At 35.1% G+C, this 41,650-nt stretch carries 29 protein-coding genes and 1 pseudogene; 9 read left to right on the top strand and 21 right to left on the bottom strand.

The genetic code is table 11. The annotated features are described in order from the left end of the window. The coding region (locus CXF59_RS06380; RefSeq protein ID WP_157824484.1) for an OmpA family protein at window positions 1–190 on the top strand (190 nt) is incomplete at its 5' end. 56 nt (window positions 191–246) lie between these two features. On the opposite strand, the gene CXF59_RS06375 is transcribed toward CXF59_RS06380, so the two are convergent. Next, window positions 247–750 carry a CAP domain-containing protein gene (locus CXF59_RS06375; protein WP_101137015.1) on the bottom strand — a complete coding sequence of 168 codons (504 nt, stop codon included), beginning with the start codon at window positions 748–750 and terminating at the stop codon, window positions 247–249. 436 nt (window positions 751–1,186) lie between these two features. On the opposite strand from CXF59_RS06375, the gene recG reads away from it, so the two are divergent. From recG to CXF59_RS06350, 5 genes are all read left to right on the top strand, one after another. Continuing rightward, window positions 1,187–3,292: an ATP-dependent DNA helicase RecG gene (recG, locus tag CXF59_RS06370; protein WP_101137013.1), complete on the top strand. Its 2,106-nt coding sequence runs from the start codon at window positions 1,187–1,189 to the stop codon at window positions 3,290–3,292. Between the two features lie 236 nt (window positions 3,293–3,528). Further along, entirely contained in the window at window positions 3,529–4,587 is a 1,059-nt protein-coding gene (locus tag CXF59_RS06365) for an efflux RND transporter periplasmic adaptor subunit (RefSeq protein WP_101137012.1), read from the top strand. 76 nt (window positions 4,588–4,663) lie between these two features. Continuing rightward, the gene (locus CXF59_RS06360; protein ID WP_101137010.1) at window positions 4,664–7,759 is read left to right on the top strand and encodes an efflux RND transporter permease subunit; all 3,096 of its coding nucleotides are present in this window, start codon (window positions 4,664–4,666) and stop codon (window positions 7,757–7,759) included. Next, window positions 7,740–9,074, top strand: a complete 1,335-nt coding sequence (locus CXF59_RS06355; protein ID WP_101137009.1) for a TolC family protein — start codon at window positions 7,740–7,742, stop codon at window positions 9,072–9,074. The genes CXF59_RS06360 and CXF59_RS06355 overlap by 20 nt, the downstream gene beginning before the upstream one ends. A 254-nt stretch (window positions 9,075–9,328) precedes the next feature. Beyond that, entirely contained in the window at window positions 9,329–10,252 is a 924-nt protein-coding gene (locus CXF59_RS06350; RefSeq protein ID WP_101137008.1) for an AraC family transcriptional regulator, read from the top strand. Between the two features lies 1 nt (window position 10,253). Here the strand turns inward: CXF59_RS06350 and CXF59_RS06345 are convergent, their stop codons facing one another. Then, the gene (locus CXF59_RS06345; RefSeq protein ID WP_101137007.1) at window positions 10,254–10,628 is read right to left on the bottom strand and encodes a DUF779 domain-containing protein; all 375 of its coding nucleotides are present in this window, start codon (window positions 10,626–10,628) and stop codon (window positions 10,254–10,256) included. 104 nt (window positions 10,629–10,732) lie between these two features. Beyond that, a complete protein-coding gene (locus CXF59_RS06340; protein ID WP_101137006.1) occupies window positions 10,733–12,238 on the bottom strand; it encodes an aldehyde dehydrogenase family protein in 1,506 nt (501 codons plus the stop codon). A 264-nt stretch (window positions 12,239–12,502) separates the two neighbouring features. Between CXF59_RS06340 and pheT the strand changes: the two genes are divergently transcribed. Further along, entirely contained in the window at window positions 12,503–14,923 is a 2,421-nt protein-coding gene (gene pheT / locus CXF59_RS06335) for a phenylalanine--tRNA ligase subunit beta (protein ID WP_101137004.1), read from the top strand. Window positions 14,924–15,045: 122 nt separating this feature from the next. On the opposite strand, the gene CXF59_RS06330 is transcribed toward pheT, so the two are convergent. The 13 genes and pseudogenes from CXF59_RS06330 to CXF59_RS06270 all read right to left on the bottom strand — a co-directional run bounded on the left by CXF59_RS06330 (window position 15,046) and on the right by CXF59_RS06270 (window position 33,251). After that, window positions 15,046–15,600 (bottom strand): fasciclin domain-containing protein, encoded by a 555-nt coding sequence (locus CXF59_RS06330; protein ID WP_101137003.1) that lies wholly within the window; start codon window positions 15,598–15,600, stop codon window positions 15,046–15,048. Between the two features lie 192 nt (window positions 15,601–15,792). Next, window positions 15,793–16,260 carry a hypothetical protein gene (locus CXF59_RS06325; RefSeq protein ID WP_101137002.1) on the bottom strand — a complete coding sequence of 156 codons (468 nt, stop codon included), beginning with the start codon at window positions 16,258–16,260 and terminating at the stop codon, window positions 15,793–15,795. Window positions 16,261–16,375: 115 nt separating this feature from the next. Further along, complete coding sequence (gene rpsA / locus CXF59_RS06320) at window positions 16,376–18,154, bottom strand: 30S ribosomal protein S1 (protein WP_101137001.1); 1,779 nt, start codon at window positions 18,152–18,154, stop codon at window positions 16,376–16,378. A 429-nt stretch (window positions 18,155–18,583) separates the two neighbouring features. Beyond that, window positions 18,584–19,840 (bottom strand): nucleoside permease, encoded by a 1,257-nt coding sequence (locus tag CXF59_RS06315; protein WP_101137000.1) that lies wholly within the window; start codon window positions 19,838–19,840, stop codon window positions 18,584–18,586. Window positions 19,841–19,910: 70 nt separating this feature from the next. Next, window positions 19,911–20,606, bottom strand: coding sequence for a (d)CMP kinase (cmk, locus tag CXF59_RS06310; RefSeq protein WP_101136998.1), 696 nt, complete (start codon window positions 20,604–20,606; stop codon window positions 19,911–19,913). Between the two features lie 7 nt (window positions 20,607–20,613). Then, window positions 20,614–21,633: a type IX secretion system protein PorQ gene (gene porQ, locus CXF59_RS06305; protein WP_101137018.1), complete on the bottom strand. Its 1,020-nt coding sequence runs from the start codon at window positions 21,631–21,633 to the stop codon at window positions 20,614–20,616. A gap of 171 nt (window positions 21,634–21,804) precedes the next feature. After that, entirely contained in the window at window positions 21,805–24,255 is a 2,451-nt protein-coding gene (gene lon, locus CXF59_RS06300) for an endopeptidase La (protein ID WP_101137017.1), read from the bottom strand. Between the two features lie 253 nt (window positions 24,256–24,508). After that, window positions 24,509–24,922: pseudogene (locus tag CXF59_RS06295) on the bottom strand (MFS transporter); the annotation flags it as partial. A 141-nt stretch (window positions 24,923–25,063) separates the two neighbouring features. After that, window positions 25,064–25,882, bottom strand: coding sequence for a M48 family metallopeptidase (locus tag CXF59_RS06290; protein ID WP_101136997.1), 819 nt, complete (start codon window positions 25,880–25,882; stop codon window positions 25,064–25,066). An 89-nt stretch (window positions 25,883–25,971) separates the two neighbouring features. Next, a complete protein-coding gene (locus tag CXF59_RS06285) occupies window positions 25,972–28,371 on the bottom strand; it encodes a glycoside hydrolase family 31 protein (protein ID WP_101136995.1) in 2,400 nt (799 codons plus the stop codon). A gap of 203 nt (window positions 28,372–28,574) precedes the next feature. After that, entirely contained in the window at window positions 28,575–30,482 is a 1,908-nt protein-coding gene (gene glgB, locus CXF59_RS06280) for a 1,4-alpha-glucan branching protein GlgB (protein ID WP_101136994.1), read from the bottom strand. A 70-nt stretch (window positions 30,483–30,552) separates the two neighbouring features. Continuing rightward, a complete protein-coding gene (locus tag CXF59_RS06275; protein WP_101136992.1) occupies window positions 30,553–31,833 on the bottom strand; it encodes a glucose-1-phosphate adenylyltransferase in 1,281 nt (426 codons plus the stop codon). After that, window positions 31,830–33,251 (bottom strand): glycogen synthase, encoded by a 1,422-nt coding sequence (locus CXF59_RS06270; RefSeq protein WP_101136991.1) that lies wholly within the window; start codon window positions 33,249–33,251, stop codon window positions 31,830–31,832. Before CXF59_RS06270 ends, CXF59_RS06275 begins: the two co-directional genes overlap by 4 nt. A 187-nt stretch (window positions 33,252–33,438) precedes the next feature. Here CXF59_RS06270 and CXF59_RS06265 point away from each other — a divergent pair, with 187 nt between their 5' ends. Together CXF59_RS06265 and msrB are read left to right on the top strand one after the other, a co-directional pair. Continuing rightward, window positions 33,439–34,224, top strand: coding sequence for an alpha/beta hydrolase (locus CXF59_RS06265; RefSeq protein WP_369828535.1), 786 nt, complete (start codon window positions 33,439–33,441; stop codon window positions 34,222–34,224). Window positions 34,225–34,330: 106 nt separating this feature from the next. Beyond that, window positions 34,331–34,717 carry a peptide-methionine (R)-S-oxide reductase MsrB gene (msrB, locus tag CXF59_RS06260; protein WP_101136990.1) on the top strand — a complete coding sequence of 129 codons (387 nt, stop codon included), beginning with the start codon at window positions 34,331–34,333 and terminating at the stop codon, window positions 34,715–34,717. Window positions 34,718–35,022: 305 nt separating this feature from the next. Here the strand turns inward: msrB and CXF59_RS06255 are convergent, their stop codons facing one another. The 5 genes from CXF59_RS06255 to CXF59_RS06240 all read right to left on the bottom strand — a co-directional run bounded on the left by CXF59_RS06255 (window position 35,023) and on the right by CXF59_RS06240 (window position 41,494). Continuing rightward, window positions 35,023–36,642, bottom strand: a complete 1,620-nt coding sequence (locus CXF59_RS06255; RefSeq protein ID WP_101136989.1) for an amidase — start codon at window positions 36,640–36,642, stop codon at window positions 35,023–35,025. Between the two features lie 173 nt (window positions 36,643–36,815). Continuing rightward, window positions 36,816–37,076, bottom strand: a complete 261-nt coding sequence (locus tag CXF59_RS06250; protein WP_101136987.1) for a hypothetical protein — start codon at window positions 37,074–37,076, stop codon at window positions 36,816–36,818. Window positions 37,077–37,166: 90 nt separating this feature from the next. After that, on the bottom strand, window positions 37,167–37,337 hold the full coding sequence (locus CXF59_RS14920; RefSeq protein ID WP_157824540.1) for a hypothetical protein: 171 nt from the start codon (window positions 37,335–37,337) through the stop codon (window positions 37,167–37,169). Window positions 37,338–37,476: 139 nt separating this feature from the next. After that, window positions 37,477–37,776 (bottom strand): FISUMP domain-containing protein, encoded by a 300-nt coding sequence (locus tag CXF59_RS06245; RefSeq protein WP_101136986.1) that lies wholly within the window; start codon window positions 37,774–37,776, stop codon window positions 37,477–37,479. 712 nt (window positions 37,777–38,488) lie between these two features. Then, on the bottom strand, window positions 38,489–41,494 hold the full coding sequence (locus CXF59_RS06240) for a histidine kinase (protein ID WP_101136985.1): 3,006 nt from the start codon (window positions 41,492–41,494) through the stop codon (window positions 38,489–38,491). Between the last annotated feature and the right edge of the window lie 156 nt (window positions 41,495–41,650).

Here is a 41,650-nt window from a genome sequence, read left to right as displayed (position 1 = left end):
GTCTTTATCAGACAGAAGAGCACAATCAACTATCGCTTGGTTAATAGAAAACGGAGTGGATAAAGGTCGTTTAACCGCTAAAGGATATGGGGAAAACCAACTCATAAATAAATGTGCTGACAACGTTGACTGTACCGAAGAAGAGCATCAACTAAACAGACGAAGCGAATTTATTATCATGGAGTTATAAAAAAATAACCAGAATATCAGCTGATATCCTGGTTATTTCAAACTAAACAAATTTAATTATATTTTTGCAAAAATATTAGTGTAATATTTTTTATTAGTTACTGGATTTTCTCTTATTGAAATTCCAAAATGAGTATAATTACCAACTATATTTTCTTTATGACTTGGACTATTTAGCCAAGCATTAACCGCTGCTTCAGGTGTACTATAATTATAAGCTATGTTCTCGCCAACTGTTTTTGCTCCCTGCGTTTTTATAATATTTTCAGAGCGATCTACAAAACCATCATGGTTAACTACATTATTAGTGATCATGTACTCATCATGATCTTCTGATTGAACTGAAATATAATTAATTTTCTCTAAAGCACTTAGGCCAACACTTACTCGATAGTCGTTTATTAGTTTCATTGTCTGCAATTCACTAGGGCTATAAGTATAATTTACAACAACTTGTGATTTTGCTTCTACCGTCGACACTTCAGAGGCATCAGAAGAACAGGAATTTAAAGTGAATATAACTGCTGCTAGCAGTACCGAGCGAAGTAAATTTGTTTTCATAATTTGGTAGTTTAAGTTTAAGGTAGATTGTGGGGCAAACTTCTTTAAAATTATATTTGTCTTCGTTCTAATTCTTTTCAAAGGTATGTACAATTCCGTTAAAACAACAAAAAAAATCGATGAAATACATCATTTTATTTAAAAAGTAATATTTTATTTACTTTTTTAACTAGATTGAAATAATCAATATAACTTTCAAGAAAAGAGATTAGATGATTTCTCCCAAATGCGCTTGTCTTAAAAAAAAGTGAACGAAACCTTATCTTACCTGTTTAATGTAGCTACTATCTTTTTTCATATTAAATTATTTCATAAGCACATTCCCTTCTTTCTTCATTTCCTAAATTCCCAATTTAAAACTATCTTCGCTTCCATAAGAAAAACAAGTTTGAATATTGAATCGTCAACTTGGAATTTTGAACTTGGAAAACCCGACATGAGCAACCTCTTAATTACCCCAATCGAATACCTAAAAGGCGTTGGTCCCAATCGTGGGGAGTTGCTGCGTAAGGAATTAGGAATTCACAAGTATCGGGATTTGATTAATTTATATCCAAACCGGTACATTGACCGAACACGTTATTACAAAATTAACGAGTTGCAAAATAATGCGGCCGAAGTGCAAATCATCGGTAAAATCATCAATATCAAAACGGTCGAATTTGCAAAAGGCAGGAAACGCCTCGTCGCCACTTTTGTAGATGATACGGGTCAGATGGAGTTGGTATGGTTTCAAGGACAAAAATGGATTCGCGAATCGTTGAAACTAAATGAAATTTCTGTTGTTTTCGGGAAATGTACTTCGTTTAACGGCGCTTATAATATGGCGCATCCTGAAATTGAAGCCCTGAGCGATCATGAGCAAAGTTTGCGTTCTGCCATGCAACCTGTATATCCTTCGACAGAAACCTTGACCAATCGTGGGATTTCAAACCGGGTGATCAATAAGTTAATGCAACAGCTGTTCTTAGAGACCCAAGAGTTATTTACAGAAACCCTACCCGATTATCTAATGCAGGAATTACAGTTGATTCCCAAAAAAGCTGCTTTATTCAACATTCATTTTCCTAAAAGCGCAGAAGCTTTGGCGAAAGCCCAATTCCGATTAAAATTTGAAGAATTGTTCTTTATCCAGTTGCAATTAATTACCAAAAATCTGGTTCAAAAACACAAAATAAAGGGACATCCCTTTACCAAAGTGGGTGATAATTTCAATGAATTTTATCAAAACCACCTGCCTTTTGAACTCACAGGAGCACAAAAAAGGGTAATCAAAGAAATCAGAACGGACATGGGAAGCAATGCCCAAATGAACCGTTTATTACAGGGGGATGTAGGTTCAGGAAAAACGATTGTAGCTTTTATGAGTATGCTTCTGGCTCTCGATAATGGATTCCAGGCCTGTTTGATGGCTCCGACAGAAATCTTGGCAAACCAGCATTTTATCGGGCTTTCAGAATTATCTAGTAATCTTAATATCAATATAAAAATACTTACTGGTTCAACTAAAACTTCAGCTAGAAAAATAATCCATGAAGAATTAGAAAACGGTAGTTTACACCTTTTGATTGGGACACATGCTTTACTAGAAGATAAAGTAAAATTCCAAAATTTAGGGTTGGCTGTCATTGATGAGCAGCATCGTTTTGGAGTAGAGCAGCGTTCTAAATTGTGGAAGAAAAATACGATTCCGCCACACGTTTTGGTAATGACCGCCACCCCTATTCCGCGAACACTCGCGATGAGTTTATACGGTGATTTGGACATCTCCGTTATTGACGAATTACCTCCTGGACGAAAACCAATTCAAACGGTGCATCGTTTTGACAGCAACCGCTTGAAAGTATGGAAATTTATACGGGATGAAATCGCTTTAGGCCGACAAATATATATTGTCTATCCGCTGATACAAGAATCTGCAAAAATGGATTTTAAAGATTTGATGGATGGTTATGAAAGTGTTTCGCGCGACTTTCCGTTGCCAGATTATGCCATTTCTATTTTGCACGGAAAAATGAAACCGGCCGATAAAGATGCCGAAATGAAACGTTTTTCAGATGGAAAAACCAACATTATGGTCGCCACAACAGTTATTGAAGTTGGAGTAAATGTTCCTAATGCTTCGGTAATGATTATTGAAAGTGCCGAGCGCTTCGGTCTGTCGCAACTGCATCAATTGCGCGGTCGTGTAGGTCGTGGTGCCGACCAAAGTTATTGCATCCTGATGACGAGCCATAAATTAAGCTCTGATAGCAAAACCCGCATGGAAACAATGGTAAGCACTAATGATGGCTTTGAAATTGCCGAAGTCGATTTGAAGCTCCGCGGTCCGGGAAACTTGATGGGTACTCAACAAAGTGGTGTCCTTAACCTTCAAATTGCTGACCTTGTACGTGATAGAGACATTTTAGCTTTAGCCAGAGAAAAAGCAATCAAAATTCTTACCGCTGATGCACCCTTGCAAAAACCGGAACACGCCACTTTGAGAGCGGTCTACATTGAGCTGACCAAAAAGAAAAATATCTGGAATTATATCAGTTAAAAGGTCTGTCTACTTTCTTAACTACCCTATTTTTCAGTTCCTAAACTTTAACATTTACATTACATACCGATGTATATATTACTTTATAAGTAAATACTGGAGAATAGATAGTATTTAATTAGTTCTATATTATATATTTGTATGTACAAATGTATAACGCCATTTAAACCTTTATTCAATTGGGGATAGTGCCCCTTTAGTTCAATCAAAAATAATACTTCTTTACGCAATATGTTATGAAATTAAAATACTTCTTTTACACCTTATTAATTGTCGGTTTTGGTGCTTTTATTACTTACAGAATACTTGAAAACAAAAGTAATTCAAACGACTCTGCAGGAACATCTGGTTCGACCGCTGCGATGAAAGTAAGCGGAATCATTGCCCATCCACAGACATTTGATAATAAACTTTCCCTTTCTGGTTCTGTTGAAGCAAATGAACAAGTGGAGATTCGCTCAGAAGTTTCTGGAATTGTGGAAAGCATCAATTTTCAGGAAGGAACTAATGTCAGTAAAGGACAATTGCTTTTTAAAGTAAATGACATAGAGTTAAGGGCCCAACTCAGTCAAGCGAACACCAAACAAAGCCTGGCTTCAGAAAACGAAAGAAGAGCCAAACTTCTATTACAAAAAGAAGCGATAAGTCAAGAAGAGTATGATGTAGCAAGAGCCGAATATGCTTCTACAAAAGCACAAGGCCAATTAATAAAAGCCCAAATTGCTAAAACCGCAGTAAGAGCACCCTTTTCAGGAAAAATAGGGTTGCGTTCTATTTCTGTTGGAACCTATATAACGCCAGCTATTTTAGTGGCAAAACTAGTTAATGTTGGTAAACTAAAAATCACTTTTTCTATCCCTGAAAAATATGCTTTGGATGTCAAAATGAATACGATCATCAGTTTTACAGTTACTGGATCTACTGAAGAGTACAGTGCTAAAATATATGCCATAGAGCCCACTGTTGAAATTGCAACAAGAACGCTGCAGGTAAGAGCTATAGCAGAGAACAAAGAAGGAAAATTGTTACCGGGTACTTTCGCCAATGTCGAATTGCCTTTAGACATTATTAAAGATGCCATTTTAGTCCCAACAGAAGCGGTTATTCCTGTACAAAACGGGAAGAAGATTTTTATTTCTGAGTTTGGAAAGGCCAAAGAAGTAATGATAGAAACAGCTACCAGAACAGATGCTTCTCTTATTGTATTATCGGGTCTAAAAGCGGGTGATACCGTTATTACCAGCGGTATCATGTCTTTGAAGAATGATGCCCCGGTAAAAGTGATAATTAAGTAAATTTCGGTCCAAACAGCAATCGAAATCCGTTCGTAGCATATCTGGATTAAACAAAAAATCACAAATTTAAATCTAAATGAGTTTATCTACATTCAGCATTAAAAGACCCGTATTTACTATTGTAATAAACTTGTCAATAGTACTATTCGGGATTATAGGTTACACTTTCCTCGGTGTTCGAGAATTTCCTTCGATTGATCCTGCGCAAATTTCGATTCGCACCAATTATACTGGAGCCAATTCAGATATCATTGAATCACAAATTACAGAACCATTGGAGAAAGCGATTAACTCCATCGATGGAATCCGAAACATTACCTCCTCGAGCTCGCAGGGAAGCAGCAGTATTACGGTAGAGTTTAATTTAACAAAAGATCTTGAAGAAGCGGCTAACGATGTTCGTGATAAAGTATCACAAGCTACAAGGAGATTACCACAAGATATTGACGCCCCTCCAGTCGTTTCAAAAGCAGATGCTAATAGTGACGCTATTATTTCAATGACGGTGCAAAGTGATACCCGAAGCCAGCTTGAGCTAAGTGACTATGCGGAGAATGTCATCTCACAACGATTAGAAACGATTCCCGGAGTCAGCGGCGTCCAAATTTGGGGGCAAAAAAGATATGCGATGCGTTTGTGGATAGATCCGATAAAATTAGCTTCTTACGGTTGTACCGTTTCAGAAGTGAGAGCCGCGCTAAACCAACAAAATGTAGAATTACCATCTGGAAAATTGACGGGCGACAATACTGAATTAACAGTCAAAACAGTTGGAAACCTTGCTACAGCAGAAGAGTTCAACAGTATCATTATTCGTTCAGATGGAGACAAAACAGTTCGCTTTAGCGATATCGGTTCCGCTGTTTTAGGTCCAGAAAATATTGAAACTAAATTAAGTCAATCTGGCTTGCCATTAATTGGATTAGCGATCGTGCCGCAGCCCGGAGCTAACTATTTAGATATTTCTACCGCATTCTATGAGCAATATGAAGCTTTAAAGAAAGATTTGCCAAAAGACATCCATTTAAACATTGCCCTTGACAACACTATTTTTGTAAAAAAATCAGTTCTCGAAGTTGCAGAAACCTTAGGGATTTCTATATTTCTTGTAATCTTAATTATCTATTTATTTTTTAGGGATTGGGCGATTGCCTTCAGGCCTTTAATTGACATACCAGTTTCGCTGATTGCGACGTTCTTTATCATGTGGCTGTTTGGGTTTTCCATTAATGTATTGACTTTGTTAGCCATTGTATTAGCAACGGGGCTCGTAGTAGATGATGGAATTGTCGTCACAGAGAACATTTATAAAAAAGTGGAAGAAGGCATGTCCCCTATTAAGGCGGCGATCAAAGGATCTAATGAAATATTTTTTGCGGTTCTATCCATTTCCATCACCCTTGCGGCAGTATTTCTTCCCGTTATTTTTCTGGAAGGATTTGTCGGGCGATTATTCCGGGAATTTGGAGTCGTCATCAGTGCGGCTGTATTGATTTCCGCTTTTGTATCGCTTACATTAACCCCTATGTTGAATGCCTATCTGATGAAAGGAGGCGAGCAGAAAAAATCAAAATTTTACATTCTGACCGAACCCTATTTTAAAAAGCTAAACCTTAATTATGCAGATGCTTTAAGCCGTTTCATGAAGAAAAAATGGTTGAGTTTCCCTATATTAATAGCTTGTTTCGGCCTGATTTATGTCTTTTTTAATTTAATCCAAAAAGAGACTGCTCCCTATGATGATCGTAGTTCCTTGATTTTAAGGATGACAGCACCCGAAGGGTCAAGTTATGAATATACGGATCGATTCATGCAGGAAATTTCACAATTAGTGGATGATTCCATTCCGGAAAAAAAAGTAAGCTTAGTGGTTACTTCTCCAGGTTTTGGCTCTTCTTCCGTAAACAGTGGGTTTATGAGACTCTCCCTTAAGGAACCTGATGAAAGAGAACTGTCCCAAGATGAAATTGCAGAAAAGTTAACCAAGTGGACCAAACTATATCCAGAGGCTAAAACCTCCGTAACACAACAGCCAACAATCGCCGTAAACAGACGTGGTGGTTTACCTGTACAATACATTATTCAGGCACCTAATTTTGCCAAGTTGGAGGAAAAAATTCCATTATTTATGGAAGAAGTTGAAAATAACGCCACCTTTTCCAACTCTGATGTGAATTTAAAATTCAACAAACCAGAGATCAATGTCACCATTAATCGTGAAAAAGCAGAAAGTTTAGGGATTTCCGTCATTGATATTGCTCAAACCTTGCAACTGTCCCTAAGCGGGCAACGTTTTGGGTATTTTATGAAAAACGGAAAACAATACGAGGTCATTGGACAATTTGAACAAAAAGACAGAGCAAAACCATTAGACTTGACCTCTATGTATGTCAAAAACAACAAAGGGCAATTGATCCAAATGGATAATATTATTAGTATTGAAGAACAAAGCAAGCCGCCTCAGTTGTATCACAACAACCGCTATCTGTCAGCGACTGTTTCTGCTGGTCTCGCTCCTGGCAAAAGTATAAATGATGGTATTGAAGCCATGAATGAAATTAAGGCAAAAGTGCTTGACGATACGTTCACAACAGATTTAGGTGGAGAATCTAGAGACTTTGTGGAAAGCAGCTCGAATACCTCTTTTGCTTTTGGACTTGCACTATTACTAATATTTTTGATACTTGCAGCGCAATTTGAGAGCTTTATCGACCCATTTATCATCATATTAACTGTCCCAATGGCTGTTGCTGGAGCTTTATTCTCTTTGTGGTTATTCGACCAAACTTGGAATATTTTCAGCCAGATTGGAACTGTGATGCTTATTGGATTAGTAACTAAGAACGGTATTTTAATCGTCGAGTTTGCCAATCAACTACGCGAACAGGGAAAACCTAAACTGGAAGCTATTTTAGAAGCTTCAGAAGCGCGCCTTCGTCCTATTTTAATGACGAGTCTAGCTATTTCATTAGGTGCGCTACCTATCGCTATGTCGCTTGGGGCGGCTTCCACTAGTAGAATAGGAATGGGAGTGGTAATCGTGGGGGGAACTATTTTCTCTTTGGTATTAACCTTATTTATAATTCCGGCCTTATATTTTATGTGGTCTAAAGCCAAAAAGCATTATCCAGAATTTGAACACATTGAAGAATATGAAAATGAAAGCAAATAAAATGAAATATTATAAAGTACTGATAAAAAGTCTGATTTTATTTTTCTTTTGTGTTTTGAAAATGAATGCACAGGAAATCTTAACCATTGAAGATGCCGTTAAGATAGCGTTGGAAAATAATTATGAAATAAAGATTGCAACAAATGAGTTAACAATTGACAAAACGAATGTATCTGCAGGAAACGCAGGTATGTTACCTAAAGCGACAGCATCAATAATTGATAATAATAGCATTATAAACCTTTCACAAACCCGTACAGACGGAACCGTTAATAGCCTCGACAATGCTAAAAACAATAGTTTGAGTTATGGCGTGAATTTAGATTGGACTGTTTTTGATGGCTTTAAAATGTTCGCAAAATTAGAGCAGTTAAAGGAATTACAAAAACAGGGTGAATCCCAGTTAAAACTGACTTTAATTACAAAAATTAGCGATGTTAATGCTGTTTATTTCGACTTGGTTCAGCAACAACAGCAATTGAACGCCTTAGACTCTACAATTGTCATTTCGAACCAACGCTTAACTTTGGCTCAAAATCGTTTTACAATAGGAAAAGCCTCAAAACTGGCCGTTTTAAATGCACATGTGGACTTAAATACTGATAAAGTAACAATATTGAGACAAAAGGAATTGTATGCAAATACAAAGACTTTACTAAATCAAATTCTTGCCCGAGATACAAAAACTGATTTCAAAGTAGTTGATTCCATTATTGTGGACCCCACTTTATCACTGCCTGAATTAACGTTATTAGCAGAAAAACAAAATCCACAACTGGAGTCATTGATAATAAACACAAGAGTTGCTGAATTACAGTTAAAACAAATAAAAGCCGTCCGATATCCGACGGTAAAAGTAAATACGGGCTACACTTTTTCTGATAGTCAATCCAGCCTCGGCTTTACAACACAATCCTCCGCCAAAGGATTAAATTACGGTTTTAGTGCTTTCTTGAATTTATTTGATGGCCTTGCCCAAAACCGAAATGAGAAAATTGCTAGCATCCAAATCGAAAATTCAAAAATGCAAATTGAACAGCAACGCTTAGCTCTAAATTCTCAATTAACCAACTTCTATCAAACTTATTTAACCAATCTGGAATTGATTGATCTAGAAGAAAATAACGAAGTGATTGCCAAACAAAACTTGGATATTACCCTGGATAAATTTCATATTGGAACAATAACCACATTGGAGTTTAGGACCGCTCAGTTGAATCATGTCAATGCTAAAGTACGTTACAGTAATGCTCAATTTCAGGCAAAACTATCTGAAATTGCGTTACGAGAATTAGCCGGTAACCTTAGTTTCTAATCAATGTGTATCATTGTACAATGAGATAGAATAACTACTCTCCTAACCCACTTTCAACGAATTTCGTAGTAGTGATATGTTTTTTTTTATACAAAAAATGAAATCGAACTATGTTGTAATTGTCTGCTAATAGACAAGGCTGCTCCATCTTAAAAAACTGGATAAAGAATTAGTCTGGTATTTTATAAAAATAGCGTTATAGCTACACTAATTTTCATTAATTTTAAGACATTCCTTTTTTAAAGTTTAAATCTATGAATAACAATCGCGCTTTTATAAATCCACCGCATTTATCAAACGAAAAATCATTAAAAACTTTAGTGGAAAACAGAACTGTTTATAATTTAAATCATTGTGAATTAAATCTTTTCGAAACTTACAAATCTTCAACATTGGTTCCCTTGAAGTTTAATGACCTAGTTGTTACCAGTATGCTGAGAGGAAAAAAAGTAATGCATCTTTTTGACGACCCGGGTTTTGAATACTTGCCTGGAGAAACCGTTGTTATTCCTTCTAACGTAGAAATGAAAATTGATTTCCCGGAAGCCACTAAAAATAATCCAACCCAATGTTTAGCTTTGGCGATAGACCAAACCAAAATAAACGATACTTTACAATTTTTAAATGAACGTTATCCCAAAGAAGGCAACGACCAATTCTGGCATTTAAATTATCAAAATTATTATTTTTATAACAATATTGAATTGGCAACGACTATCAATAAATTGATAAAAGAATGCATGAGTACTTCAATTACCAAAGATGCTTTAGCCGATTTAACTTTACAGGAACTATTGGTACGGATCATACAGACGCAAACGGCAAAATCTATAGAAGATGGTTTGTTTTCCGATCCTAATACCCCAATAACTCAAGTATTAGATTACATCCGATTAAATTTAAGAGAAAACATCACACTTAAAAATCTAAGTGAGAAAGCCTGCATGAGTACCACTTCTTTTTATCGATTTTTTAAGAGGGAATTGGGTATAAGTCCTATAGAGTTTGTGATACGCGAAAAATTAAGATGTGCTAAACAATTGCTTAAAAACCCTACAATACAAGTAAACGAAGTCTGTTATTTATCCGGTTTTGAAGACAGTAATTACTTCATCCGTTTGTTTAAAAAGCACGAAGGAATTACGCCGAAACAATACCAGTTGTTGTACGTAAATTAGATTATTCAATATATTTTAGCGGCTCAAGTGATTTTTCTTCCTCTGGTGTAAAAATCCTGTATTCAATTCGGAATGTCTTTTTTAATGGCGTTTCCAAAGAAAATCCTCCTACTCCAAAAGCATCAATTACATCCAAGGTAAAATGCGCATGTTTCCAATATTCGAATAAGTCCTTGTCTACCCAAAATTCAGTATTTTCTATGGAGCCAATGCAAATATCCCCTAATCTTTGATAGAACCCTCCCTTTTCAAAGCATTGCGGCTGCGTTCCTTCACAACAACCCCCAGCCTGATAAAACATCAGGTCACCGTGTTTTTCCTGCAAGATTTTTATTAATTCGATTGCTTTTTCGGTTGCGTCAATTCTTCTTGTCATCTTTTCTACTATAAATCGTGAATTTTAATCTGGTTTATTTGTTGCCTCTTAAATTAAAAAAGGCAAGTCTTTCAACTTACCTTTTCTATATTTAGTATCGTATTCTAAAAGAAACCTAATTTCTTTTTATCATATGAAATCAACATGTTTTTCGTCTGACGATAATGTCCAAGCATCATTTTATGATTTTCACGTCCAATTCCTGATTGTTTATACCCTCCAAAAGGAGCGCCTGCAGGATAAGAATGATATTGGTTTATCCAAACACGACCAGATTGAATCGCTCTCGGAACCTGATAAATTTCATGTGCATCGCGTGTCCATACTCCAGCACCTAAACCATACATGGTATCATTTGCGATTTCGATGGCTTCTTCAGTTGTTTTGAAAGTGGTAACCGCCAAAACTGGTCCGAAGATCTCCTCTTGAAATATACGCATCTTATTGTTCCCTTTAAAAAGAGTTGGCTTGATATAATAACCTCCAGCAAGATCTCCTTCTAAGTGGTTTTGTTCACCACCGGTTAATAATTCAGCTCCTTCTTCTTTTCCTAACTTAATATAACTAAGAATTTTTTCTTGTTGAACCAATGAAGTCTGTGCTCCCATCATCGTTGTTGTATCCAATGGATTACCCATTTTTATCGCCTCGGTTCTTTCAATTACTCTAGCTATAAACTTGTCATAAATATCTTCATGAACTAATAGCCTAGATGGACAAGTACATATTTCTCCTTGATTCAACGCAAACATTACCGCTCCCTCAATGGCTTTATCAAAAAAGTCATCGTCAGCATCACCAACAGATTTCATAAAGATATTAGGTGATTTACCACCCAATTCTAATGTTACGGGGATAATATTTTCAGTGGCATATTGCATCACTAAACGTCCTGTAGGTGTAGAACCTGTAAATGCGGCTTTTGATACTTTTTTGTTCGTTACCAAAGCTCTTCCAAGCTCCGCACCAAAACCATTAACGATATTTACAACTCCTGGAGGAAGGATGTCCCCTATAAGCTCCATCAATACTAAAATGGAAATTGGAGTACTTTCTGCCGGTTTTAATACTACTGTGTTTCCTGCAGCTAATGCTGGAGCCAATTTCCAAATAGCCATTAAAATCGGGAAATTCCAAGGTATGATTTGCGCAATCACTCCCAAGGGCTCGCTTAAAGCAATAGTAACAGTTTGAGAGTCTAATTCTGCAATGGAACTTTCTTCTGCACGAATCACACTAGCAAAATACCTAAAATGGTCTATTGCCAAAGGAATATCAGCGGCTATTGTTTCACGTATCGCTTTCCCGTTGTCAATTGTTTCAACAGTGGCAATATACTCCAGGTTATCTTCCATAACCTGAGCAATTTTATTGAGCAACAGGCTGCGCTCAGTAGCTGAAGTTTTTCCCCAAGTTTGAAATGCTTCATGGGCTTTATCGACAGCAAATGCTACGTCCTCTTTGCTGGAATGAGCCGCCTGGGTAAATACTTTTCCATCAATCGGACAAATTACATCAAAATATTCCCCATTTATCGGAGCTACAAATTTCCCTCCTATATAATTATCGTATTTTGCCTTAAACTCAGGTCTTGAAACTATATTACTCATATCTTACAAATTTAAATTTTACCAAATATACTTTGATAAAATCCATTACTATAGCACTATTTATCCAATTAATAGCATTAAATTTTCATATGTGTTTTTTTATAGTTATTATTTTATTTTATTCATATATATTAACGACTTAGGTTGTTAATATAATATTTATAATACTTTTAAAATATGTCCGTTCTGAGCTAAAAAACAAAAAAAATAGTTTCTTACTACAAACTGCAATCCTTATATTTGCAATCTTATTAAAATTGACAGATGAAAATATCCTATAATTGGTTAAAACAATTTATAAAAATAGACTGGAACTCCGAAGAAACGGCAGCATTGCTAACAGATCTAGGTCTAGAAGTGGAAGTTGTTGAGAAATACCAGTCCATAAAAGGCGGCTTAGAGGGGATAGTGGTAGGACATATCCTTACATGTATTCCTCATCCTGATGCCGACAGACTAAAAATAACAACTGTGGATTTAGGCAATGGGGTACCTGTACAAATAGTATGCGGCGCCAATAATGTAGATGCAGGACAAAAAGTTCCTGTAGCAACAATAGGCACCGTATTATATGACGCAACAGGCGTTGGTTTTACCATAAAAAAAGGAAAAATTCGTGGACAGGAAAGTCACGGAATGATTTGTGCCGAAGATGAGTTAGGTCTTGGAGCCAGCCATGACGGTATCATGATATTAGACAATTCAATTGCCGCAGGTACAAAAGCGGCAGATGTGTTTAAAATAGAAAATGACGAAGTATTCGAAATCGGACTTACACCTAATCGTGCCGATGCGATGAGCCATTTAGGGACGGCACGTGATTTAAGAGCCGGTTTACTGCAAAGCGGAGTAAATGTTGAACTAATTACTCCTTCCGTCAGCAATTTTAGAGTGGATATGAGAACCCTTAAAATTGATGTAAATGTAGAAGAAACGCTACTAGCCCCGCGCTATTGCGGTGTTACCATTTCAGGAGTTACTGTAAAACCATCTCCTAATTGGTTGCAGGACCGATTGAAAGCAATAGGAATTACGCCTAAAAATAATGTGGTAGATGTAACTAATTACGTCTTACATGAATTGGGACAGCCCCTACATGCCTTTGATGCTACAAAAATAAATGGAAAAATTATTGTAAAAACCTTGCCTTCAGGAACTAAGTTCACAACATTGGACGATGTTGAAAGAACTCTTCATGAAGAAGACCTAATGATTTGTGATGAAAAAGGACCTTTGTGTATTGCCGGAGTTTTTGGCGGTAAAAATTCTGGGGTTTCAGAGCATACTACTACTATCTTTTTAGAAAGTGCTTATTTTAATCCGGTAAGCATCCGTAAAACGGCCAAAAGACACCAATTAAATACTGATGCCTCTTTCCGTTTTGAAAGAGGAATTGACCCTACAATTACAGCATATGCACTAAAACGTGCCGCGCTGTTAATTCAAGAAGTAGCAGGTGGCGATATTACATCCGACCTGATTGATGTCTATCAAAAGAAAATAGAAGATTTCTCCGTATTCTTAAACTTTGGTAATGTTGCCAAAATCATCGGGCAAGAAATACCAAAAGACACTATTAAACAAATTTTAGTTTCATTGGAAATTAAAGTAAATAGCTTCTCAGAGACAGGACTGGGATTAACAATCCCAGCTTATCGTGTTGATGTGCAAAGAGAAATTGACGTAATAGAAGAAATATTAAGAGTTTACGGATACAACAACATCAGTTTTTCTAAAAAACTGAATGCGACGGTATCAAACTCTCCTCGAAATGAAGATTATAAATTACAAAATATAGTTGCTACACAATTGAATTCACAAGGATTTAATGAAATGATGGCCAACTCATTAACAACAGCTTCTTATATTGAGCTTTCAGAAATGTTGAAGGAAGAACACAATGTAACGATGTTGAACCCTTTGAGCAACGATTTAGCGACATTGCGACAATCATTATTGTTTTCTGGATTGGAGGCTATATCCTACAATATCAATCGCAAAAACAGTAGTTTCAAGTTATTTGAATTTGGAAAAAGCTATCATAAATTCTTATCCGGTTTTGAAGAACACAAACACCTGACATTATTTCTTACAGGAAACAGAGCTAAAGAAAGTTGGACTACAGCGCAAAAGCCTTCCGATTTCTTTTTATTTAAAGGGTATGTAGATGCTGTACTCGCTAGATTCGGAATTCAAAAAACACAAAATAGCCCTGTAATATCTGATGTTTTTTCAGAAGGTATTGCGATAGGCGCAGGTCATAATGCATTAGTTGAATTTGGAGTTGTTAAAAAATCAATCCTAAAACATTTTGGAATAAAACAAGAAGTGTTTTATGCTGACTTTAATTGGGCTGTGATTATTAAAATGATATCGAATAAAATTAAATTTACTGAAATACCGAAATATCCTGAAGTAAGACGCGATTTAGCCTTGCTAATCGATCAAAACGTAACATATGACAGTATTTATACAATCGCAAAACAGACCGAAAAAAGCCTGTTAAAAGAAGTCAATTTATTTGATGTATATGAAGGAAGTAATCTGCCTGAAGGAAAAAAATCATATGCATTAAGTTTTACCATACAGGATAGTTCAAAAACGTTAACCGATGCTCAAATTGATAAAATCATGGGGAAATTGCAAAAGAATTTTGAAACAGAGCTTGGAGCCACTCTAAGATAAACTGTGCTAATCACCATAATAAAAAGCCCAATTCTAAACTTAGAATTGGGCTTTTTTACACAAAAAAAGTCCTGTAAAACACAGGACCTTTCAACCAACAAAAACCAACCTCTTAATTGAAATTATTGTTTTGGTAACACAACGGTATCAACAACATGAATCACCCCATTTGATTGATTCACATCGGAAATTGTGATTTGTGACATCGTACCATTTTCATCTGTGATGTATAATTTTTTCCCTTTCATCCAGGCAGTTAAAGTTCCACCACTAACTGTTTTCAATGTCGCTTTTCCGTTTCCTGCTTTAATTGCTTTAGCGATATCAGCAGCATTCATTTTTCCTGCTACAACATGATAGGTAAGAATTGTTTGCAACATTTTTATATTTTCTGATTTCAGTAATGATTCAACTGTTCCCATTGGCAATTTAGCAAAAGCTGCATTGGTAGGTGCAAAAACTGTAAAAGGTCCTTTTCCTTCCAGTGTTTCCACTAAACCGGCTGCTTTTACTGCTGCTACTAGTGTCGTATGATCTTTTGAATTAACTGCATTTTCAATAATGTTTTTTGAAGGGTACATAGCTGCTCCACCAACCATTACTGTCTTTTGAGCGAATGATGTTGCTCCAAATACTAATGCCATAACGGCTACTGATAAAAATTTTCTAGTTTTCATAAATATATTTATTAAGTTATATAAAGGCATTTACGTCACAATAGAAGTTATGGTTTTAAAATAGAGAAATAAAATTAAAAATTATTTCATCACATCTAAAGATCAACAAGTTGCATATTGCTTCTTTATATAAAAAAACCTCCGCTTCTTTAAAAAAGAGACGGAGGCTACAGAAATTTTCTAACATTATCTTCAGAAAACAGAAAAAATACCCGCAATTAAACCCATAAGAATAATAAAACCATAAAAACAAGCAAAAATCAACGCCATTATTCCAATGAATTTATAACGCGACTTCAAGTATTCGAACGAAGCATTTAATTGATCACTGTCATTGTCCCTAAAAGCAATCTTTATTTTAGACGAAAATTGAAACAAATAATAGATTGGAGAAAAATATAATAACGCAATAAGTAGATATATCAATGAAAAAAATCCTGTACCTATTCCCATCACCGGTTTCATAGCATCACTTATACTAGTCAGCTTTGAAAAAATTGTACCAATAAAGAACGCTAATAACACCATCAAGCCTATAAATACAAATCCTAAAATAAACAAAAAACAGCTCCATTTAGCTATTTCTTTCAAGAATCCTTGTGCTTTTTCTGATAATTCAAAAGATCTATTTGATACCAGTTCGGTAAAATTCTCTTCCATATTACATTTTTAATAATTAGGAATTAAATATAATATTTTTTGTTAAAAAATACTTATCAACAAAAAAAAGCCCCGCATTCCTGCGGGGCTTTACTATTTAAGAAAGATCAAGAAATTATTTTTTCTCTGTCTTTTCCATTTTAGCTTTCAATGCTGCAAGAACATCAGTGCTATCTCCTAAAGTGGAAGCAGAAGCATTTGTTGTAGATGCAGATGAAGTTTTCTCAGTAGCAGTTTTCACATTTTTCTCTTCTTCTTCACGGAAGATAGCAGTGTGAGATGCAACTACTCTTTTGAATTCTTTGTTAAATTCAATTACTTTGAAATCAGCAGATTCACCTTTTTTCAATTTCTTACCGTCTTCTTTTTCAAGGTGACGAGTAGGAATGAAAGCAACGATATCATCTCCAAATTCTACAGTAGCTCCTTTGTCAACAATCTCAGCGATTTCACCTGTGTGGACAGTTCCAACAGCAAATGAACCTTCGTATTGATCCCAAGGGTTAGGAGTAGTTTGTTTGTGACCTAAAGATAATTTACGTCCGTCAACATCTAGCTCTAATACTACTACATCAAGTTTTTCTCCAACATTCACAAATTCTGATGGGTGTTTGATTTTCTTAGTCCAAGATAGGTCAGAGATATAAATCAATCCGTCAATTCCTTCTTCTAATTCTACGAAAATTCCGAAGTTTGTAAAGTTTCTAACGATACCAGAATGCTTAGAACCTACTGGGTATTTAGAAGTTATGTCAGTCCAAGGATCTTGAGACAATTGTTTGATACCTAATGACATTTTACGGTCATCTCTATCTAACGTTAAGATAACAGCTTCAACAACATCACCTACTTTTACGAAATCTTGAGCAGAACGTAAATGAGTAGACCATGACATTTCAGAAACGTGGATCAAACCTTCAACACCTTCAGCAACTTCGATAAATGCACCGTAATCAGCGATTACAACTACTTTACCTTTTACTTTGTCTCCAATTGCTAATTTAGCATCTAGAGCATCCCAAGGGTGAGCGTTTAATTGTTTCAATCCTAATTGAATTCTTGTTTTCTCATCATCGAAATCAAGGTTTACAACATTTAATTTTTGGTCTAATTCAAGAACTTCACTTGGGTGGTTAATACGACTCCAAGAAAGGTCAGTAATGTGAATTAATCCATCAACTCCACCTAAATCAATAAAGACACCATAAGAAGTAATGTTTTTAACAACACCTTCTAATACTTGTCCTTTTTGTAATTGACCGATGATCTCTTTTTTCTGTACTTCAATATCCGCTTCAATAAGCGCTTTGTGAGATACAACAACGTTTTTAAATTCGTGATTGATTTTCACAACTTTGAATTCCATTGTTTTGTTTACATATACATCATAATCTCTAATTGGTTTAACATCAATTTGAGATCCTGGTAAGAAAGCTTCAATTCCGAAAACATCAACGATCATACCACCTTTAGTTCTGCATTTCACAAAACCATTAACGATTTCTCCTGTTTCGTTTGCAGAAATAACTCTATCCCATGATTTGATAGTACGTGCTTTTCTGTGAGATAACACTAATTGACCTGTTTTATCCTCACGGATGTCAATTAATACTTCTACAGTATCACCTACTTTTAATGCTGGGTTGTAACGGAATTCGTTTAATGAAATAACACCTTCCGATTTTGCGTTGATATCAACGATAACGTCTCTATCTGTAATTCTAACAACTGTTCCATCAACTACTTCTTCTTGATCAGTAGAAATAAATGTTTTTGTAACTAATTCTTCGAATTCTTTTAAGTTTTCTTGATTAACTGGGTCAATACCTTCTTCGAAGTTATGCCAGTTGAAATTTGCTAAAAACTCTTCTTGTGATTGTACTTGTTCAGACATGCTGATAAAAATTTGTATTCTGTATTTTCTCGAGTTTCTTAACAGTGATAGAAAACAGCAGAAGTTGTTTGTATAATTAATTGATACCCAAAGGAAACTCTTATCCACCAAAAGGTGCGCAAAATTAATACTTTTTTACTTAACTACAAAATAAATAACAAGCTGATGACCAATTAAAAGACAACAAACACTTTTTTAACATTAAATTAGCATAAACACTTGTTTATCAGAAGCATAAAGACCGTGCACTATCGCCATGTTCCTTCTGCTCCCCAAGCTTCGGGATGTCTCTATCCCTCGATTTCATTGTAAGGATACTCTCGACAATTGGAGACCATTAGAGCTAATTAACATGCATCATGATACCAATAAAAAACCCGATTGATTCAAGACTAATCGGGTTATATTTATTTTAAAACTAGTCTATTACTAGTGACTTACAGCAGCAGCAACATCCTCTGGGTAATGTTTATGCTTAAACAAAACAGCAAAAGCAATTGCTATGATTAATGCGTACGCTGCAAACGCAAGCCAAATGTTATGCCAGTCCCTAATACCGTTATGAGTGAAATAATTATCGATAACAATTCCGCTGAAAATCCCTCCAAAGAAGGCCCCAAAACCGTTAGACATCATCATAAATAACCCTTGTGCACTAGAACGTATTCTATAGTCAGTAGTAGTTTCTATAAATAACGAACCTGAAATATTAAAGAAATCAAATGCCATACCATAGACAACACAAGACATAATAATCATCCATAGTCCATCTCCAGGATTACCATAGGCAAACAATCCAAAACGCAATACCCAAGCAAACATTGAAAGTAGCATTACCTGTTTAATCCCAAATCTTTTTAGGAAAAATGGAATTGCCAAAATAAACAAGGTTTCCGAAACCTGTGAAATTGACATAATTATGGTGGAATATTTGGCCACAAAAGAGTCCGCATATTTTGGCGTGTTTGCAAATTCTGATAAGTACGTATCTCCATACATATTAGTAAGCTGCAATGCCCCTCCTAAAAACATGGAAAAAATAAAAAACAAAGCCATTTTATAAGTTCCAAACAACTTAAAGGCATCCAGTCCCAATTTTTCAATTAAAGTCGCATTTTTAACAACCGATTTTTGGGCAGGACATTTGGGCAATGTAAAAGAATAAATTCCCAAAACTAAAGAAGCAACCCCAGAAATATAAAACATATTAACTGACGCCTTGTTTCCTGATAAATTAGTCATCCACATAGCGGCAATAAAACCAATAGTTCCCCATACCCTAATAGGAGGAAAAACCTTTACCACATCAAAATTATTGTTTTTTAATATGTTATAAGCCACTGAATTAGACAGCGAAATTGTAGGCATATAAAACATCATAGCCAAAAATATTACCCAATAGAAAACAATAGGGTCATCAACTTGCGGTATATAAAAAATAGCAAATCCGCTTAAGATATGTAATATACCGTATAATTTTTCGGCATTAATCCATCTATCGGCAATAATCCCTGTTAGTGCAGGCATAATTATTGATGCAATTCCAAGAGTTGAAAACACTGCGCCAAATTCAGCACCACTCCACCCTTTTGTCCCAAACCAATAATTCCCAACAGTAATCAACCATGCCCCCCAAACAAAGAATTGAAGAAAACTCATTACCGTCAATCTATTTTTAATTCCCATAAAATGAATTCTTATATTTTAAATAACAAAAGCAGTAAATCTAATATTAAAAATGAGATATACAAAAAAATTAATCTGTTTTAATAACTTCATTAACCAACCCTAATACAATCTCAAATTGCTCTTCACGTGTAATATACGAATTGTCAATCTCGATGGCATCTTCTGCCAGTACCAATGGTGAGTTATCTCTATGAGTATCAATATAATCTCGTTCTTCTACGTTTTTAAGAACCTCTTCATAAGTAACTATATCGCCCTTTTGCAGCAATTCATCGTAACGTCTTTGTGCTCGGGTGGTTGAGCTAGCAGTCATGAATATTTTAAGTTCAGCCTCCGGGAAAACGACGGTTCCAATATCCCTGCCATCCATTACTATTCCTTTATCTTTCCCCATTTCTTTTTGTTGTTCCACTAATTTCGAACGTACTTCTGATATCTCCGCTACTTTACTGACAAAACTTGAAACTTCAATGGTTCTGATTTCTTTTTCAATATTGACATCATTCAAATACATTTCTGCAAAACCCAATTGTGGATTGTACTTAAATTGTAATCGAATGGCAGGCAAGCTAGTAATTAAGGATTCTTTGTCAAAATTTCCAGTTCCTATATATCCGTTTTGCATTGCAAATAATGCGATAGCGCGATACATAGCACCGGTATCAACGTAAACATATCCTAAATTATTGGCTAGTTGTTTAGCTAAAGTGCTTTTTCCTGTGGATGAAAATCCATCTATTGCAATTGTAATTTTTTTATTCAAAATAGTATTATTGAAAGTTAATTGTTAAACCAAAAAGACTTGTATTTCCTGCTAAAGTATATCTTGAGTAGGAGTAATTAAATTTTAATTTATTGAATTTTAATCCAAAGCCAAGTGAAACACCTGAGAAATTGCGCTGTTCCAGAATTCGTAATTCTTCTGCTCTTCTAAAATTATATCCCAATCTCAGATTAAAGGATTTCTGAGGAAAAAGTTCTACTCCGAAAATAACATGTCGCAAAGCATTATTCACAAATGATATTTTTTCCTCCATAGAAGTTCCATCAAGCGATGATTCGGCCCTAACGGGATTTGAAAAGGCAACATTCCATTGTTGCAAATTCTCTAATGTCAGATGCCATCGAAGAGGAACATGTTCTAATTCTTGAGAAACACCAACAATTACTTCAAGTGGCAATTTTTCTCGAACTTCAGAATAAGTTGTGAATTGGGTCCCTATATTCCGAATCACTAAACCCCAATTAACGTCATTTCTTTCGTCAATAAAAATCGCACCAATATCAATCGCTCCTCCTAATGAATTATAACTTTCGAGTGTTGAAGAGATTAATTTTGCGTTTGCTCCAATATGAATAGTCGTATTTGGAATGTTATAGGCATACCCTGCAGAAAGTGCAATTTCACTTCCCGTAAATGAAGTTGTAGATTGACCCGCTTCATCATACCCTTCAAAACTGCCGTAATTCACATAATTCACACCGGCCTGAAACGTTTGCAAATGACGGTCATAAGTGTACGCATAGGAAGCCGTACCGTAAGTAACTTCTCCATAATAACTACCGTAATTTAACGACAGATGATTATCCATTTCTACATTTATTGTTGCAGGATTAAAATTAACCTGATTCACGTCATCGTCATAAATCGTAATGGTTTTTCCGCCAAGCGCTGCTTGTCTTGGAGACGTTACTAAATTCAAAAACTGATAGGTATACTTACCTCCTATTTGACTGTAAGTTACAGTACAAACAAAAAACAACGAGTATAGTAAAAGTTTTTTGAACATGCTTAATAGCTGTATTTCTGTAAAATAAAACGCAATTGCGAAGATAAAATTATAATAGTAATAAACACCGCTTTTGTATATCCAAATTCCAAACAAATAAAATTCCAAAATCATCGCTTAATTACATTAGGCTTTGATTTTGGAACTAATCATTTTATGAAATTATTTTACTTATAAAATTTTAGCATTTTTAACCTTTTGATCCGTAATCGCTATTTTCAAAACCTCACTCATTTCTTTTACATAATGAAAAGTAAGTCCTTGAATATATTCTGGCTTTATTTCGTCAATATCACTTTTATTTTCGTGACATAAGATAATCTCTTTGATATTGGCCCTTTTTGCTGCTAAGATCTTTTCTTTTATTCCACCTACAGGCAATACTTTTCCTCTTAAGGTAATTTCCCCTGTCATCGCCATATTTTTCTTTACTCTTTTCTGCGTAAAAACAGAGACTAAAGAGGTCAACATGGCAATACCTGCACTTGGCCCATCCTTAGGTGTTGCGCCTTCTGGTACGTGTAAATGAATGTTATACTTAGAAATCATTTCAGGATTTAAACCCATAAGTTCTGCATTTGCCTTGATATATTCTAAAGCAATTGTCGCCGATTCCTTCATTACAGTACCTAAATTTCCAGTAATGGTCATTACTCCTTTACCTGGAGAAATCAAAGATTCTATAAAAAGAATGTCACCTCCTACACTTGTCCAAGCTAAACCGGTAACTACTCCCGCAACATCATTGCTTTCGTATTTGTCTCTTTCTAATCTTGGCACACCTAGGACTTTTATGATATCTTCATCCGTTACTTTTTTATTGTATTCTTCCTCCATGGCCACTGATTTTGCTGCATTTCGGATAACTTGAGCAATTTTTGCTTCTAATCCACGAACACCAGACTCACGGGTATAGCCTTCTACAATTTTTTCCAATTGTTTTTTTCCGAACGTTAAATCTTTAGAAGTCAAACCATGTTCCTTCAACTGTCTTGGAAGTAAATGCTGACGTGCTATCTCTACCTTTTCTTCGATAGTATATCCAGACATTTTAATAATCTCCATACGATCTCTCAAAGCTGGTTGAATCGTCGACATGGTATTCGATGTAGCAATAAACATAACTTTTGATAAGTCATATCCCATTTCAAGAAAATTATCATAAAAAGAATTGTTTTGTTCCGGATCCAATACTTCCAGCAATGCTGAAGATGGATCACCTTGACTACTTATCGATAATTTATCAATCTCATCCAAAACAAATACTGGATTTGATGTCCCTGCCTTTTTTAAACTTTGGATAATTCTTCCCGGCATCGCTCCGATGTAGGTCTTTCTATGTCCCCTAATTTCAGACTCATCACGCAAACCACCAAGGGAAATACGCACATATTCTCTACCTAACGCCTCTGCAACTGAACGTCCAATAGAGGTTTTACCCACACCTGGAGGCCCTGTCAAACAAATAATCGGTGATTTCATATCATTTCGCAATTTTAAAACTGCCAAATGCTCTATCATTCTTTTCTTCACATCTTCTAAACCGAAATGGTCACGATCCAAAATTTTCTGAGCGCGTTTCAAATCAAATTTATCTTTGGAAAATTCGTTCCAAGGCAATTCTAAAAACAAATCTAAATAATTTCTTTGAATACCAAAATCAGGAGCCTGCGGGTTCATTCGGCGCAACTTAGACACTTCTTTTTCGAAATGTTTTTTGGTTTTTTCATCCCATTTCTTTGTCTTTGCTTTAACCAACATTTCCTCCAACTCTTCTTCCTGAGAAGAACCACCCAACTCTTCTTGAATCGTTTTCATTTGTTGATGAAGAAAATATTCTCTTTGCTGTTGATCTAAATCAAAACGAACTTTTGACTGGATATCGTTTTTTAATTCGAGTTTTTGCAACTCAATATTCATATAACGAAGCGTCTCTAATGCTCTTTCTTTCAGATCATTAATCGCTAACAAATCTTGCTTTTCCTTAACAGACAAGTTCATGTTTGAAGTAACAAAATTGATTAGGAAAGATTGACTTTCAATATTCTTAATCGCAAATGTTGCCTCAGTAGGAATATTTGGGCTTTCTTTTATAATTTGTATAGCTAATTCTTTTATCGATTCAAGAATTGCTAAAAATTCAGTGTCTGTTTGTTCAGGTCTGTTTTCAGCAAAATCTTTTATAGTAGCGGTCAGATAAGGATCTTCTGAAGTAACAGCATCAATTTCAAAACGTTTTTTTCCTTGGAGAATCACGGTTGTATTCCCGTCAGGCATCTTTAAAACTCGTAAAATCCTAGCCACAGTACCCACTGTGTGAATATCATCTTTAGAAGGATCTTCGTCTGATTCGTCTTTTTGAGCTACAACCCCAATGATTTTACCTGCCGCGTTTGCGTCATTAATTAATTTAATAGATTTATCGCGACCAGCAGTAATAGGAATAACAACTCCAGGAAATAAAACCATGTTTCGTAACGGTAAAATCGGTAACGAATCAGGTAATTCTTCATTGATCATTTCCTCCTCATCTTCGGGAGTTAACAATGGTATTAATTCTGCTTCTGAGTCATATTCCTGTAGTGACAGATTGTCAATAGTAAGTATTTTATGATTTGACATATTGTTTTTGAGTCTTTTTGTCATTAAAAAATTTCAAGTAAATAACAAATATAAGGTATCAGTTGTTTAAATATGAATAAAACATGCATTAAACCTCATTATTCATTAGCTACCTCAAAATTGCAATCTTTATGCCATTTTGAAGAAATAAAAAATAATCATTTTAAAAGCTAATTGAATAAAATGTAGCTAATGTATTACTTTATTACTCTCTCACAAGTAAAGTCTAAACTCATTTAGCAATCTAGATGAAAAAAAAAACAATACTTCCCCAAAAGCCGATACTAGCTAAAATAGTACCTAGGACTCCAATCCACAAGGTATCTTGACCGGTAAAAAAGAATAAACTCATCACAGAAAAAGACCCCAGATAACAGAAAAACTGCATGAACCGTTTCTTATTTCCTGTGTAATCAGTTATTCCAGACAAAATGGGTGACATTAAGGCGACTATTACAATGGAAAAAGATAGGGAGTATGATAATAAAGACGAGTTATTAAAGTCACGCCCAAGAAATTGTACAATACCATTGTTGCCTCTTGTTACAGTCTCATAATAAATGGGGAAAACAGCAGTAGCGATTACTAAAATATAAACAGAGTTAGCCCAATCATAGAAAACTGATGCATTGATCAACTTTTTATCTCCTTTTTGTAATGCAATCATAGGATTATTTTTATACCAATTTTTTTATTTTTTTAATAGCAAACATATAAAATGTTAGAGATATTGAAAACTTAATGCAGTAGTAAACAGAAAAGCCAATTCAAATGAATCGGCTTTTCTGTTTTGTAAACTTATAAATTATTATTTGTAGATCATTCCAAATTTTGCTGCAATAGCTTTAGCTTCGGGAACCATCGCCTGTAAACTTGCTATTCTGGTAGCATCAGAGGGATGCGAACTTAAAAATTCAGGTGGCGCTTGACCGTTTGAACTTGCTGCCATTCTAGTCCAGAAAGAAATTGCTTGATCAGGATTGTAACCCGCAATAGCCATTAATATAAGACCTATTTTATCAGCCTCAGTTTCATGATTTCTGCTGTATGGCAACATTACTCCCACTTGTGAACCAACACCGTAAACTTTTTGCCAAGTTTGTTGTGTTTCTTCACTTTTTCCTCCTGTTGCAACAACCACTCCTACAGCACCAAGACCTTGAATTTGTGCGGCACTCATACGTTGCGCACCATGATTGGCAAGCGCGTGAGAAACCTCATGTCCCATCACAGTAGCTAGACCTGCATCATTTTGTGTTACAGGTAAAATGCCAGAGTAAACAACGATTTTCCCACCGGGCATACACCAGGCATTAATTTGTTTATCGTCAATTAATTTATATTCCCATTGGTAACCGTTTAAATAGTTCTGTTGACCTAAATAGTTAAGGTATTTTTCAGCGGCAACTTTTATTTTCATTCCCAAATTTTCTACTCTTCTGGCATCAGCAGTTCCTGTAATTACTTTATTTTCACTTAGAAAAGTTCCGTATTGTGCAAAAGAGGAAGGAAAGAGTTCGCTATTTGAAACAAAATTTAATGTTTTCTTTCCTGTCAGCGGATTTGTTGCACAAGAGACCAATAATCCCAATGAGCAAATCCCTACTAATATTGAATGTTTTTTCATGATACTATTTTTATTTTAACAAAAATACGATAATAGACGAAATTTTATTTGCAAAATTAATGGCAAATGTTGCAACATTTTTGTTTTTCTTATTCTCCAGTAATATGTAAAACGTTAAATTCTTTCGCTACAATAAGGTAATTTTCTCCTTCAAGCTTCGCGCTGTCAAATGAAACTTCCTCATTATCAATTTCTATGCTTTTGACTTTAAAAGGAAATCCGATTAGATTTATCTTGTACTTAGTATAATTGGTATCATATTTACCTTCTTTATGCAATTGGACATTAAGTTCTTTTTCTTTTCCTGTTACTTGAAAAGTCAAGAAACTATACCTACCTTTTTTATAATCATAGCCATCTTGTGCGTCTTCATAAACTACCGACTTTTCTTTTCCTTCTTTATAATATAAATCTAAGGTCAATTCATCAAATTCTAATTCTCCCACATATTGTTGAACAGGATATTTCGGAATAATAGCACCCGCTTTTATAAATACTGGAATTTCGTCGAATTTAGTGTCAACCCAAATTTCCTTTCCTCCAGTCACAAAATCATTATTCCAGTAATTATACCATTGACCACGAGGAACATACATTCTCCTGCCTATGGCGTTAGGTTCCAAAATAGGACAAACTAAAATTTGGTTTCCAAAAATAAACTCGTCATTTCTATAATGCGTTTGTATGTCACTTTGGTCATAGTACACTAATGGTTTAAGCATAGGGATTCCCTCTTCAATATATTGCCAAAACATAGTGTATAGGTAAGGTAACAACTGGTAACGTAGGTTAACAAACTTTCTGGTAATATCAATAACCTCTTCATCAAACGCCCACGGCTCCTGATCCCCATGATCACCGGACGAGTGTGTTCGGCAAAAAGGATGGAAAACACCCAATTGAATCCAGCGCATATATAACTCCCCTGAAGGTTGTTCTGCAAATCCACCGATATCCGAACCAGTAAAGCCCATTCCGGAAATTGACATTCTTTGCACTTGTATATTTGCTATCCACAAATGCTCCCAAGTGGCCACATTATCACCAGTCCAAGAAGAACTGTAACGTTGCGCACCTGCATAAGCAGACCTCGTGATGATAAAAGGTCTTTTCGGATAAGCAAATCTTTTTACTCCATGATAAGTAGCTCTTGCCATCTGTGTACCATAAATATTATGTGCTTTTCTATGACTACAAGGGTTTCCGTCATAATCATGACGAACATCCATCGGGAACGTTTTATTAGGAACCTCCATAACTGCAGGCTCATTCATGTCATTCCAAACTCCTTTTACTCCGATCTCGGATATTAATTCTTTAAATAAACCTGCCCACCATTCTCTGACCTCGGGATTAGTATAATCAGGGAAATTACATTCTCCCGGCCAAACTTTTCCTTTCATATAAGGACCATCAGCACGTTTACAGAAATAATCTTTTTCTAAAGCCTCTTTATAGACTGAGTATTCTTTGTCGATCTTAATTCCCGGATCAATGATCACGACAGTTTTAAAACCATCTTCTGCTAATTCTGCGACCATTCTTTTTGGATCAGGAAAATATTCCTTGTTCCAGGTAAAACATCGAAACCCTTCCATATAATCAATATCCAAATAAATGGCATCGCAAGGTATTTTTAATTCTCTGAATTTTGCTGTAATTTCTTTAACGTTGCTCTCTGGGTAATAACTCCATTTACATTGGTGATAACCTAAAGCCCATAATGGGGGTAATTCTGGTTTACCGGTCAAATCAGTATAGCTGGTGACAACATCCTCCATTTTAGGTCCATAGATGAAATAATAATTCATCTCCCCTCCTTCTGACCAGAAACTGGTTACATTCCTTCTTTCGTGGCAAAAATCAAAGAAAGTTCTAAATGTATTATCAAAGAAAATACCGTATGCTTGTTTATTTTGTAACCCAATATAAAAGGGAACTACTTTGTATAAAGGTTCTTGATCTTTCTGAAAAGCATACTGATCAGTGGCAAAATTTTCCAATCTTTTCCCTTTCAAATTCATTTGGGTCGCTTTATCTCCGAGGCCATAAAAACATTCCCCGTCTTTTGAAGCCTTACTCATCTTAACGATATTACCGCCGTACTCGTAACTTTCCTCCCAATGGAAACCCAACTCATCTTCAAGTAAGACATTACCTTGTAAGTCAAAAATAGATACTCTCATATCGATTTTTTGAATAACACATTTTACTTTGCTGGTTTGTATTTGATAATACTCCGCTTCTTCAGTAACCTGAAGAAAATTATATCCATGCGAATGACTTTTATCAATAGCGTAGGAAAAGTCATTACTGAAATATCCTTTTGTTGTGTAACGAAAACGTATTAAACTGTCTCTTAACACTGTAACTTTTAAAACTACACTGTTGTCTGTATTAAAATACACTGAATCAACGTCATGTTCAAAAGAAACGATCTCTGATGGGTATAAATCGCCTTTGAATTCTAATTCTGTATTTGTAATCATGATATATCTTATTAATATTAAGCACTTTATTTATTTCCAAACATACAAAAAAACTATATTCGCTTTCCCAAAAAACAACTATATTCACGAAATCGTTATAATTGTTTTAGTAAAAAAACAAACAGTATAAACTCCGGGAATCAATACTGTTTGTCCTATTGGAAATTAACCTATAAAAGTAATATGTCTATCCATTTAAAATTTTATACAATTTTAAATACGATTACGGCTAAGGGAGGTAGTGTTAGTTCTATTGAATAGTCCCGTCCGTCATATGGTGCGGCTTCTATCGGTAATTTAACGGAATTCTTTATTCCGCTACCACCATAAATTGTAGCATCACTATTAAAAATGGCCTTAAGCTTGCCTTTTCTTGGAATACCTATCCTATAATTTTCACGGATTACCTGAGTAAAATTACAAACGATAAATACATCGTCTTTTACCTTGACTCCTTTACGAATAAAGGACATCACTGCATTTTGATGGTCTGAATAATTGATCCATTCGAATCCATCTGGACTAAATTGCTTTTCATATAATGCGGGCTCCGTTTTATATAAACTATTTAAATCTGTAATCAACTTTTTCACCCCTTCATGGTACGGATACTCATTTAAATGCCAATCAAGACTACGCTCAAAATTCCATTCGGCACTTTGGCCAAATTCACATCCCATAAACAGTAATTTTGTTCCAGGATGCGTGAACATATAACCATATAGCAATCGTAAATTTGCGAATTTTTGCCATTCATCGCCAGGCATTCTGCCAACAATGGATTTTTTACCATACACTACTTCGTCATGCGAAAGTGGCAACATGAAATTTTCTGAAAAAGCATAAGTCGATGAAAACGTCAAATCATTTTGATGGTACTTTCTGTACACGGTATCTTTTTGAAAATACTCTAACGTATCATGCATCCAACCCATCATCCATTTCATCCCAAATCCTAAGCCACCAATAGAGGTTGGTCTTGAAACCATAGGAAATGAGGTGCTTTCTTCAGCAATTGTCTGGACCCCTTCAAAATTAGAGTACACAGCTTCGTTGAATTCTTTTAAAAAACTTATGGTATCTAGGTTTTCCCTTCCACCGTAAATATTAGGCTCCCATTCTCCTTCTTCCCTTGAATAATCTAAATACAACATCGAAGCTACCGCATCCACGCGAAGAGCATCTGCATGGTAATGTTGCAGCCAAAACAGCGCATTACTGATCAAAAAAGATCGCACTTCATTTCGGCCATAATTAAAGACCAAACTTTTCCAGTCTGGATGATATCCTTTTTTACGATCCGGATGTTCAAAAAGATTTGAGCCGTCAAAGAATCCTAAGCCATGTGCGTCATCTGGGAAATGGGAAGGAACCCAATCCAGAATAACTCCAATTCCGGCCTGATGCAATCGATCTACCAGCACCATAAATTCTTGTGGCTGCCCAAAACGAGACGTCGGTGCAAAATAACCTACCAGCTGATACCCCCACGATGGATCATATGGATACTCCATGATGGGCATAAACTCTACATGCGTAAATCCGGTTTCTTTTACATAAGCGACTAGATCTTCCGCAAATTCAAGATAAGTCAGAAATCGATTGTCTTCTTCATGGCGTTTCCAGGACCCCAAATGAACTTCATACACGGAGTACGGTTTGTCCAGCGCATTATGATCCTGACGATTCTCCATCCATTTGGTATCGTCCCATTTGTAATCGAGATCCCATACTACAGATGCGGTATGCGGCGGTTTTTCACAATAGAAAGCAAAAGGATCTGCTTTTTCAGTGACTACTCCGCTATTATTGGATTTTATCTTATATTTATAAGTAGTTCCTTTTTCAATATTGGGAATAAATCCTTCCCAGATACCAGAAGAATCCCATCTTACCTGAAGCGGATGTTCTCCTTGAGTCCAGAAGTTAAAATCTCCCACAACAGATACTGAACGGGCAGTTGGAGCCCAAACGGCAAAATAAACGCCTTTTACACCATCTAGTTCAATCAGATGCGCTCCAAGTTTATCATATAGTCTGTAATGTTTTCCAGCTTTAAATAAATCGATGTCAAAATCAGTAAAAAGAGAATGCGTGATAACTTTACTCATATAGCACTTGTATGATTCTAAATATTAAAATAAATAGAATATTAATTTTTTAAAAAAAAGTAGTAATAGCTTAATTAATTGTATAATTATCTGGTAATATAGCACCTTTTTTTATCACAACAATCCCATCTTTTATGGCATACAATTCATGTGAAACATCTTCCAAGTGCTTACCTCCATTGATATAAACATCGTTACCTATTCTGCAATTTTTATCCACTATGGCATGACTGATAAAACACCTTTCTCCGATACCAACCAATAGTTTATTGTTTTTAACGTCCGCATTCATATCATTAATACTCTGATAAAAATCATTACCCATCACATAACAGTTTTGGATGACAGTCCCTTCTCCTATTCTTGATCGAATACCTATCACAGATTGTTTAATTTCCTTTGCATTCAAGATACATCCTGCAGAAATCAACGATTTTTCAATCATGGTATTTTTAAATTTAGAAGGAGGCAATAAACGAGGTCTTGTATAAATTTTATTATCGTTATCAAATAAATTAAATTCAGGCACATCATCCGTCAGACCAATATTAGCCTCAAAAAAAGAATCAATATTTCCAATATCTGTCCAATATCCCTCATATTGGTAGCTTAATATCTTTTTATTTCCAACTGCTTGCGGGATAATTTCTTTCCCAAAATCCTTAGTGTCAGGGTTAGCCATTAATTCGACTAAAAGTTCGCGATTGAATATGTAAATACCCATTGAAGCTAAATAATCCTTTCCTTCACTCTTCATCTGGTCACTTACATCTGACTTCCAGTCCGGTAAAAGTTCCTTAGCTGGTTTTTCTATAAAGGATTCTATACAGCTCTTTTCATTTGTTTTTAAAATTCCAAATTCCGGAGCATCCTTAGCGTTGACTGGTAAAGTAGCAATGGTTATGTCTGCTTGATGTTTAATATGTTCTTCAATCATGTCGTTGAAATCCATTTGATATAATTGATCTCCGGAAAGAATCAGTGCATAATCAAAATCATGATTCAAAAAGTGTGGCATACATTGTCTAACTGCATCGGATGTTCCTTGAAACCAAGTTGGATTATCTGGAGTTTGCTCTGCAGCCAAGATATCTACAAAAGCATGGCTAAATACGCTAAAATTGTAGGTGTTTTTTATATGTGCATTTAAAGAAGCTGAATTAAATTGTGTCAATACAAAAATTCTATAAATATCTGAGTTCATACAATTTGAGATAGGAATATCAACTAATCTATAATTTCCCCCTATTGGTACTGCAGGCTTAGACCTAGACTCTGTCAATGGATATAATCGTGATCCTTGACCTCCACCTAAAATAATTGCAATAACATTTTTCTTCTTAGCTTTCATATTTTGTTAATTATTAAATTATACACTTCTATATATTCCTGACATGCCTTTTCCCAGGAATGATCTGTATTCATTCCTGTATTTCGAATTGTATTTAAATGTTCTTTATCTTTATACAAGTTTATTGCCCTTTGAATGGAGTAACAAATATCTCCAACAGAAGATTGATCATGACAGACTCCGTTACCGTTATCTCCAAAATCAGTTACCGTGTCTTTCAACCCTCCAGTCCTTCTCACAATAGGAATTGTGCCATATCGCAGCGAGTACATTTGATTTAGTCCGCACGGTTCCACCCTTGATGGCATTAATAAAAAGTCAGCTCCTGCATAAATTAAATGTGCCAACTCTTCATTGTATCCAATAAACGTATTGTAATTTCCCTTATAATCCACCAATAAACTATTTAATTGGTCTTCTATCTCTTGATTTCCGGAGCCTAAAATAAGAATGTTGATTTCTTTATAATTTTCGGACAATGCCAAAGCCGATGCCTGTGGTAATAAATCGCCTCCTTTTTCTTCTAATAAGCGCCCGATAAAACTAAAAAGTGGCTTTGTGGGATCTAAATTAAATAAAGTGCATAGTATCTCTTTGTTCTGCTGTTTGCCTTTCTCAAAGTTTTCAACCGAATAATTTTTTTCTAACATTTTATCCTTTGACGGGTCCCAGACTTCAGTATCGATTCCGTTTAATATCCCCGTTGATTTATAGCGAACCATATTAAACAGTGATTCTAATCCATTCGCTGAATAATTAATCTCATTCAAATAATTTGGGGAAACGGTCGTCACTGCCCAAGCACACTTTATTCCTACGGCCAATGAATTGATGCAGTGATCCCATTCTAAAACATTCACATGTGCTAAATCAAATTCCGGTAAATAATGTAATTTATCAAATCCGAATTGCCCCTGATATAATCCATTATGAATAGTAATCATCGAAGGTGTATTTTGTAATCTCTTATATTTACCACAATACAACATCATAAATGGAATCAAACCTGTATGATGATCATGACAATTGATTACGTCCGGCATTTCATCACGACCAATTATCCAATCTAAAGCGGCTATTTGAAATGACACGAATCGTTCGATATCATCTTTGTATCCGTATACGTCTTTTCTGTCGAATAATTCTGGAATTTCAATAAGGTATAACTCAAATCCTAATTTATCAGTTGTTTCCTTGAGTACATTAAATGAAAAATCGAATTTTCCCAATTTTACAAAACCCCAATGGACGCATTCAAATTTATTTTCTTTTTTAAACTTGGTATCATAACAAGGAATTACAACTCTTGTAAGATGACCGGCTTTATTCTGGTATTTTGGCAATGCGCCTACAACATCTGCTAAACCACCTACTTTTGCTACGGGATAACACTCTGCGCTAATATGAAATATTTCCATTTATTAAATTTTGTTTCTCTTAAAATTATATATCGGCATTGTAAAATTCCTTTTTTATTAGGACAACCCTTTCTTTAATGTAAATGATTCAATTAACATTAAAACTTTATTAAATATGTTACTTTTATGCTTTTCTAAATTTAGTCAAAATTATATAAAATAATAGGAGTCCCATAAATTTATTAATATGACAAAAAAAAGTTCCATTCACAGACAATCATTGAAAATTCCTAGGCCTATTCTACTCGCTAGTAAATTTATCTCTTTAATTTCGTCAAAACTCACTATATTATTTGCTGCAAAATTGTTTACAACTCCTATAAAACACACCATTCCTAAAAGGGAATTCGAAATGGAAGAGATAAGCACTCAAAAAAACCTCCATATTCCTACTATAGACAAAACAGTTGTTGTGTACCAATATGGCCAAAGTGACAAGAAAGTTTTGCTGGTTCATGGTTGGTCAGGACGAGGAACGCAATTAGTAAAAATAGCAGATGCTTTAATAAAGTCAGGCTATTCTACGATCAGTTTTGATGCTCCTGCACATGGAAAATTACCTGGAAATCAGACTATAATGACCGATTTTATTGCTGCTATTTTAGAAATTGAAAAACAGTACGGTCCTTTTGAGTCGGCTGTTGGCCACTCTCTAGGTGGCATGTCTATTTTAAATGCAATAAAGAAAGGGCTGAAATTAAATACTGCCATAATTATAGGGAGTGGGGATGTAATTCAAGATATTATTGAAGATTTTATTACTAAATTGCAACTCAAGCCGAGTTTAGCTACTGATTTAAGACTTCATTTCGAAAAAAAGTATGGCGAAAAAATGAATGATTACTCTGCTTATAAAGCTGCTAAAGAAATTACAATACCTGTTTTAGTGATTCATGATAAAGATGATCCTGAAGTTCCCGTAAAAGCAGGACAACACATTTACGATCATTTAAAATATGGCAAACTGTATTAACAGAAGGTTTAGGACACAGAAAAATTTTAAGTGATTCTGAGGTCATACAAAGAACAGTTCAATTTGTGAGCGCTAACTAATTATTAATCCAACAAAATTATACACCATGAAATATCCTTTAGAAAAATCCGAAGCCCAATGGAAAGAAGAACTGGGAGAAGAGAAATACCGCGTCTTGCGTGAAAAAGGAACTGAGCGGCCACACACCGGAACTTACAACTTGCATTATGAAGAAGGCACTTATTGCTGTGGCGCTTGTTCAGAACCATTATTTGAAAGTAATTCAAAGTTTGATGCACACTGCGGTTGGCCTTCGTTTGATGATTCAATTCCTGGAAAAGTTAAATATATCTTAGATAAAACACATGGAATGACACGTACTGAAATAGTTTGCGCTAATTGCGGCAGCCATTTAGGACATTTATTTAATGATGGTCCAACCGCTACCGGCCAAAGGTATTGTGTCAACTCGGTATCAATCGATTTCAAATAATAATAAATGGATTTATTCGGAAACTTAAATGATTGGGCGTAAACTTAGAACCTATTCTGAAAAAATATAAAGGAAGCAAACAGCAATAGGCTTACCATTATTTATATCAGCTAGTGATGATGTTTTTTTCTTAATTACAGGAATAAATTATCAATATGTAGTTCTACACTAATGAAATATCAAGACTATCAATTGATAAAGAAAGTTTACAATTAATATTTCCAAAAAAAAACATTTAATAGGACCATAACAACTAACGGGCATTAAATTCGTTAGTTGTTACAGGTCTTTTTTACCAACTGTTTCTATAAAAAAGATTTCTTGAAACTAGGTTTAATTCTCTTAGTGGAGGCTTGTTCGTAAGCATAGGCCATTCCTATTAATTCAGGTTCGGAATAGGCTGTCCCGAAAAATGAAAAACCTATTGGTAATTCATATACCTTTCCGCAAGGCACTGTAATGTGAGGATACCCGCTTGCAGCTGCTGGAGTTGTTAAAAAAACATCTCCCCAACGGTCTCCATATATGTTGTCGATACTACATGCGGGTCCCATCGTTAATCCGCAAATTGCATCCAGTTGATTTTCTTTGATTACATCATCCAAAATTTTCTTGGAACCAAAATGACTTTTATTTAATGCTTCAATATAATTTTTGTCATCAAGTCCGTTCTTTTCATTCGAACTTATTAATGTTTCCTGTTTAAAATAAGGCATCGCCTTATCTTCATTGGCAATATTGAAATCAATAACCTCTTTTAATGTTTTTACTTTCGCATTTGAAGCAGCCAAATACTTGTTGACTCCAGCTTTGAATTCATACTGCATCACTTCAAATTCAGCGGCTCCTAATTCATTAATTTTATCTAAATAATCTATTTCAATGACTGTTGCCCCTTGCTTTTTAATCAAATCAATCGCTTTCTTTTGCAATGTATGCATAAACTGATTTTCGCCCTGAGGTTTTCTCTCCACCCCTATCCTTTTACCTTGTAGTGCTTTTGTATCTAAAAATTTAGTATAGTCTGCTCGCCCTTTTCCTTTGCTTTCATTGGTAACTGGATCTTTAGAATCAATTCCTGCCAGTATTCCAAGTAAAATAGCAGCATCTTTAACTGTCCTGGCCATTGGTCCAGCCGTATCTTGAGTATGCGATATGGGAATAATTCCTGATCTACTGACTAATCCTATTGTTGGTTTAATACCTACAATACCACTTACTGCAGATGGACAAACCACAGAACCATCCGTTTCAGTACCCACAGCCACAACGCAAAGATTTGCTGCCACAGCCACAGCAGAGCCCGCACTTGAACCACATGGATTATGATCTAAAATATAAGGGTTTTTTGTTTGCCCCCCTCTACTGCTCCATCCTGAGCAGGAATGTGTAGAACGAAAATTTGCCCATTCACTCAAGTTTGTCTTACCAATAATGATGGCACCCGCTTCCCTAAGTCTCCCTACTACAAAAGCATCTTTGGAAGCAAAATTACCTTCCAAGGCAAGCGAACCTGCAGTAGTTTGCATTTTGTCTGCTGTGTCGATATTATCTTTTATTACAACTGGTATACCGTGTAAAGGGCCTCTTGATTTACCCGCTTTCATCTCGGCATCCATCGCCTTTGCAATAGCTATAGCTTCAGAATTTATTTCTATAATCGAATGCAACTCAAGCCCGTTTTTATCTATAGCGTCAATACGGTTTAGATACAATTGTACTAATTGTTCTGAAGTATATTTACCAGAAGATAATTTTTCACGTAAGCTGCTAATTGTTTCTTCTTCAAGTTCAAATGCTTCTGCACCACCTGCAACTACATATGATCCTTCATTTTTTGTTACATTAGAACACCCCGAAATTAAAAAAGCACTAAGACCCGCAGAAGCCATAGTTGTTGTAGTTAAAAAAGTTCTTCTTTTCATTGATGAAGTTGTTTGAGCAATTATTGATAAAAATTAAAGTCCTTAAAGTAGTATATAATTTTTAATTAAGATTAACTGTCCTAAAAATAATTGGTATATCGTAGATCAATGTAGTTTTACAACGCAAACTGGCTACTTTTTTAAACAAGTAATCGTATCGTAACTGTTGCACCCTAATTCTCTGTAAAATAAGTACAGCTGGGATCGACATCACACGGCTGTAAAAACATGATGCGTTCTCGCGCTAAAGCAATACCTCTCGAAGCATGGAGTTTAGATTGTTTATGTGCGTTCAATCTTTTTCCATTGTCAATGATGATGCATTCTAAAACTCTAGCGACTAGCATTTCAAAAGGTATATTAAGTTTTAGAGCAGAATGAAATTGATCAAGAGCATAAACGAAAACATTTTCTACAAAGGGTTGAATTAACATAAAGGGAATTTCAAATACCTTTTTATCAATTGAAGGATCAACAAGCGTATTACCTCTATCCGCTCCTTAGCTACTTCTAATTCGGCTCCTTTATCTTGTATTTATCGTAGATATAAGAATCAACAAATCGATGGTTTCTTTGTCAAGGCTTTCGTCCACCGTATATTTATATTCCTTACTAAAACTCATAGTAAATTCAAATATTGCCAACAACAAATCATAAGTACTATTGTTAATCGGTAAATCCGAATTTAGTTTCATCTGCTGACTATTAATTGTTATTGTTCTTCAACAATCAAATCCAGTAATGACCATGGTGTTTTTACAAAAAAAGTCAAAGGATATTAATCCTTGAGGCGACGCACTGAGAAACCTTAAAGCTTAATGCTTTTATACCTGATTACAAAGCAGTTATTGTCATTCGGGTAGTTGCTCGAGGCGAATGCTTTAGCGCTCTACAAGGACGTACCAGCAACGTGTTGCTGACCAAGATAAATGTACCATTATCGAAGCTACCACCTCCCAGAAGAACCATAAAACCAATGCTGTTAGTAGCGACTGTATTGTGAATTGTCCAGTGCGTTGTTCCCGTTTCTTTAATTGCACCGCCTGAATTTGTTTCTCCTCCTACTAAGGTGGTTAATGTCGTACAATCCCCATCTGTGGGAACTTGCCAGCCTGTTGCCACCAATTTTTTCATTGCAAGTACTTCTCCAATTGTTAGTGTTGCTAACTATGCTACAGTAATACCCATTACTGCACACAAGTTAGACAGTTTGCCATAAGTAGTGCCATTGTTAGGATGATTATTATAATAACACCAGCCACCTGTTCTTAAAGCTGCCCAGACAGTTGGGTCGGTTATTTGCAGTATTAGAGTGTGCCGTCATTATATTTAGTAACATTTAAATTCCTTTTTTTCCATATTTGTCTACCAATGGTTAAACTTGGTAATAGATACGGAACTGTGGTTGGTGGTGTTCATTAAACCTACGTATGTAATTGATTAAATCAATTATAGCGTAGCACCGTCATTTACAAAAACTGCTACTACTGCCAATGCAGAACCATTATAATAGTTCCTTATCTTCTGTTCGGACCAGCCTAAAAAAATAATTGTAAATTTTAATTTAAATAGCACAAAATAGCCAACTTCCTCTATGTTTCATATTCGAAACAAGAAAAATAGGCACCCATATCAACAGGCGATTAATCTGCTGTGGGCAAGTTAGAGTAGGTTCTACCATGATTTGTAAATTTAATTAACAGAAAATCACTAAACAAGACATTGCGTAACTACTATTTTTAACTAAAACAAAGTACAGTGTCCATATCAGAAAATAATCTATTCTCATAATAAAAAGGGTTTCGAGACGTCGTTTCCCACAATTTTATTTCATGACCTACAAAAATTATTCGGTGACAAATAAACGAATAGTAACTGTTGTCCCCATCCCTTTTGTAAAATCAATGTGTATAGGATCCAAATTATTTTTTTGTAATAAAATAATGCGTTCCCTTGCTAATGCAATACCCCTAGAAACATGAAACTTCGATTTTTTAGCCGCATTCAGACCTTTTCCATTATCAATTATCTTACACTCTAAAAACCGCTCATCAATCATTTCAAAGGAAATATTGAGTTTTGGGGAAGGAAAATTTTCATCAAACGCATGAGCAAATACATTTTCCACAAAGGGCTGTATCAGCATGGGCGGGATTTCAAATAAGCTTCCCGCAACCGAAGGATCAATATAAACATCACATAAAACGCGATCTTTAAATCGCATATTTTCAATGAAAATATAGCTTTGTAAATACTCGACTTCGTCTTTGATTGAAATAGTCTGTTTAGGCGAATTTTTCAAGGTCTTTCTCATCAATACGGCAAATTCACTAATATAAAGTGATGAATTAATTTCATCATTGGCTTTTACGAAATCTTGAATGGACTCCAAAGCATTATATATGAAATGAGGATTCATTTGATTTGAAAGAGCTTCAAACTTAGCTTCTGTTATTTGTTTTTCTACGATTGCTTTATACCTTACTTTATTTTTTTTACGAATGATAAAATAAAATACAATTCCCATAACGAATAGCAAGATGAGGCTAATAAACCACCACGTGAACCAAAATGGTGGCGCAATATAAACTTTAAGCAGCTTAAAAATAGTCGATTTCCCTGCATTCAAATCTAAAACTTCCACTTCAACTAAGTAATGCCCATAAGGCAAATAAGCTAAAAACAAATTGGCTTTATCGCTGTAAGGACTCCAACGATTCGAGCTTTTTAGACGATATCGAAATTTCAATTTATCGGCAATAACATGCCCTTCCGGCATAAAATCTATAGAAAGGGAATTCTGGTTATAATCAAGCCTCAATTCATCCGAAGCATAACGGAACCAGTTGAAATTCGATTTATTTATAGGAATACTATTGATGGCTATTTCACTGATACCTAACTTTGCAACCGTTCTCTGCTCTTTTGTAAGAGTAGTTAAATCAACGATATAATAGCCCTCTTTACTACCTAACCACAACTGATTTTCAAAAATTTTAGAAGTTGTGAATACACAATCGATTAATCCTAGTTGTTTATCAATTAACCTTACTTTCCCGTTCTGATAAATATTAATTCCTTTTTCCGTGCCAATAAAAATATAATTTTTATACGCCTCAAGAAACAATATCGTCTTTCCCGCGAGTTGATCTTTAGGAATAACTTTTACTATTTTAAATAATTTTGTATCATCTACTACAAAAACATCGCCAAACTCAGAAGCTAAAATGAGCTGCCCCCTATCGTTCATTACGATATGTTTCAACTTTTTTTCCTTCCATATACCTTCGGCCAAATAAGAATGAAACTGATTGTCATGATGTACAAACAATCCATTAAAAACGGACAACAGATAAGTTTTCTGATTATGATTCAGGATGTTTACTATGGCGGTAGTTTTTTCGTCTACTGAATTTACCTTTAAATTATAAATATCATCATATACATGAACCCCACCATAAGGATTTGTTTCAAAAAACTTATTGTTTCCGGTGAAACCAAATTCATAAGTGTGAATAGGTATATAGTTTATGATCTCACCCTCAAAATTAATTTCAAAAACTCCTATATTGCTACTAACCCAAAAGGATTTGTAATGTTTTACAATTTTATAAAATTCGATACCTTTGGACGAAATTCTATAATCCAATTCAAAAAAATTGTCAGCATGTGTAGGCAATCGCTTATTGGACTTCCTTATATAATTAAGCTGCTTGCTTTTGAAATCCGACAAGGAAATACTTTTCAAAACTTCTTGGGCAGCACCTAAAATGGAAAGTCCTTTATTATGAAGAATAATTTTTTTGTCTCCTGACTTTTCAAAATCAATTATCGTTTTCCCTTCAAAAAAATTGTACTCAATCATTTTATCTAAACGCACCTCATACACCCCTTTGTCCTTAGAACCTACGTACAGAATGTCCTTTCCTTTATCATAAGCAGCATTGAGTAAGCTTTGAGAATCTATACCATAATAATCTGAAACATTAATCATTTTACTATCGGATATTTGATAAAGTCCGCCGCTATTGTCAAAAATGCCCCAAGCAGCCGCATAAATAACATCGCGTTTGTCTTTGGCATATTGCCAAACAATCGATTGTCCGAAAGGAACAGCTGATGGCTCAACATTTTTAATATTGTCGAAACTTAAAACATCGATAAAACCTTTGTTACTGCTATAAAGACTAGTATCATTATAGCCTAAACTATAGGCATGTGAATCAGTATCCCTTCCTGTAAGTTTATATTCTAAGACTGTAACTATTTTGGCTACCCCCTCCGATTCATCTAACTTAAAAAGCCCTTCATTAATGGTCGAAAAATAAACCTCATTATCGTGAACAAAAAAGTCAGTTACAATGAACACTCCAAAATGAGGCTTAATATCTTTTGGGTTGGCTATTTGACTGGTATTGATATCTAAAATTGAAACCCCTAATTCTGTGCCCAAATACATTTTGTTTTTATAAGAAAAAACTTTACGTACATTATCGGACGCCAAACCATTTTTAGTCGTAAAAACAGTGAATTTTTCACCATCAAACTTACTTACACCACCTCCATAACTGGCAAACCACATATTTCCTTTTCTGTCTTGGGATATGTCCCAACAACTGTTATGTCCTAATCCATCAGATTCATCGAGATTCGCAAATGAGCCATTTTCCATTTTCGAAACGCCATTCTCCATTCCTATCCATAAAATATCTTTCGAATCCAAAAATAAAGATCGGACCGCATTATTAGGCAAACCATCAGCTGTCGTGTAATTTTTAGATGGTAAATATTGCCCAAAAAGCGAGTATGTAAAAATAAAGGATATAAAAAGCCAACTATTTTGCGATTTCATTCACACGATTTTAATGATAGTAGAAACATAGAAAAAGAACAACAAATTAACATAGGTTAATTATTGAATTCAGCAAGCTAAAATAATCTTAAAAAAAATAAAAAGCTGTGTACTTTGCGTAAAACATCCTTTTATAATGCTAAATTATAGAGCACA

This window comes from Flavobacterium sp. ALD4, from assembly GCF_002836475.1.
Classification (GTDB): Bacteria; Bacteroidota; Bacteroidia; order Flavobacteriales; family Flavobacteriaceae; genus Flavobacterium.
Note: the sequence above shows the minus strand (reverse complement) of the source record. Positions and strands in the feature narration are given on the sequence as shown.

Bases quoted from the DNA above. Each gene is read 5' to 3' on its own strand.
- CXF59_RS06375 (WP_101137015.1), bottom strand. From the start codon at position 750: ATGAAAACAAATTTACTTCGCTCGGTACTGCTAGCAGCAGTTATATTC.
- recG (WP_101137013.1), top strand. From the start codon at position 1,187: ATGAGCAACCTCTTAATTACCCCAATCGAATACCTAAAAGGCGTTGGT.
- CXF59_RS06365 (WP_101137012.1), top strand. From the start codon at position 3,529: ATGAAATTAAAATACTTCTTTTACACCTTATTAATTGTCGGTTTTGGT.
- CXF59_RS06360 (WP_101137010.1), top strand. From the start codon at position 4,664: ATGAGTTTATCTACATTCAGCATTAAAAGACCCGTATTTACTATTGTA.
- CXF59_RS06355 (WP_101137009.1), top strand. From the start codon at position 7,740: ATGAAAATGAAAGCAAATAAAATGAAATATTATAAAGTACTGATAAAA.
- CXF59_RS06350 (WP_101137008.1), top strand. From the start codon at position 9,329: ATGAATAACAATCGCGCTTTTATAAATCCACCGCATTTATCAAACGAA.
- CXF59_RS06345 (WP_101137007.1), bottom strand. From the start codon at position 10,628: ATGACAAGAAGAATTGACGCAACCGAAAAAGCAATCGAATTAATAAAA.
- CXF59_RS06340 (WP_101137006.1), bottom strand. From the start codon at position 12,238: ATGAGTAATATAGTTTCAAGACCTGAGTTTAAGGCAAAATACGATAAT.
- pheT (WP_101137004.1), top strand. From the start codon at position 12,503: ATGAAAATATCCTATAATTGGTTAAAACAATTTATAAAAATAGACTGG.
- CXF59_RS06330 (WP_101137003.1), bottom strand. From the start codon at position 15,600: ATGAAAACTAGAAAATTTTTATCAGTAGCCGTTATGGCATTAGTATTT.
- CXF59_RS06325 (WP_101137002.1), bottom strand. From the start codon at position 16,260: ATGGAAGAGAATTTTACCGAACTGGTATCAAATAGATCTTTTGAATTA.
- rpsA (WP_101137001.1), bottom strand. From the start codon at position 18,154: ATGTCTGAACAAGTACAATCACAAGAAGAGTTTTTAGCAAATTTCAAC.
- CXF59_RS06315 (WP_101137000.1), bottom strand. From the start codon at position 19,840: ATGGGAATTAAAAATAGATTGACGGTAATGAGTTTTCTTCAATTCTTT.
- porQ (WP_101137018.1), bottom strand. From the start codon at position 21,633: ATGTTCAAAAAACTTTTACTATACTCGTTGTTTTTTGTTTGTACTGTA.
- lon (WP_101137017.1), bottom strand. From the start codon at position 24,255: ATGTCAAATCATAAAATACTTACTATTGACAATCTGTCACTACAGGAA.
- CXF59_RS06290 (WP_101136997.1), bottom strand. From the start codon at position 25,882: ATGAAAAAACATTCAATATTAGTAGGGATTTGCTCATTGGGATTATTG.
- CXF59_RS06285 (WP_101136995.1), bottom strand. From the start codon at position 28,371: ATGATTACAAATACAGAATTAGAATTCAAAGGCGATTTATACCCATCA.
- glgB (WP_101136994.1), bottom strand. From the start codon at position 30,482: ATGAGTAAAGTTATCACGCATTCTCTTTTTACTGATTTTGACATCGAT.
- CXF59_RS06275 (WP_101136992.1), bottom strand. From the start codon at position 31,833: ATGAAAGCTAAGAAGAAAAATGTTATTGCAATTATTTTAGGTGGAGGT.
- CXF59_RS06270 (WP_101136991.1), bottom strand. From the start codon at position 33,251: ATGGAAATATTTCATATTAGCGCAGAGTGTTATCCCGTAGCAAAAGTA.
- CXF59_RS06265 (WP_369828535.1), top strand. From the start codon at position 33,439: ATGACAAAAAAAAGTTCCATTCACAGACAATCATTGAAAATTCCTAGG.
- msrB (WP_101136990.1), top strand. From the start codon at position 34,331: ATGAAATATCCTTTAGAAAAATCCGAAGCCCAATGGAAAGAAGAACTG.
- CXF59_RS06255 (WP_101136989.1), bottom strand. From the start codon at position 36,642: ATGAAAAGAAGAACTTTTTTAACTACAACAACTATGGCTTCTGCGGGT.
- CXF59_RS06250 (WP_101136987.1), bottom strand. From the start codon at position 37,076: ATGTTAATTCAACCCTTTGTAGAAAATGTTTTCGTTTATGCTCTTGAT.
- CXF59_RS14920 (WP_157824540.1), bottom strand. From the start codon at position 37,337: ATGAAACTAAATTCGGATTTACCGATTAACAATAGTACTTATGATTTG.
- CXF59_RS06245 (WP_101136986.1), bottom strand. From the start codon at position 37,776: ATGAAAAAATTGGTGGCAACAGGCTGGCAAGTTCCCACAGATGGGGAT.
- CXF59_RS06240 (WP_101136985.1), bottom strand. From the start codon at position 41,494: ATGAAATCGCAAAATAGTTGGCTTTTTATATCCTTTATTTTTACATAC.